The 57671-nt window shown below is 47.5% G+C and carries 58 protein-coding genes (1 of these 58 running past the window's edge); 21 read left to right on the top strand and 37 right to left on the bottom strand.

Translation table 11 applies throughout. The features are described 5' to 3' along the window. Window positions 1-211: 211 nt before the first annotated feature. Window positions 212-1081 (top strand): phosphate-starvation-inducible PsiE family protein, encoded by an 870-nt coding sequence (locus tag RW114_RS09685; RefSeq protein ID WP_340122546.1) that lies wholly within the window; start codon window positions 212-214, stop codon window positions 1079-1081. Window positions 1082-1118: 37 nt separating this feature from the next. Beyond that, a complete protein-coding gene (locus tag RW114_RS09690; protein WP_340122547.1) occupies window positions 1119-1643 on the top strand; it encodes a DNA-deoxyinosine glycosylase in 525 nt (174 codons plus the stop codon). A gap of 41 nt (window positions 1644-1684) precedes the next feature. Here the strand turns inward: RW114_RS09690 and RW114_RS09695 are convergent, their stop codons facing one another. The 9 genes from RW114_RS09695 to RW114_RS09735 form a co-directional block, all read right to left on the bottom strand. Further along, window positions 1685-2563 carry a fructosamine kinase family protein gene (locus RW114_RS09695; protein ID WP_340122548.1) on the bottom strand — a complete coding sequence of 293 codons (879 nt, stop codon included), beginning with the start codon at window positions 2561-2563 and terminating at the stop codon, window positions 1685-1687. Window positions 2564-2781: 218 nt separating this feature from the next. Next, window positions 2782-3285 carry a M48 metallopeptidase family protein gene (locus tag RW114_RS09700; protein ID WP_340122549.1) on the bottom strand — a complete coding sequence of 168 codons (504 nt, stop codon included), beginning with the start codon at window positions 3283-3285 and terminating at the stop codon, window positions 2782-2784. A 6-nt stretch (window positions 3286-3291) separates the two neighbouring features. Then, window positions 3292-4224, bottom strand: coding sequence for a hypothetical protein (locus tag RW114_RS09705; protein WP_340122550.1), 933 nt, complete (start codon window positions 4222-4224; stop codon window positions 3292-3294). 81 nt (window positions 4225-4305) lie between these two features. Further along, complete coding sequence (locus RW114_RS09710; protein ID WP_340122551.1) at window positions 4306-5190, bottom strand: carbon-nitrogen hydrolase; 885 nt, start codon at window positions 5188-5190, stop codon at window positions 4306-4308. Between the two features lie 94 nt (window positions 5191-5284). Next, entirely contained in the window at window positions 5285-5899 is a 615-nt protein-coding gene (locus tag RW114_RS09715) for a DUF2238 domain-containing protein (protein WP_340122552.1), read from the bottom strand. Between the two features lie 8 nt (window positions 5900-5907). Next, window positions 5908-6348 (bottom strand): glutaredoxin domain-containing protein, encoded by a 441-nt coding sequence (locus RW114_RS09720; RefSeq protein WP_340122553.1) that lies wholly within the window; start codon window positions 6346-6348, stop codon window positions 5908-5910. A 94-nt stretch (window positions 6349-6442) separates the two neighbouring features. Continuing rightward, entirely contained in the window at window positions 6443-7468 is a 1026-nt protein-coding gene (locus tag RW114_RS09725) for an agmatine deiminase family protein (protein ID WP_340122554.1), read from the bottom strand. Window positions 7469-7500: 32 nt separating this feature from the next. Continuing rightward, complete coding sequence (recN, locus tag RW114_RS09730) at window positions 7501-9180, bottom strand: DNA repair protein RecN (protein WP_340122555.1); 1680 nt, start codon at window positions 9178-9180, stop codon at window positions 7501-7503. Next, the gene (locus RW114_RS09735) at window positions 9164-10069 is read right to left on the bottom strand and encodes an NAD(+) kinase (RefSeq protein ID WP_340122556.1); all 906 of its coding nucleotides are present in this window, start codon (window positions 10067-10069) and stop codon (window positions 9164-9166) included. The genes recN and RW114_RS09735 overlap by 17 nt, the downstream gene beginning before the upstream one ends. Before the next feature lie 234 nt (window positions 10070-10303). On the opposite strand from RW114_RS09735, the gene RW114_RS09740 reads away from it, so the two are divergent. The 6 genes from RW114_RS09740 (at window position 10304) to RW114_RS09765 (ending at window position 14886) form a co-directional block, all read left to right on the top strand. Beyond that, window positions 10304-10909, top strand: coding sequence for an MBL fold metallo-hydrolase (locus RW114_RS09740; protein ID WP_340122557.1), 606 nt, complete (start codon window positions 10304-10306; stop codon window positions 10907-10909). Window positions 10910-10983: 74 nt separating this feature from the next. Further along, window positions 10984-11415 (top strand): secondary thiamine-phosphate synthase enzyme YjbQ, encoded by a 432-nt coding sequence (locus RW114_RS09745; RefSeq protein ID WP_340122558.1) that lies wholly within the window; start codon window positions 10984-10986, stop codon window positions 11413-11415. Between the two features lie 44 nt (window positions 11416-11459). Next, window positions 11460-12470 (top strand): NAD-dependent epimerase, encoded by a 1011-nt coding sequence (locus RW114_RS09750; RefSeq protein WP_340122559.1) that lies wholly within the window; start codon window positions 11460-11462, stop codon window positions 12468-12470. Window positions 12471-12756: 286 nt separating this feature from the next. Next, a complete protein-coding gene (locus RW114_RS09755) occupies window positions 12757-13767 on the top strand; it encodes a GGDEF domain-containing protein (RefSeq protein WP_340122560.1) in 1011 nt (336 codons plus the stop codon). Between the two features lie 111 nt (window positions 13768-13878). Beyond that, window positions 13879-14568, top strand: a complete 690-nt coding sequence (locus RW114_RS09760) for an O-methyltransferase (protein WP_340122561.1) — start codon at window positions 13879-13881, stop codon at window positions 14566-14568. A 69-nt stretch (window positions 14569-14637) separates the two neighbouring features. Then, window positions 14638-14886 (top strand): TIGR02647 family protein, encoded by a 249-nt coding sequence (locus tag RW114_RS09765; protein WP_340122562.1) that lies wholly within the window; start codon window positions 14638-14640, stop codon window positions 14884-14886. 167 nt (window positions 14887-15053) lie between these two features. Here RW114_RS09765 and rpoH read toward each other — a convergent pair whose 3' ends face one another. The 6 genes from rpoH to RW114_RS09795 form a co-directional block, all read right to left on the bottom strand. Then, on the bottom strand, window positions 15054-15911 hold the full coding sequence (gene rpoH, locus RW114_RS09770) for an RNA polymerase sigma factor RpoH (protein WP_340122563.1): 858 nt from the start codon (window positions 15909-15911) through the stop codon (window positions 15054-15056). Between the two features lie 66 nt (window positions 15912-15977). Beyond that, window positions 15978-16970 carry a permease-like cell division protein FtsX gene (ftsX, locus tag RW114_RS09775; protein WP_340122564.1) on the bottom strand — a complete coding sequence of 331 codons (993 nt, stop codon included), beginning with the start codon at window positions 16968-16970 and terminating at the stop codon, window positions 15978-15980. A gap of 3 nt (window positions 16971-16973) precedes the next feature. Next, the gene (gene ftsE / locus RW114_RS09780; protein WP_340122565.1) at window positions 16974-17630 is read right to left on the bottom strand and encodes a cell division ATP-binding protein FtsE; all 657 of its coding nucleotides are present in this window, start codon (window positions 17628-17630) and stop codon (window positions 16974-16976) included. An 8-nt stretch (window positions 17631-17638) separates the two neighbouring features. After that, window positions 17639-19606 carry a signal recognition particle-docking protein FtsY gene (gene ftsY, locus RW114_RS09785; protein WP_340122566.1) on the bottom strand — a complete coding sequence of 656 codons (1968 nt, stop codon included), beginning with the start codon at window positions 19604-19606 and terminating at the stop codon, window positions 17639-17641. Window positions 19607-19617: 11 nt separating this feature from the next. After that, window positions 19618-20214 (bottom strand): hypothetical protein, encoded by a 597-nt coding sequence (locus RW114_RS09790; RefSeq protein WP_340122567.1) that lies wholly within the window; start codon window positions 20212-20214, stop codon window positions 19618-19620. Then, window positions 20195-20917 (bottom strand): SURF1 family protein, encoded by a 723-nt coding sequence (locus tag RW114_RS09795; RefSeq protein WP_340122568.1) that lies wholly within the window; start codon window positions 20915-20917, stop codon window positions 20195-20197. The genes RW114_RS09790 and RW114_RS09795 overlap by 20 nt, the downstream gene beginning before the upstream one ends. Before the next feature lie 101 nt (window positions 20918-21018). Here RW114_RS09795 and RW114_RS09800 point away from each other — a divergent pair, with 101 nt between their 5' ends. Next, on the top strand, window positions 21019-21267 hold the full coding sequence (locus RW114_RS09800; RefSeq protein ID WP_340122569.1) for a twin transmembrane helix small protein: 249 nt from the start codon (window positions 21019-21021) through the stop codon (window positions 21265-21267). A gap of 73 nt (window positions 21268-21340) precedes the next feature. Here the strand turns inward: RW114_RS09800 and RW114_RS09805 are convergent, their stop codons facing one another. From RW114_RS09805 to bioB, 11 genes are all read right to left on the bottom strand, one after another. Continuing rightward, complete coding sequence (locus RW114_RS09805; RefSeq protein WP_340122570.1) at window positions 21341-22204, bottom strand: cytochrome c oxidase subunit 3; 864 nt, start codon at window positions 22202-22204, stop codon at window positions 21341-21343. A gap of 12 nt (window positions 22205-22216) precedes the next feature. Beyond that, window positions 22217-22762 (bottom strand): cytochrome c oxidase assembly protein, encoded by a 546-nt coding sequence (locus tag RW114_RS09810; RefSeq protein ID WP_340122571.1) that lies wholly within the window; start codon window positions 22760-22762, stop codon window positions 22217-22219. A 156-nt stretch (window positions 22763-22918) separates the two neighbouring features. Next, complete coding sequence (ctaD, locus tag RW114_RS09815; RefSeq protein ID WP_340122572.1) at window positions 22919-24526, bottom strand: cytochrome c oxidase subunit I; 1608 nt, start codon at window positions 24524-24526, stop codon at window positions 22919-22921. A 54-nt stretch (window positions 24527-24580) separates the two neighbouring features. Next, window positions 24581-25735, bottom strand: a complete 1155-nt coding sequence (gene coxB, locus RW114_RS09820; protein ID WP_340122573.1) for a cytochrome c oxidase subunit II — start codon at window positions 25733-25735, stop codon at window positions 24581-24583. A 241-nt stretch (window positions 25736-25976) separates the two neighbouring features. Further along, window positions 25977-26375: a bacteriohemerythrin gene (locus RW114_RS09825; protein WP_340122574.1), complete on the bottom strand. Its 399-nt coding sequence runs from the start codon at window positions 26373-26375 to the stop codon at window positions 25977-25979. A gap of 178 nt (window positions 26376-26553) precedes the next feature. After that, window positions 26554-28413 (bottom strand): hypothetical protein, encoded by a 1860-nt coding sequence (locus RW114_RS09830; RefSeq protein ID WP_340122575.1) that lies wholly within the window; start codon window positions 28411-28413, stop codon window positions 26554-26556. 131 nt (window positions 28414-28544) lie between these two features. Then, window positions 28545-29204, bottom strand: a complete 660-nt coding sequence (bioD, locus tag RW114_RS09835) for a dethiobiotin synthase (RefSeq protein ID WP_340122576.1) — start codon at window positions 29202-29204, stop codon at window positions 28545-28547. Then, the gene (bioC, locus tag RW114_RS09840) at window positions 29204-29977 is read right to left on the bottom strand and encodes a malonyl-ACP O-methyltransferase BioC (RefSeq protein WP_340122577.1); all 774 of its coding nucleotides are present in this window, start codon (window positions 29975-29977) and stop codon (window positions 29204-29206) included. The genes bioD and bioC overlap by 1 nt, the downstream gene beginning before the upstream one ends. Then, on the bottom strand, window positions 29968-30753 hold the full coding sequence (gene bioH / locus RW114_RS09845; protein WP_340122578.1) for a pimeloyl-ACP methyl ester esterase BioH: 786 nt from the start codon (window positions 30751-30753) through the stop codon (window positions 29968-29970). The genes bioC and bioH overlap by 10 nt, the downstream gene beginning before the upstream one ends. Next, a complete protein-coding gene (gene bioF, locus RW114_RS09850) occupies window positions 30750-31919 on the bottom strand; it encodes an 8-amino-7-oxononanoate synthase (protein ID WP_340122579.1) in 1170 nt (389 codons plus the stop codon). The genes bioH and bioF overlap by 4 nt, the downstream gene beginning before the upstream one ends. A gap of 98 nt (window positions 31920-32017) precedes the next feature. Beyond that, the gene (bioB, locus tag RW114_RS09855) at window positions 32018-32986 is read right to left on the bottom strand and encodes a biotin synthase BioB (protein WP_340122580.1); all 969 of its coding nucleotides are present in this window, start codon (window positions 32984-32986) and stop codon (window positions 32018-32020) included. Between the two features lie 87 nt (window positions 32987-33073). Between bioB and RW114_RS09860 the strand changes: the two genes are divergently transcribed. Then, window positions 33074-33907 carry a ComF family protein gene (locus RW114_RS09860; protein WP_422614802.1) on the top strand — a complete coding sequence of 278 codons (834 nt, stop codon included), beginning with the start codon at window positions 33074-33076 and terminating at the stop codon, window positions 33905-33907. A 186-nt stretch (window positions 33908-34093) separates the two neighbouring features. Here RW114_RS09860 and rpsI read toward each other — a convergent pair whose 3' ends face one another. From rpsI to def, 8 genes are all read right to left on the bottom strand, one after another. Continuing rightward, window positions 34094-34489: a 30S ribosomal protein S9 gene (gene rpsI, locus RW114_RS09865; protein ID WP_340122581.1), complete on the bottom strand. Its 396-nt coding sequence runs from the start codon at window positions 34487-34489 to the stop codon at window positions 34094-34096. Window positions 34490-34500: 11 nt separating this feature from the next. Next, window positions 34501-34929: a 50S ribosomal protein L13 gene (rplM, locus tag RW114_RS09870; protein ID WP_340122582.1), complete on the bottom strand. Its 429-nt coding sequence runs from the start codon at window positions 34927-34929 to the stop codon at window positions 34501-34503. 147 nt (window positions 34930-35076) lie between these two features. Continuing rightward, the gene (locus RW114_RS09875) at window positions 35077-36438 is read right to left on the bottom strand and encodes a sigma-54-dependent transcriptional regulator (RefSeq protein WP_340122583.1); all 1362 of its coding nucleotides are present in this window, start codon (window positions 36436-36438) and stop codon (window positions 35077-35079) included. Window positions 36439-36454: 16 nt separating this feature from the next. Then, the gene (locus tag RW114_RS09880; RefSeq protein WP_340122584.1) at window positions 36455-38602 is read right to left on the bottom strand and encodes a sensor histidine kinase; all 2148 of its coding nucleotides are present in this window, start codon (window positions 38600-38602) and stop codon (window positions 36455-36457) included. Next, window positions 38584-39192, bottom strand: a complete 609-nt coding sequence (locus RW114_RS09885) for a DUF4390 domain-containing protein (protein WP_340122585.1) — start codon at window positions 39190-39192, stop codon at window positions 38584-38586. Before RW114_RS09885 ends, RW114_RS09880 begins: the two co-directional genes overlap by 19 nt. After that, window positions 39170-40477 (bottom strand): 16S rRNA (cytosine(967)-C(5))-methyltransferase RsmB, encoded by a 1308-nt coding sequence (gene rsmB, locus RW114_RS09890; RefSeq protein WP_340122586.1) that lies wholly within the window; start codon window positions 40475-40477, stop codon window positions 39170-39172. The genes RW114_RS09885 and rsmB overlap by 23 nt, the downstream gene beginning before the upstream one ends. Window positions 40478-40484: 7 nt before the next feature. Then, window positions 40485-41414: a methionyl-tRNA formyltransferase gene (fmt, locus tag RW114_RS09895; protein WP_340122587.1), complete on the bottom strand. Its 930-nt coding sequence runs from the start codon at window positions 41412-41414 to the stop codon at window positions 40485-40487. After that, on the bottom strand, window positions 41414-41920 hold the full coding sequence (def, locus tag RW114_RS09900; protein WP_340122588.1) for a peptide deformylase: 507 nt from the start codon (window positions 41918-41920) through the stop codon (window positions 41414-41416). Before def ends, fmt begins: the two co-directional genes overlap by 1 nt. A gap of 98 nt (window positions 41921-42018) precedes the next feature. Here def and RW114_RS09905 point away from each other — a divergent pair, with 98 nt between their 5' ends. The 8 genes from RW114_RS09905 (at window position 42019) to RW114_RS09940 (ending at window position 48711) form a co-directional block, all read left to right on the top strand. Beyond that, the gene (locus RW114_RS09905) at window positions 42019-43134 is read left to right on the top strand and encodes a LysM peptidoglycan-binding domain-containing protein (RefSeq protein WP_340122589.1); all 1116 of its coding nucleotides are present in this window, start codon (window positions 42019-42021) and stop codon (window positions 43132-43134) included. A 38-nt stretch (window positions 43135-43172) separates the two neighbouring features. Beyond that, window positions 43173-44225 (top strand): DNA-processing protein DprA, encoded by a 1053-nt coding sequence (gene dprA, locus RW114_RS09910; protein ID WP_340122590.1) that lies wholly within the window; start codon window positions 43173-43175, stop codon window positions 44223-44225. A 20-nt stretch (window positions 44226-44245) separates the two neighbouring features. Beyond that, a complete protein-coding gene (locus tag RW114_RS09915; RefSeq protein ID WP_340122591.1) occupies window positions 44246-44713 on the top strand; it encodes a Smg family protein in 468 nt (155 codons plus the stop codon). 81 nt (window positions 44714-44794) lie between these two features. Next, window positions 44795-47122 (top strand): type I DNA topoisomerase, encoded by a 2328-nt coding sequence (gene topA / locus RW114_RS09920; protein ID WP_340122592.1) that lies wholly within the window; start codon window positions 44795-44797, stop codon window positions 47120-47122. A 226-nt stretch (window positions 47123-47348) separates the two neighbouring features. Continuing rightward, entirely contained in the window at window positions 47349-47906 is a 558-nt protein-coding gene (gene tsaC, locus RW114_RS09925) for an L-threonylcarbamoyladenylate synthase type 1 TsaC (protein ID WP_340122593.1), read from the top strand. Between the two features lie 64 nt (window positions 47907-47970). Then, window positions 47971-48252, top strand: coding sequence for a type II toxin-antitoxin system ParD family antitoxin (locus tag RW114_RS09930; protein ID WP_340122594.1), 282 nt, complete (start codon window positions 47971-47973; stop codon window positions 48250-48252). A 21-nt stretch (window positions 48253-48273) separates the two neighbouring features. Then, the gene (locus tag RW114_RS09935) at window positions 48274-48555 is read left to right on the top strand and encodes a type II toxin-antitoxin system RelE/ParE family toxin (protein ID WP_340122595.1); all 282 of its coding nucleotides are present in this window, start codon (window positions 48274-48276) and stop codon (window positions 48553-48555) included. 6 nt (window positions 48556-48561) lie between these two features. Beyond that, entirely contained in the window at window positions 48562-48711 is a 150-nt protein-coding gene (locus RW114_RS09940) for a hypothetical protein (RefSeq protein ID WP_340122596.1), read from the top strand. A 102-nt stretch (window positions 48712-48813) separates the two neighbouring features. On the opposite strand, the gene serS is transcribed toward RW114_RS09940, so the two are convergent. The 3 genes from serS to orn form a co-directional block, all read right to left on the bottom strand. Next, entirely contained in the window at window positions 48814-50088 is a 1275-nt protein-coding gene (gene serS / locus RW114_RS09945; RefSeq protein WP_340122597.1) for a serine--tRNA ligase, read from the bottom strand. 198 nt (window positions 50089-50286) lie between these two features. Then, the gene (crcB, locus tag RW114_RS09950) at window positions 50287-50994 is read right to left on the bottom strand and encodes a fluoride efflux transporter CrcB (RefSeq protein ID WP_340122598.1); all 708 of its coding nucleotides are present in this window, start codon (window positions 50992-50994) and stop codon (window positions 50287-50289) included. Window positions 50995-50997: 3 nt separating this feature from the next. Continuing rightward, window positions 50998-51543 (bottom strand): oligoribonuclease, encoded by a 546-nt coding sequence (gene orn, locus RW114_RS09955; protein WP_340122599.1) that lies wholly within the window; start codon window positions 51541-51543, stop codon window positions 50998-51000. Between the two features lie 89 nt (window positions 51544-51632). On the opposite strand from orn, the gene RW114_RS09960 reads away from it, so the two are divergent. The 3 genes from RW114_RS09960 to RW114_RS09970 all read left to right on the top strand — a co-directional run. Further along, complete coding sequence (locus RW114_RS09960; protein ID WP_340122600.1) at window positions 51633-52880, top strand: M48 family metallopeptidase; 1248 nt, start codon at window positions 51633-51635, stop codon at window positions 52878-52880. After that, window positions 52873-53760, top strand: a complete 888-nt coding sequence (rsgA, locus tag RW114_RS09965; RefSeq protein WP_340122601.1) for a ribosome small subunit-dependent GTPase A — start codon at window positions 52873-52875, stop codon at window positions 53758-53760. The genes RW114_RS09960 and rsgA overlap by 8 nt, the downstream gene beginning before the upstream one ends. Before the next feature lie 275 nt (window positions 53761-54035). Beyond that, window positions 54036-57671 carry the 5' portion of a pyridine nucleotide-disulfide oxidoreductase gene (locus RW114_RS09970; RefSeq protein WP_340122602.1) on the top strand. It continues 66 nt past the right edge of the window, so only the first 3636 of its 3702 coding nucleotides appear in the window; its start codon is at window positions 54036-54038; its stop codon lies off the right edge, out of view.

Genomic DNA, 57671 nt, shown 5'->3' on the forward strand with positions numbered 1-57671 from the left:
GAGTTCAAATACTCACTCACCAACTGTTGGTGACGCTTTGCCAAGCGAGGATCGAGGTCTAATAACTTTTTTTATATTCATGGCGTATGTTACTACTTTTGTGCTTTAAGTTGTGTAGATAGCTATGCTGATAGGTAACAGCGCTTATTGATTGACCAAGTTAAACGCCCTACCCTACAGACACACGCACAACACCAGCCGGTTTTTTAAAATGATCAGACTGACTTACGCCAGCACCGCAATCAAAGACTTTAGTCCTGAAAATCTGTTGGCGTTGTTAAAAACCTGCCGAACAAATAATGGCGCCAACAATATAACCGGGATACTGCTTTATTCGCACGGCACTTTTTTTCAGGTATTAGAAGGCGACGAAGCAGCCATTGAAAATACATTTGAAAGCATAAAAAAAGATGAACGTCACAAAGACGTGACCTTGATTGAAAAACTGCCGATAACGGAACGGGCATTTCCTTACTGGAGCATGGGCTTTGAGAAGCTGAAAGGCAAAGAACTGAGCGAAATGGAAGGCTTGAATAATTTTTTTGAAAAGGATTTCACACCTGCCGGTTTTGCCTCCCACAAGCACATTATCGGCCCGTTATTGGCTCATCTGCGCAGCAAGCTGGTAAAACAGGTCACCGTGGAAAGTCACGAAGAGTTGCCTATGCAGCACGAAGATCCGTTCATACAAGTCCTGCACCGCACCATACGCTTGGGCGTCAAGTTTCTCGCGTTGCTGATGGTGATCGTTATTTTGTTCGGCATTATTGATGTCGTTTATGTAATTTTTGAAAAAATCACCCAACCGCCGTTTATGCTGCTGTCCATCAATGACATGTTGGAAACGTTTGGGGCTTTTTTGGCGGTGTTAATTGCCATTGAAATTTTCCTGAACATTACCTTGTATATCAGAAGCGATGTAATTCCGGTGAAACTGGTGGTGGCGACCGCGCTAATGGCTATTTCCCGGAAAGTCATCGTGTTTGATTACAAACATCTGCCGGCGGAATATGTCAGTGCATCGGCATTGGTTTTGGTAGCGCTGGGCATTACCTATTGGCTCATTCAAAAGAAAGAATAAAGCCCTCGCCAATGAGTTAATTCAGCCGTTAAACCTCATGACCAAACCTCTAATATTCTGTTTCGATCCTGTCGCAGATTTTAACGCCGAGCTATTGATTCTGGGCAGCATGCCTGGACAGGAATCTTTAACGGCAAACCAGTACTATGCGAATCGCCGTAACGCCTTCTGGAAAATCATGGCTGAAATACTCGGGTTTGATCCCGGCGTTTCCTACGAGACTCGGCTACAGGCATTAAAGACAGGCCGCATCGCACTCTGGGATGTGCTGCAGTCTTGTACCCGAGTCGGCAGCTTGGACGCAAGGATAGACGCCAACTCCATCAGCGCAAATGACTTTCAGAGTTTCTTTGATAGTCATCAAAATATCCGTGCGGTGTTCTTCAACGGTGCAAAGGCGGAGTCGGCATACCGGCAACATGTCTTGCCTAGCGTCAGTAGCATTGCTGTCAGCTATAGGCGTCTGCCCTCGACCAGTCCGGCTCATGCCTCGCTTTCCTACGAACAAAAACTTCAGCTATGGCAGGCAGCACTGAAACCAAAAATCAGCTTTGTACGTTAAAGATGCGACATGGCATTAAATTTAAATTGCATAGCCTTTGCTTATAAATCGGCCAATAACTGACTGATCCTGTTTTCTGCCTGATGTAGATAGCCTTGACCGAACAGATTCAGGTGATTGAGTATATGGTATAAGTTATACAGGTTTTTTCGGCTGGCATAGCCTGGATCTAGCGGATAAACATCATGATAAGCCTGATAAAATGCCGGACTGAAGCCGCCGAACAACTCGGTCATCGCCAGATCCGTTTCCCGGTCGCCAAAGTAACAGGCCGGATCATAAACAACCGGATTGCCCTGTTCGTCTGCCGCGACATTGCCGCCCCATAAATCGCCATGCACTAAAGCCGGTTGCGGCTGGTAGCCGGAGAAAAATGGCTTTAAATTCATACAAAGTTTTTCGCCCAGTGTTTGCAAGCGGCCGCCATAACCTTGGTCGGCGGCCAGCGCCAATTGATGCCCCAAGCGTTGCTCCTGCCAGAAGCTAAGCCAGTCGTCATAACGGCCGTTGACTTGCAGAGTAGTGCCGATGGTGTTGTCACGGTGCCAACCGAAATAGGCCTGTTTTTGCCGATGCAGCTGCGCCAGTTGTTGTCCCAGCAACTGTTCGGAACGGCTGTTGCGTTTATTTAGCACGATATATTCCAGCACTAAAAAGGCATGGACAGGCGTTTGTCCGCAAACAATAAATTTCGGTACGCGGATAGTCCGGGTTTGTGCCAGCGCTTGCAAACCTGCGGTTTCTGCCTCAAACATCGGAAGTCGATCTGGCGTATTCAGCTTGACAAAAAAACGGTGGTTTGCCGCCTGTAACCGGTAAGCCGCATTCATATCGCCGCCGGCCAGCGGTTTGGCATTTTGCAACTCAAAAGGCTGTCCGGTTGCCGACTCAATCTGTTGAACAATAGCCTGCCAATTCATAATTATGCTTGAGTAAATAAACCTAGAAAAATCATTTTTCCACGAAAAGCACAAAAAGCACGAAAATTCTCAAAAGAGGTAGCAAACTGCCGGGGGCAGAAGGTAGAGCAATGCATGGAGCAATTCTACCCAAGGGTAAATAGCTGAATCAACATAAGGTGCGATTTATTTCGTGTCTTTCGTGCTTTTCGTGGACAAGCTGCGATTTTGTTTTTAGCTTAATACAGCTTGCCGAACAAATCCAGATGGGTCAGATACAACCGCATATCCAGCTCGAACCGGTGATAACACGGCTCCATGTGCTGACACAGTTGATAAAATGCCTTGTTATGCTCCTTTTCCTTTAAATGCGCCAGCTCATGCACGACGATCATCCTTAAAAATTCCAGCGGCACCTGTTTAAACAATGAGGCCACCCGGATTTCATTTTTTGCCTTGTGTTTTCCGCCCTGTACCCGGGAAATAAAGGTATGCAAGCCTAAGGCATGATGAAGATCTTTAATCTTATCGTCATAAATCACCTTGCTCAGCGGCTGGGATTGTTTCAGCGACGCATTTTTTATATCGACCGCATAGCTATAAAGCGCCTTGTCGGTTCTGACCGTATGGGCGAGCGGATATTTTTTCAACAGTGTCTCGCCCAGCTTGTCGTTACTGATCAGCTGGCGTACCTGGCTGGTTACGTTTTCGGGATAGCCGATTAAATATTTTAATTCCTGCATGACAGCTTACTTCAGCGTGTTCAATATTTGCTCTAACGGAGCCAGAGAAATCAGCGCCCGGAAAAGAATGGTTTTATCTTCCAGCAGACCGTAACATTCATAATGATAAGGCGAGTCTATGGCATGGCCTATGCCCTCTTTCTTGTGTTCCTGGGGTATTTGCCTGATCAGTATATACAGAGCATCACCGGATTTTAGCAGCGCCAAGTAACTGCGATCGATGCTGATTTTATGCGACATATACACCAGCGGATTGCGTTCAAAATCATGTTTTTCTATCACCGCCTTTTCCAGCAAGGCACTGGATATCAGGCTGCACGGGAATATCTCAGGGAACACCGCTTTATTAGTAAAGTGGTCGAAAAAAGCATCCTGATCGACCAGAGAACCGCACAAAAAGTTTTTTGCATTGCTGGTGGTGATAAATTTTCGCTTCAGAAAAAAATGGCTACCGGTGATAAAAGACCGGTCGGGGTGCTGATTGAGGACGCCACACTGCGGAATATCCGGATTGGGCAGAAACAAGGCAAATTTGGATTCGGTTTTGTAGCCCAGCAAGGCCAATGCGCCGCCCGATTTAACCGTAATCCGGTTGCTGAGCATGGTCTCGGGATCGTCCTTGAATTGCGATTTTTTTATATCGACCGAGACCTCTTGTCCGGGCTTGACGGCATTAACAAACGAAAACTGGTAGTTACTAAAACGCAGATTGTTATTGCTAATCAGCGAATTTTCATTATGTAACCGGCGATGAAGAAAAACTTTATGCTCAACCAACGATTCCAATTGAAAGCCCAGTGCAATCGGGCCTTTGAACGGATTGTGATTGATGCGCCGCCATCTGTTTCTATCGTGAAACAGGTTGAAATCGTCCGTTGCATTACGTGCAACATCAATATGTATTTGATGAAAAACATCCGAACTGTCTGAATTATTCATAGTGCCTCAACGATAGAATTCCTGATTTGGTCAATTTAAGACAGGAAACTCCAGTTTCCATAACGTTTACGGCAGCGGGCTTTAATCAATAAAACGTCTGGTCAAATCGCCATATTCATCAATGCGACGGTCACGCAAAAACGGCCATATTTGCCTGACCCGTTCTACCCTGGCACTATCGATCGTGCAGCAGAGCAGCTTGGTTTCCGAATCATTGGCGCTGGTGATAATTTCGCCTTGCGGTCCGGCGATAAAACTATTGCCCCAGAAGTTAATACCGGTAGCCAAGTCCGGCGCTTGCTCAAAGCCGATACGGTTGCAGGAAATGACCGGAATACCGTTGGCGACAGCATGAGAGCGTTGAATGGTCACCCAGGCATCCAGCTGGCGCTGTTGCTCCACAGGCGTATCTTCCGGGTCCCAGCCTATCGCAGTCGGGTAAATCAACATCTCCGCGCCGGCTAAAGCCATCAGTCGAGCGGCTTCCGGGTACCACTGATCCCAGCAAACCAATACCCCTAATTTGCCGATAGACGTTTCGATAGGCTTGAAACCCAAATCGCCGGGGGTGAAATAATATTTCTCATAAAAACCCGGATCGTCGGGGATATGCATTTTCTGATATTTGCCGGCAATACTGCCATCCTTGTCAAAAACCACGGCAGTATTGTGATAAAGCCCCGGCGCTCTTTTTTCGAAAATGGTCGAGACGATGACAATGTTAAGTTCTTTAGCCACGTCCGACAGGATTTCAGTGGTGGGGCCCGGAATCGGCTGGGCAAGATCAAAGTTATCGTAATCCTCGCTCTGGCAAAAATACGGCCCCAGATGCAGCTCGGGCAATACCACCAGATCCGCATTTTTAGCGGCGGCTTCATGAATTTTCTCAATAGAAAAATCAAGATTGGTTTGTCTGTCTTCATCGCAGGGCTGTTGCACAGCACTAACGGTTAATGTCGATTTCATGATGATCGTCTGGGGTGGTTTTTGATAGGCGTTATTTTATAACGATTTAAGCGATAGGAAGAACAAAACTGCGTTGTCGCTGTGAAAACGAGTACTACCACGCTTGAACCGATCCAGCCGCTAACTTGCCAAGTTGCCGATCATGAATGCGACTTAACATCGCCAATGCCAACATTGCGCCAAGCAGCGCATAAGCCATATCCGACTGCGTATCCCAAATATAGCCTTGAGTGCCTAAAAATGCTTCAGCAGCTTCCTGGCTTAATAGCGCAACCCACCATTCAATCAGCTCATAAAAAGCGCTGATCGCAAGACAGATGCAGATGACGAAAAAATGAAGCCAGCTGATATTGACCACAACCTGCTTTCTGATTAGGATTTCCCTGGCGATGATGGCGGGGATAAAGCCTTGGGCAAAATGGCCGACCTTATCGTAATTATTGCGGTCAAAATGGAATTGGTCTTTTAACCAGTCGAACAGCGGAACTTCTGCGTAAGTGTAATGTCCGCCGACCATTAAAATAAGGCTGTGGATCAGGATCAAGCTATAAGCGAGCTCGGTTAACCTGAACTTCTGACGCGTCGTAATCAACACGATAAAAGCTATTATTGCCGGCGCTGTTTCAAGTATCCAGATCAGGTAATCTTTAGGATAGGTACCCGACCAAATCAGTGCCGAAAAAAATATCCCCAACCATGTTTTACTCATAGATTCATTTATTTCGCTAACGCTTGTTGATAGGCAGCATCGCTAAAGCCACGGATGGTGACGCCATTAACGACTGCCAGCGGGATACCCCTATAACCCGGATCAAGTGTTTTCTTGCGCGTTGCGGCATCAATATCTTGCTCAATATCGTAGGCATTAAAGTCAATATTGTTCTTATGCAGAAAGGCCATGGCTTTTTTACAATAAGGGCACCAGCTGGTGACGTAAATATCGACTTGCGGTGCTGCTTGATCCCCGTTATCGGCTGGATCAGATTCTGGTGCTTTATTTTCAAGATAAGCAGTATTTTCTATAGATGCCGGATTAGCGGGTTTTGAGCCGGAGAAATGCGACTTTCCATTGGCATCTGTCCATTTGTAGCCTTCGGCCTGGACTGAGAAAGTGAATGTCAGTGCAAACAACAGAATAAGCGATTGATTAATGACCATATAACGACTAAATTTTGAAATATATTGAGTATCCGGCTTTATGCAGGACGCGGTTTAAAACCACGCCCTGCACAACGCGCCATAACGCCGGATATTAACCGGCAGCCACTAATGCCTTTTCAGGAAGCTGCATGGTCATGCAATGCAGACTGCCGTACTGATGCACCAAAGGCTGACAAGGAACAGCGACAATCTTGCGATCAGGGAAACAACCGGCCAAGCGTTCCAGCGCAACCGCATCCATCGGGTCACCGTAAACCGGCACCATAACGGCATGATTGATGATTAAAAAGTTGGCATAATTCGCCGGTAGCTGTTGCCCGTCTTCATCATAAATCGGTTGCGGCAGCGGCAACGGCACCAGATGATAAACGTCGCCGTCCTGGGTTCTTAATGCCTGTAGTTGCATTTCCATGAATTTCAGGCTGTTGTAGTGCAGGTCTTCGGGGTCGTCGCAGCTGGTGTAAGCGATGGTGTTGGCGGAGCAAAAGCGGGCCAGGGTATCGATGTGGGCATCGGTATCGTCGCCGGTCAGGTTTTCCTGATCCAGCCAGAATACCCGTTTTGCGCCAAGATTCTGGCGCAATTGCTGCTCTATGTCTTGTTGGCTCAGGCCTTTATTCCTGTTCGGATTTAACAGGCACTGTTTGGTGGTCAGGATGGTGTCGATGCCGTCGCTTTCAACGCTGCCGCCTTCCAGTATGAAATCTACATCGGTGTGACTCGCGCCTTTAAAGGGTTTGGCGTTTAACAGTTTGTGATTGAGGTCGTTATCGTTTTGGTGCGTGTATTTCTCGCCCCAGCCATTGAAAAGAAAATTCATGTGCATATTTACGCCGTCTTTTTCGACAGTAAGAAAAACGGTATCCCTGACCCAGATGTCATTCACGACGGCGTGAATGAAGTCGATGTTGTCGTTCTTGCTTATCAAGCTTTGGATATGCAGCTGATGGCTGTCATCCCGGCACACGATAAGCAGTTTTTGATATTGACTGATGGTATCGCTAATTACGCTGTAGGATTGTTCGACAGCATCAAGATTGCGAAAATCGCCGGTTTTATGCGGCCAAGCGATTAATACGGCGGATTGTTTTTCCCATTCTGCTGGAAATCTGTTCATAGGTTTTAGTTCCCTTGAGTTGTATATCCCGGCTATAGGCCGGAAATAGATTGAAACAACATTTCTTTAGCGTGCGCCAGGGTGTTGGCTGTGATATTTACGCCGCCAAGCATTCTGGCAATTTCTTCAACGCGCTCTTCCGTTTCCAGTAAGCGGACAGTGGAAGAGGTCATATTGGTTTGGTTGTTTTTTTCAACGTAGAGATGGTGATGCGCTTGTGCAGCGACTTGTGGTAGGTGAGTGACGCACATGACTTGCCGGTTATGGCTTAAGCTGCGCAGTTTTTGTCCGACGATTTCGGCAATGCCTCCGCCTATGCCTGAGTCTACTTCATCAAAAATCATGGTCGGGGTGGTTTTATCACTGGACGTGGTGACTTGAATCGCCAGGCTGATGCGCGATAATTCGCCGCCAGAAGCCACTTTAGCCAGTGGTTTTGCTGGCAGGCCGGGATTGGCACTGACCAGGAATTCGATTTTATCTTTGCCGTTCAATTTTGGGGTCTCGCTATCTTGCGCTGCAATATCGACCAGAAATTCGCCTTGCGGCATACCCAGTTCCTTGATCATCGCTGAAATTTTGTGTTGCAGTTTCTTGCCGCTGAGGCTGCGTTGTGCTGATAGTTGCGTGGCCAGCTGATGATATTGAGCGAGCAACTGTGTGGCGCTTGCCGTTAAGTCTTCGATGTGCTCACTGCTGTGCGCCAAGCCGTCGAGTTCATGCTCAAGTTTGCCGACCAGCTCCGGCAGTTCATCCGGGGTGACGTGATGCTTGCGGCTGAGGCTTTGGACAATGCCGATCCGGTTTTCGACTTCTTCCAGACGCTGCGGATCGGCCTCCTGCGCCTCAAGAAAACGGCGCAATTGCAGCGATGCCTCTTCGACCTGAATCTGCGCTTCGGAAAGCATGGTGCAGATTTCGTTTAACTCGGGCGCAAATTGGGCAATGTGGCTTAACTCGACTAGGGAGTGATTCAGCATTTGATTGACCGATTGCCGGTCGTTCTCATAAAGCAGATCGACCTGCGTTTGGCCGGTGCTTAAAATCTGCCCCAGGTTGGCCATCTTGCCGTGTTCTTCCGAAAGCTCGGCATAGCTGAAATTGGCCTGATCCAGCTGTTGCAATTCTTCAAGCTGGTAGCGCAGCAATTCTTCACGTTCGGTCTGGTCTGCGCTGGATTTAATCAGGCTGGCCAGCTCTTTGCTGGTTTGCTGCCATTGCCGGTAACAGGCGTTGACGCTGTCCAACAGGGGCTGATTTTTTGCATAGACATCCAGCAGGCGGCGTTGCTCGTCGGCATTGAGCAAGGTCAAATGCGCATGTTGGCCGTGAATTTCGACCAACTTTTCACTGAGTTCCTGCAGGGCCTGCAAGGTAACCGGGCAGTTGTTGATATAGGCTTTGGAGCGGCCGTCGTGATTAACAATACGCCGGATCAGGCATTGCTGCTCGGTATCCAGTTCATTGTCCTTTAGCCATTGTTGCGCTAAAGGCGCATCAGCCAAATCGAATTCCAGATTAACCTCGGCGCGTTTGCATTCCGGACGCACGTAACCGGAATCGGCGCGATCGCCCAAGGCGAGTCCCAAGGCCGTTAATAAAATAGACTTGCCGGCCCCGGTTTCGCCGGTGAGCACCGACATGCCTTTTTTCAGGTCGAGATCTAATGATTTTACGACGGCGAGGTCGATTATATTAAGGTTTACTAGCATCTGCGTCTGTGTGGTAACCACTGCTCCAGTTTAATTTTTTCCTGAGTATCTGGAAGAAATCATGGCCTTCCGGATGCAAAATTCTAATCGGTTTTGGCTCTTTTTTAATCAAAATCTTGTCACTGATCAGCACTTTCGGAATTTCAATATGATCGCAAGTCACCAAGGCGTTGATTTGTTTGGTTTGGCAAAAACTGATTTCAATTTCTGCCGAATCATCTACCACTATAGGCCTATTTGACAAGGTATGGGGATTAAGCGGTACCAATACCAGGGCGTTTAACGAAGGATGCAGAATCGGCCCGCCCGCAGACAAGGAATAAGCGGTTGATCCGGTGGGCGTGGAAACAATCAGGCCGTCTGAACGTTGCGAATTTAAAAATACATTATCGATTTTGGTGATAATTTCTATCATGCTGGGCGTTACCCAACGGTGGACGACCACTTCATTGACGGCGGTTTCTTCGTGAATAATTTGCCCGTCACGGATGATCTTGGTGCGCAATAAATAGCGTTTTTCTTGCGAGTAATAGCCTTGAAGAATATAAAGCAGCTTATCGGACAGCTCGTTGGGCGATATATCTACCAGAAAACCCAGTCGGCCCAGATTGATGCCAATCAACGGAATATCATATTCGACGATGGCGCGGGCGGCAGCAAGAAAAGTACCATCCCCGCCAACGGCGATAACCAGATCGCAATGCTGACCCATCGTGTTGATGGAGCAAGATTCAACCGACTGATTTTCAATAAAATGAGCGCTGTCTTTAGCGACAATGACCGTGTAGCCATGTTGTTTCAAAAAAGCATGCAGCGCAGTTAACGTTTCGGCAATGCTGGGATCGCTGGGTTTGCCTATGATGCCGATGGTCTTAAAAGGTGTCTGCATTGCTGGATAAAAATCGGGAAATGAATTTGATTATACAAAAAAACCTGGACTAGACTACGAGTATTACTGATTCGTCGGATATTTTGGCTGTCTCGCGGCTTGGTTTTGCCTTTTAGCTTGATATTTTTGCATAATAGCAACAATCTATAATAGTGGAATTGATTAATAAAGCGGTAATAAACACAGAAGTTTATAAGTCCGGGTGTAAAATTATGAATTCAGAGGAGATTAGCAATGAAACAATTACACAGAAAAGACCTGTTTGGCTGGTCTGAATTTAATCAGGAGCGCAACCTTGATTTTCACAGTGTGCTGTGGGTGCGTGACGACGGCAATGTCTTGATCGACCCTTTGCCGATGTCTGAACATGATCACAGCCACTTGCAAAGCCTGGGCGGGGTAAGTTTTATCGTGATCACCAATAGCGACCACTGCCGTGATGCCGAGCATATAGCCGAGGTTACCGGCGCGGCGATTTACGGCCCGGCAGCCGAGGAAGAAACCTTTCCGCTGGTTTGCACTCGTTGGCTTCACGATCACGAAGAAATCGTTCCCGGACTGATTGCCTATCAGCTTAACGGTTCTAAAACGCCGGGAGAATTGGCGCTGCTTTTGGAGCACAGTACGCTGATAACCGGCGATTTAATCCGCTGTCATGTCGGCGGTGAATTATGCCTGTTGCCGGATGCAAAGCTGACGGATAAAAACAAGGCGGTGCAATCGGTTAAACGCATCGCCGATTTACCCGATATTAAAGCCGTTTTGACCGGCGACGGCTGGCCGCTGTTCGATCACGGCAGTGAAGCTTTGCATCGCCTGGTAAAATCATTAAACCATTAATGAGCAACCCGAAGTCCTTTCTTCTCCACTGTGCCGTTTGACGCGGCATTTCAAGCATACAGCAGGTTTTGTTAATGTGGGTACAAAAAGAGTTTTCATTGTCAGAAAAAAACCGGGGATTTCACCTGATCACCGGTGAAATCCTGAATGTTATTCCTGAATTGGCAGCCGTAAAGTTCGGATTACTCCATCTCTTTATCAAGCATACCTCGGCATCGTTGACCGTTAATGAAAATGCCGATCCAACGGTGCTTATGGATATGGAAAGCCACTTTAATCGATTTGTGCCGGAAGGAGCGCCTTATTACAAGCATGCCTATGAAGGCGACGACGACATGCCCGCCCACATAAAAAACGCCTTGTTGGGTTCCAGTTGCAGCATTCCCATTACCAATGGCAAACTTAATTTAGGCATCTGGCAAGGCATTTACCTGTGCGAGCATCGCAATCGGGGCGGAAGCCGGCGTATCGTAGCCACTATTCAAGGTCAGTCTCAAGCTGGATAATGTGCCGGGTTGGTTGATTTTTTAGCATCATGAGGGAGAGGACATTGAAGATATTAGTAACAGGAGCCGCCGGATTTATAGGTTCAGCCCTTAGCCTGAAATTGCTGGAGAGGGGCGACGAGGTTGTCGGCATAGACAATCTTAACGACTATTACGATGTTAATTTGAAGCTGGCACGGTTAGAGCGACTGCAAGGTCATGATCGTTTTAAATTTATCAAACTTGACATTGCGGATAGATCCGCAGTAGAAGAACTTTTCGCCCGTGAGCAGTTTCAAAGAGTCATGCATCTGGCGGCTCAAGCCGGTGTACGTTATTCGATAAGCCACCCTCATGCCTATATCGATTCGAATATCGTGGGCTTCATCAACATACTGGAAGGATGCAGGCATCATGCCGTCGAGCATTTAGCCTATGCTTCATCCAGCTCGGTTTATGGGGCGAATACCAAAATGCCGTTTTCTGTCCATCACAATGTCGATCATCCGGTTTCCCTTTATGCGGCCAGTAAAAAGGCCAACGAATTAATGGCCCATAGCTATAGCCATCTTTATAAGCTGCCGACTACCGGCCTGCGGTTTTTTACCGTTTACGGCCCGTGGGGAAGACCGGATATGTCGCCGATCAAGTTTGCCCGTAATATCACTGAAGGAAAACCGATCGATGTGTTTAATTACGGCAATCACCGCCGCGATTTCACTTATATAGACGACATCGTTGAAGGTGTCATTCGGGTTATTGATCAACCGGCGCAAACCAATGCTGCCTGGGCAAGTGAACATCCCGATCCGGCGACCAGTTTTGCCCCTTACCGCATCTATAACATCGGCAACAATAATCCCGTGCATTTGTTAACGTTCATCGAAACGCTGGAAAAATGTTTGGGTAAAGAGGCGATAAAGAATTTGTTACCGATGCAGCCGGGAGATGTACCTGATACCTATGCCGATGTTTCGGATTTAGTGCATGATTTGGGCTATAAACCCGCTACATTACTGGAAGATGGCATTAAGCTCTTTGTTGAATGGTATAAGGATTTTTACAAGACAGCCTGATAAATCGGTTTGTCTGTAAAGGTAGAACTCTGGAAAATCGGCAAGCGACTAGATATTCATTCGACACGAATCGACCAAGTTTTCTTTCGATTTGAGAAACTTTCCTCAAATTATTCGGTGACTCTGGATTTTGCCTTAGCGTTGATTTGGCGGCGTTGAAATATCAACAGAACCACGCGCTTTTTATCTCTTTAACCTTTTTTAATCGGCACAAATTCTCGAAAAAGGTCACATTTTTCGTACAAACATTGCATAATCGAATCTTTTATATTGCGACTGAGTACAGATGAGCGTCAATCTAACAGTACGGCAAATTTTTTCCTGGACTATACGGTTATCTGCCCAACCGGATTACCAGGCATTAACGCATAAGTTTTTAGCTATTCTTGCTGAGATTCCTTGGATTGATAGCGCGACTGCTTATGAAATTTATAACCACGAAAGAAAAAAACCGGGAGAAACCGGAACTGTTCACGAACTATTAATCAGACGATTTCCTTTGGATTTCACCAGAAATGATGAACAAGACCCTAATAATCTACTTGATGGACTTAATCATTCGGCTGACTTGAATCTCAGTATTCCGGATGAATCCGGCTCATATGCCTGGGCTATTTTTTCCATAAAAGGAGGGAGCGGTCCTGAGCGTGTAATTCATCTGGAAGGTGCATTTAAACAGGAGATGCTTGAGTTACTAGGCAATCTGCGAGAAATTTATCGAAATCTGATCATATTGCATGATACTAAAGAGCGGGACGTGTTAACCAAATTACCTAATCGACAATCTTTAGATGCCCGTTTATTAGAGGTTTGCGAACATTATAGCGACTATCAAACTATTGATAAGCAAGCAGAGAAAAGTTCGTGGATTGCCATATTGGATATTGACCATTTCAAACGGGTTAATGACAATTTTGGTCATTTGTATGGAGACGAAGTACTGCTGATATTTAGTCAACTGCTGGGAAAATGCTTTCGTTATAATGACTTTTTATTCCGCTTTGGTGGTGAAGAATTTGTTGTTATCCTGAACTTAGCCAGTCAAGCGACGGCTATAGCTGCTTTTAATCGTTTCAGGAAAGAGATTGCCAATTACCATTTTCCTACAGTCGGCCAAGTCACTGTCAGCATCGGCTTAACGCATGTCAACGGTATATCCATGCCCAGCACACAACTGGATAATGCCGATAAAGCGCTATATCGCGCCAAAGACAGCGGCAGAAACAGGGTGATTTTATATGAAGACATGGACGTTCTTACCGGGGATGATAACTCCGGTGAAGTTGAGCTATTTTAGATAACCTCCACCTTACTTAGTCTTTGCCTATGTTAAAATTTTGTAAACTCCTCGTACCTGATACACAAGTAAGGCTGGTCATACCCACCCATCATCCATGAGAACCTGCTAATGGCCGATATAAAATCCCCAACTGTTTCAAATCCCGGCGTGTTAATTCCTGTCAATCCGGCCATTGAAAATTACATGAACGGTTTGCTGCGACATACTGATCATCCGGTGTTAACCGAGATGGAGGCACTGGCACAAAAAAACAACTTTCCTATCATCGGCCGTTTGGTAGGCGTTTTTATTGAATCACAGGCCAAAATGATCAATGCTGAACGGGTGTTCGAATTTGGCAGCGGTTATGGTTATTCAGCCTATTGGTTTGCCAAAGCAGTAGGCCCTACAGGTCAAGTGATTTGCACCGATGCCGATTTTCTCAATCAGCAGAAAGCCGAGCACTATCTTAGTGCAGCCGGTTTGTGGGATCGAATCGATTTTCAGGCAGGCATGGCGCAAGATATTTTTTGCAAAACCGAAGGATCATTTGACATCTGCTATAACGATGTCGACAAGGGCGATTATCCGGCGATATGGCGCATGGCTAAAGACAGGATTCGACCCGGCGGGCTATATATTGCCGATAATGTGCTTTGGCGCGGCCGGGTCGCAGTAGAAAACCCTAGCGATATTTTCCCCGGCTGGACTGAGGCCATCATTGAACACAATGAATTAATCTTTAATGATCCCGAGTTTGACAGTTTTATCAATCCAAGCCGTGACGGCGTTATCGTCGCGAGAAAGAAGACCGCGTAAAAAAAGATACTCCTTCTTTATGAATAGCATTATGCTACTGCCTTAATTAATGAGTCACGAGGATTTACTATGCCCTATACCCAAGATCTTGTAGATGAACTGAACATTCTGGTTCGCTATAACCTGACGACTACTCTGGAAGGAATCAAGGTTCATAAAACGGCTTCACCGGAAATAATTGCAGCCACCCGTCGCTTGTTCGAAAAAGGCCTGTTATCACAAGAAGACGGCGGTTATCTGACTAATCTCGGAAGGGAAACTGCGGAACAGGCTCAAGCAATCATGGATATACTCAGGCCCGCTCAAAATCTGTTTTAATAAAATATTGTTACGGTTACATCACCAATCTGTCTGAAACAGATTTGCATTTACCCGAAGGGCGTCAGGCGGGACAGTCTGACATGAAACCGTAAGGCAATAAAAAAGGCTTAACGATAACATCGCCAAGCCTTTTTGCCCTTCAATGGCGCTCAGGAGTCGATGAATCAAACCGCTAGTTCAACTGCTGCTCTTAATTTTTTCATCGCATTTTGTTCCAACTGTCTGATTCTCTCGGCTGAGACATTATAGCGATCGGCAAGTTCATGCAATGTCGCTTTTTTGTCCATCAACCAACGACTCGACAGAATATCCAGACTGCGTTCGTCCAACTTGGACAATGCTCCCGACAATAAATCCTGCTCATGGCCTTCCCAATCTGAATTTTCTAGCAGAACCGCAGGATCAGTGCCGTGCTGATGAAGATAACTGGCTGGAGCAACATAGCTTTCTTCGGCTGATTCATCGACAGGCATGTCAAATGACATATCCCTGCTGCCTAGACGTTTTTCCATTTCGTAAACGATACTTACATCGACATCAAGATCTTTGGCAATTGCCAGCGCTTCGTCATTGGATAACCAGCCTATATCCTGCTTGGATTTACGCAAGTTAAAAAACAGTTTACGCTGCGCCTTGGTGGTGGCAACTTTTACGATGCCCCAGTTCTTGATCACATATTCATGAATCTCGGCTTTAATCCAGTGTACGGCGAATGAAACCAAACGCACACCGACATCAGGATCAAAGCGTTTAACGGCTTTCATCAAGCCGATATTACCTTCTTGAATAATATCCGGCATGGACAAGCCATAACCACTATAGCCTCGGGCAACGTGAATCACAAAGCGCAAATTGGTCATAACCAATTGACGTGCGGCCTCCAAATCACCGTCATCTCTGAATTTTAAGGCTAATTCGCGTTCCTGTTCTACTGTCAATTTAGGCATTTGCCTGACGACATTTAAATAGGCATCAAACGTTCCTACCGATAAATTAACAGGTAAAGCTAATGCGTTACTCATTGAAACCTCCAGATAAAAAACTTTTTCGAATTCTAGCACTCTTGTTCGTTGAGTGCTAATGATTTTCTACTCGGGTTTTAATTGCCGAAGTTGAAAATGAAGCACTATCCATGAACCCACCACACCCAGCACCGATGAAATAAGTAGCAATGCCAATGTTTCGGTAAAGCCCAAAAACAATACATGAAACGCGTCGTCATAAAGCCTGGAAAGCGTTTCGACAGGCTGTTTTAAAATCAGCATGATCGTTGTAATAATAAACCATGCAGTCACACCGGAAAAAAAGCCTATCCAAAATCCACTGTACAGAAATGGCCTACAAATGAAACTATTGGTCGCTCCCACCAACTTGGCGATCACGACTTCATCACGACGTTTATACAATTCCAGGCGTATGGTGTTAGCGGTAATAAACAGCACTCCAGCGCCCAATAACAGGCTTAATAAGATAACGCCGCGCCGCGCCACTTCCATTATGGATTGCAGGCGCTTTACCCATTGCATATCCATCTGGGCAAAATCGACTTCTGCCGACCGCTCAAAATCATCAAGCAAATCGGTAAGTGCCTGTTCGTTTTCCAGTGAATTTCTGGGCAACACCTGAATGACTACCGGCAGCGGATTTTTTTCCAGGGCTTTTACTGCGTCGCCAAACCCGCTGTATGCCTGGAACTCGGCTAATGCCTGCTCCTTGGTAATTAATTTCACTTCCTGAATATCGGGATTTCTCCTGATACTCTCGGCAAACTTATTTAACCTGGCATCTGAAATTTCATCTTTAATAAATAATGAGATTTGATTGCTGGCTTCCAAATTGCCTGCCAACTGTTGAAGGTTCGCCACCAGGATATAAAATCCACTGGCAAGTGAGATCGCAATCGCCAATACAACAATGGTCATTGCCGAAGAGAACCGTGACGCGACTAAGCGCCCAAGACTTGAAAACAACGCATGCGCATGAAGATTTCGGTAAGCATGAAATTTATCGGCAAAATTGCCGCCGGAAATTTTAGTCTGCCAGCGTTCCTGTTTAATTGGCTTTTTAGTAACGTGTTTCATAGTTTAACTTTCAACCAGTTGTCCGTGATCCAGTTTTAACACACGATAATTCATTTGGGCAATCAATGAAATATCATGCGAGGCAATCAGCACCGTACTTCCAACCTGTTGAAACTGCTCAAACAAATGCATTATTTCAGCGGACAGCTCCGGATCAAGATTTCCGGTCGGCTCATCGGCTAAAATCATCGGCGGCTTGTTAACCACCGCCCGGGCAATTCCGACCCGCTGCTGCTCTCCACCGGATAAGACCGCAGGATATTTTTTCTCTTTGCCTAATAGGCCGACTTTGTCCAACGCTGCTCGCACCCGCCGGGAAAGTTCATGGTGCCCGTAACCCGCTATGATTAATGGCAATGCCACATTATCAAAAACGGTTCTGTCCTGTAACAACTTGTAATCCTGAAAGATCAAACCCACTTTCCTGCGTATGAAAGGAATATGTCTATCCTTGGCTTGGTTGAGGTTTTGATCATCCAATAAAACCTGCCCCCGACTGCTGCGCTCGATCAGCGCAATCAATTTCAATAATGTACTTTTTCCGGCCCCTGAATGCCCTGTCAGAAAAGCCATTTCACCACGCTCCAGATGAAAACTGACATTACGCAATACATCGCCTGCTCCAGGGTATCTCATACTGACATTATCGAACTGTAACATAGGCTTTTTTAGTCTTTAACAAACAATGCATTTACAAAAGCATCTGCATCAAAATCCTGCAGATCATCAATACCTTCGCCTATTCCTATAAAACGGATAGGGATAGTAAACTGCTTGGCCAACGCAAAAATAATACCGCCTTTTGCGGTGCCATCGAGCTTGGTAAGAACCAGGCCGGTCAAGGCAACCGTCTCATTAAACAGTTTGGTTTGCGATAAGGCATTTTGCCCGGTACCGGCATCCAATACCAGCAGCACTTCATGAGGCGCGGTTTCATCCAGCTTACTGATAATCCGTTTGACTTTTTTCAATTCGTCCATCAGGTTGGATTTGGTATGCAAGCGTCCGGCGGTATCGGCAATCAACACATCAATGCCTTTTGCTTGTGCAGATTGTACGCCATCATAAATGACGGATGCCGAATCAGCCCCGGTATGCTGGGCCACCACATGAATGTTATTACGCTCGCCCCAGGTTTGCAATTGCTCGACAGCCGCAGCTCTAAAGGTATCTCCGGCGGCTAACATCACGCTATGGCCTTGTGCCTGTAGGCGCTTTGCCAATTTACCGATCGTTGTGGTTTTACCCGCACCATTGACGCCGACAACCAGAATAACGAAAGGTTTGTCCTGTTTGGGAATATGCAAATTTTGGCTGCACGGTTGCAGCATGCTCAGCAACTCCTGCTTTAAGGCCGCTGATAAAGCCGCGCCGTCATTGAGCTGGTGCCGTTCAACACGCTCAGTCAAGCGTTTGATGATTTCAGTGGTCGCATCCACGCCTATATCGGCCATTAACAAACTGGCTTCAATCTCTTCCAGCAAATCCTCATCAATTTCTTGTCGGCCCAAAGGAATATGAGCCAATACCCCGCTAAGTCCGGAACGGGTTCGCGTTAACTGTGTTTTAAGGCGTAAGTATAGCGACTCGGGTTCCGGCTCTAAATAAGCTTCTGCTGCTGGAGCAACTTCTAGGGCAGGCTTTAGCTCTTCAACATAAGCATATCGACTATAAAAACTGATAGCGATCAACGGCAACATCAACAACGCGGCAAACGCATTATGAGCTATCCCCACCCATAAAGGCGCGCCGAGTTTAATACCGATAATGCCTGAACCGATCTGTAACAACAGTAACACACTCAGCCATAAACCCGCTCTTCTGATCGGTGTTGAATGATGAGCAGATGTTGCGTTCAACATCATCAGAGTCAGCACCATAAAACTAACCAACGCACCGACTCGATGCAACCAATTTGCGGCAACCTGCGCATCGAATGCCATGACGCCGGTATAACCCGTGCTTAAGCTTCTGAATAAATTCAGCGCCGTTTGATAATCGGCTTTAGGCCACCAGGAACCATTGCACTCCGGGAAACCCGAACAGGCTAAAGCGGCATAATTAGTACTGACCCAACCGCCCAAAACAATCTCTACAAATAACAACCCCATTGCAAATCGAGTAAATGCAAGCAAACCCTTGCTACGCACAGTTAATGGTAAAATCTTTGGATTAACCCGCAAATACAGCCAGAACAATAGCCAGAAAGTCATCATGCCCAGCAATAAATGACCGGTGACAACAATTGGCATAGCGTACAATTTTACGGCCCACATGCCTAATGCCGCCTGTAATCCTACCAAAAGTATCAGACCTAATGCAGCTGAGATAGCCGCCTTGCGAGCTTGTGGTACGCGCCACGAAAGCATCGCCAGCAACAACACAGCCATGCCTAAGATAGCGACCAGATAACGATGACTCATTTCCTTCCAGGCTTTTGCTATATCAGGAGTCTGGCCAGGGAAAGCCTTAGCCGCCTGTGCTATAAAATCGGTATGATCGCTGACAACGGCTTGTCCATAACATCCCGGCCAATCTGGGCAGCCTAACCCTGCCCCGGATAAGCGAACGTATGAACCCGCTACGATAACTATTAAAGCTAAAACACTGCTAAAGAGAGTTATTTTTCTAAACATGTTATTTCCCACTATCCGATTTGTGAAATGCGCAAAAGATGCATAAGATCACTTTTTACGTTGTAAGGATCGAAACCCGGCTCATACTGCATCATCAAATTACCCAATGGATCCATTAACAGCAACATCCCATCATGAATATTACCTTGTCTGATTGCAGTAATTTTCTGGATAACTGCGTCATTAGCTTTGACTCGTAATAAGGTCTGGTCATTTTTCCACCATTGGCTCGCAACTTCCGGCGCAACCTCTTTTAGGACGATGACAACTCGACGCGTACGGGTCAGCTCCTTATTTAACATCAGCCGTAACTGCTTGGTTTTATGAATAGCTTCAAGACAGACTTCATTACAATCGCCGTTGGGAATCACGTTGACTAGCAGCCAGTGCCCGTTAAGCTCAGCCATATTGTCGATTGAGAACTGATCAAAACCGGTTAAATCTCCGCGTTCGGTTGTTTGTGGCGGCGTGATTAACTGCCCGTAATTGGTTTGCCCATTTAATAGCTGCGGATGTTCTTTTAATCCCCAGGCGATCAAAAAAGGAATTACCGTCATTCCAAATAGAATCATTATTAATAAATGATTTTTATTCTTTTGATTTTGCATCGTTGTGTTTAAAACCGTGCCAGATAAATAGTATCGTTAGTGTCAATGCCAATGCAAACCACTGAATTGCATAGGCCGTATGTTGTTCGGGCGGCATAATGGTTGTTGTATGCCATTCCCGTTTAAACCCATCGGGTAATTCTTTAGCAAGTTCAACCTGGAATGGGAATAATGAATAGCCTAGTTTTTTAGCCAACACCTGACTATCTACCACCTGCACTACTGATGGCCAACTTGCTGTAGGAATTTCCGCTCCTGCTAATTTTATACCCACACTAGGGAAATCATTAATCCGTCCAGTAATAGTTGTTTGCGCCTGGTTAATCTGCAAGTCAGGAAGAATAGATCGATCCGAATTTAAAGGAATCCAGCCCCTGTTTACCAAAACGGCCTTGATTTCACCGGTCAATATCAATGGTGTCAATACAAAATAACCCGCCTTGCCGTTACTGATTTGATTATCTATCAAAAACTGGTGCGCCACATCGTATCGTCCTGTAACCTCGACCTGTCTGTATCTCAGTGTCTCTGTACTATTTTCCATAACCGCAGACAAATGCAGTGTTTCAGTTGCAACCGCTTGTTGTTGTAAGCTAAGCCACGCCTGTTTCTGTTCTGAACGATCTAATTGCCACAGTCCCAAGGCGAGCAACACCGGCAACAGGCACAAATAAACCATCGTTGGAATAATTTTAAACTTCATTGAATATGTCCGAGGAATCATGCATTTTTTCTTTACCTATTGGCACAAGCACCTAAATAACCGAGAATACAAAAACTTTAACCACCCACTTAACTGCACTCATGATTATAAAAAGTATCGTTATTATCGCCTTTATCCTAATAATTATCAGCCTAGGCTCAGCGCTATTTCATCTGGTTAAACACAGGACTCCGGAACAATCCGAAAAAACAGTTAAAGCCCTGACTTTTCGCATTACCCTTTCAATTATCTTATTCATTTTTATTTTTATAGCCCTGGCAACCGGCATGATCACTCCTCATGGACTGGGCGCCCGAATGCAGCAAGCGCCGAATACCGCTATTAAGTAAAAATCACCAACCATTCCGACAAAAAAAAAGCGCTGTCTGTGAGACAGCGCTTTTATGGGTATGGCTGTTTAGCTTAAATTACATAAACAAATACAAACAAGCCTAACCATACCACGTCAACAAAATGCCAATACCAAGCCGCGGCTTCAAAAGCAAAATGATTTTCCGGTTGGAAATGACCTTTCCAACTACGAAATAAAACAACGCCCAGAATAATAGCCCCTACACAAACATGAAAACCGTGAAAGCCGGTCAACATGAAAAAAGTAGAGCCATAAATACCTGATCCCAAAGTTAATCCCATTTCGGTATAAGCTTCATGATACTCGTATGCCTGGAAAGACACGAACAAGAACCCCAAAACTACGGTAGCGATCAAACCTTTAATTAACTGATCACGGTTTTTTGCCAGCAAGCCGTGATGAGCCCAGGTACAGGATACGCCGCTGGTTAGCAGAATTAAGGTATTCAGAAAAGGCAAACCCCACGCCCCCATAGATTCAAATTCGCCACCGACTTTACCGGGACCATTAGTAGGCCAGGCGGCTTCAAAAGTAGGCCACAATAATTCCTTAGTCGCTGCCCCAGTACCTTCCCCACCCAACCATGGCACCGACAAATTACGTGTATACCAAAGTGTGCCGAAGAAAACAGCAAAAAACATAATTTCTGAAAAGATAAACCACATCATGCCCATGCGATAGGAAATACCTACCTGTGTGCTATACATGCCTGATTCGCTTTCCGCTGACTGCAAAGTGAACCACCCGGCCAGCATAACAACAAAGACAGTCAGTCCTAGCACCATCATGGTTGGGCCGATTGATGAACCATTTAAATAATTTGCAAATCCAGCCAGCATCGTCACTAACCCGGCAGTGCCAATGACCGGCCAGGTAGCTTTATGCGGAATGTAATAAGCGTCACTTGTAGACATAAACTTCCCCTATTATTTTTTTACTGATGTTTCAGTATTGTCAAAAAATGTATATGCAAGTGTAATCGTTTTATATTTTTCAGGTAGCTCAGGATCGACAACAAACCGCACCGGCATAGTTCTGCCTTCTCGCGCTTTGAACGTCTGTTCTGAAAAACAAAAACACTCTGTTTTTTTAAAAAATTCAGCAGTTAGTCCGGGCGAAATACTTGGAATTGCCCGAGCAACCATGACTTTATCGGTCTTATTTTCCGCATAAAAATTCACCGTATAATATTCGCCTGGATGAACTTTTAATTTTTTTATTTCCGAACGAAACACCATCGGTGTTGCCTCATTCAGCGCGGTGATAAATTCTACGGTAATCTCTCTGTTTTTATCAACTACGTAGCTGACTTCCTTGACAGCAGCCGCTTCAACTTTGCCATTAATGCCTGTTATTTCACACAATACATCATAAAGCGGAACCAGAGCATAACCGAAACCAAACATTCCCAGCACAACCAACACCAACACCCGAACCAGCTTAGCGTTTTTTTTGGCAATGCCTTCACTCATTGAGAAACCGCTCTTATCACTGCAAAAACATAAATAATGACTGCAATCGTTACCAAAATCACTGCTGTCAAAATATTTTTCTGTTTGGTATTCATTATTTCATCCGATACGTTATCTAAGCAGGTTGCTTTTGCAAGCAACCTGAAATGCAACCCCCTAGACATGTTCAGTAGGTATAACTGCTGGTGGTGTAGTAAATGAATGATACGGCGGTGGTGACGGCAAAGTCCACTCCAGGCTATGCTTGGCTGCATCTTCCCACACTTCAGCCGTTACTTTTTCGCCGGTTCCGCCTCTGATGGTATGAATAACGACATACAAGAATAGCAGTTGACTGGCGCCGAATATAAAACCACCAATACTGGAAATCATATTCCAATCCGCAAATTGAACGGCATAATCGGGGATTCTGCGCGGCATACCTGCTAACCCTAAGAAATGCTGAGGGAAAAACAAGATATTAACTGACACCACGGACAACCAGAAATGCAAGCGGCCAATTCTTTCGTCATACATATGGCCGGTCCATTTAGGCAGCCAAAAATAACCGGCAGCCATCAATATAAAGACCGAAGCTGGAACCAGCGTGTAATGGAAATGAGCGACAATAAAGTAAGTATCGTGATACTGGAAATCAACGGGGGCAATAGCCATCATTAAGCCAGTGAATCCACCCATCGTAAACAAAACGACAAAAGCAATACTAAACAGCATAGGCGTTTCAAAAGTCATCGAACCTTTCCACATGGTTGCAGTCCAGTTAAAAACTTTAACCCCGGTAGGAATTGCAATTAACATGGTTGCATACATGAAATACAGTTCGCCCGCTATCGGCATGCCCACGGTAAACATGTGGTGAGCCCAGACGATGAATGACAAAAATGCAATTGCTGCCGTTGCATAAACCATTGAGCTGTAACCAAACAAAGGCTTACGTGCAAACACCGGAATAATGGTAGAAGCCACGCCGAAAGTAGGCAGAATCATTACATAAACTTCAGGATGCCCAAAGAACCAGAAAATATGTTGATAAAGAACCGGATCGCCCCCACCCGCCGCATCAAAAAAGCTGGTGTGAAAAAATTTGTCTGTTAACAGCATGGTCACTGCGCCCGCAAAAACCGGCATAATTGCGATTAACAAGAAAGCGGTAATCAACCAGGTCCAAACAAACATCGGCATTTTCATTAAGGTCATGCCGGGGGCGCGCATATTGAAAATGGTTGCAATGATATTAATCCCCCCCATGATTGACGAGATACCCAGCAAATGCACCGAGAAAATCGCGAAAGGCAATGCCTTACCGGTTTGCAATACTAACGGCGGATACAAGGTCCAACCGGCAGCAGGTGCGCCACCTTCCATGAATAAGGTGCTGGCCAGCAATAAAACACCGGCAACCAACAACCAGAAACTCATGTTATTCATACGCGGTAATGCCATATCCGGAGAGCCAATCATCATTGGAATCATCCAGTTGGCTAAGCCGACGAATGCCGGCATCACTGCGCCAAACACCATAACCAAGGCGTGCATAGTGGTCATTGAATTAAAAAACTGGGGATTAACAAACTGCATACCCGGTTCAAATAATTCGGCGCGAATAACCATTGCCATTGCGCCGCCAACAAAAAACATCGTCAGGGCAAACAGCAAATATAACGTGCCGATGTCTTTATGATTGGTGGTAATAACCCATCTTAAGAGTCCCTTAGCAGGACCATGATCATGATGATCATCATGTTCAGCGACTACAGCAGACATATTTTATACCTCTTGAATACATAAAAAAGATTAGATCGATAACAACGCAATGACTTATTCATTTTTATCTGCAGCGGATGTTGCCGATTGCAGAGCCTGAATAGCGGAAGGTTGAATAGAATCCCCCACTGCGTTACCCAGACCATTACGGGTATAGGTTACGACTGCAGCAAAATCGACTGCGCTTAACATTTTTCCGAAAGCCGGCATCATGCCTTTTCCGTCCGACATAAGCTTAACTTGAGCATTAATGTCACCGGTTACCACGGGACTTGCCGTTATCGCAGGGAAAGTGCCCGGCAGCCCGGCACCGTCTGCCATATGACAAGAAGAACAGCTGGTATCATAAATGGATTTACCTTTAGCAACGAGCTCTTCAGTCGTCCACTGCTTGCTTGCCGAGCCTGCTTCAGCCGCTACAGCCGCTTTTTGTTTTTCTACCCAGGCATCGTAATCAGGCTCATCCATTGCAATAACAACGATTGGCATAAAGCCATGATCCTTACCGCAAAGCTCAGTACATTGCCCTCGATAAGTACCCGGCTCATTTACAGAAGTCCATGATTCGTTGATAAATCCAGGATTAGTATCCTTTTTCCAGCCTAAATCCGGTACCCACCATGAATGGATTACGTCTGCCGAGGTAAATACAAAACGAATTTTCTTTTTAGTTGGGATAACTAACGGCTTGTCAACATTCAACAGGTAATGAGGAACCGACCGTGGGTCTATACCTGAACCTACCTGACGTGCTTTATTACTGGCCTCATCCAGGCTACTGAAAAAATGAATTCCATTATCAAGATACTCATATTCCCACTTCCACTGATGCCCGGTTACCTTAATAGACATTTCGGCTTCTTGCACATCGTCCAACTCTATCATGGCTTTTGTAGCTGGAATAGCCATGCCAATCAAAATTATGGTCGGGACAATCGTCCACATAATTTCAACTGTCGTATTCTCATGAAACTGCGCCGCTTTATGACCTTTTGATTTACGATGATGATAAATCGAATAGAACATAGTTCCGAACACACCGATACCTATGAATACACAAATCCATAAAATCAGCATGTGCAGGTCATAAATGTCATTACTGACCTTTGTAACCCCTTTCATTAGATTGAGCGTGTAATCCGCCTGCGCTGTCCCTAGGCCTAAAGCCATTAAGATCAGACCGGCGAACAGTTGCTTTGTTTTCTTCACGGAGCAGCCTCCTCGTTAGTAGTTATAAACTCTTGTATGCGTTATATCGTTTCGTAATGTTGGGACATACCAGACTAGCCCGATTCCCTTTACGTAATAATTATCACAAATAAACTTTTCAATTTTAACCTATGAGGGCAATCTATACCAGCTGTCCTTTTTCTGATTTTATTTGGCGCAAAAAAAAGGCCTGTGAATCAATGCAATTCACAAGCCTTTTATTTTTAACGTTGGAACCCGATCAGCTGTTTAACGTATCGGCATAAGGCATATCGAAGTTAGGAATGTGGCTATCCAGCCAACCCTTAAGCAATTGACCGACGCCTTCGTCAACTTCTGCCTCACCTGCATGAAACTTTGTTTGCAGACCGGCACAAATGCCTATCAGAGCTTCATGTTCTGCTTTGTGGCGTTCGTAACTTGCATAACCTTTTGCCAACATTTCTCTTTCTTCATGAGCAAAATGATCAACGACATAAGCAATCAAATAATCTAATTGCGCACCTACTGCAGAGCGCTGTGCTCCACTTGTCGCTAGATCATACAGTTTATTAAGCTTATCGAACAAAATCTTATGTTCATCATCTGCAAAGCCGACATTGGTGCCGAACTGACTAGCTGTCCAAGTAATTAAAGCCATAATGTTTCTCCTGATAGTGTTATTTATTATTAATTATTTACCACACAAATATTATGGATTATATTCAACTCCAAATCCATATTTAATTTATGTTATTAACCAATTTGCTTTCCAGTCCCGTCCCAAAAAAATTTGTTAATTTTCATAACGGGACAGCCCTATCAAAATAACCTTATCGTTAGCGCAACTTTGCCAGAAAAGCGGGATCAATTCGACAGCCGCCAACTTCGGGACGATCCAACAGATCCTGTTCGAAATCCCGGTAAGTGGATAACTGAAATGCAATACGCGTAATCTTACCGCCGGAAAATTCAAATTCCATCGCACCTCCTTTAATACGCGCACTACCTTCTTTAGTGGTAAACAATAAAATGCCCGCAGATTTACCCAAGCTATCAGGAACCGGCCGCGCACAACTCAATTCGTTTAATGACAACCCTGAAAAGACTTGCGCCAATTGACGAGCACTGACAATAATGCCCTCGCCAGGAATAGGCGCAACAGCAGATGCAACCGGATCGACCGATACTTCCTCAGGGACGGGGACTGCTGACACTACCGGAGGATTCAGCAACAATCCCAAGCCGAAATCACCTAAATGATTTTGCAGCAACACACTACCGTCGCCATTTTTTGCGGTACTGAGCAAAGGAAACAACTGCTGCTCCATTTCCGTTTTGTTTGAATTTTTCAACACCGCAACCAACTGCCGTTCTATCGACTTAAGCGGCGCAAATGTGTGCTCTTTTTTATGACTCGCCTCACCCATCTGATGCCAGTCAGACGGCGTATTGACCGGCAAACCCATCGCTTTCATAACCGCATAATCGTCAGTTGCCAGACAGTTAGCAAAGTTTTTACTGCGATAAGCTTCTATGACCTTGGGCCGCATTTCTTCACCCTGCGTCTTTTGTCGACTGATGTTGTAGTTATTCCAATCGTCATTTTTAGCCAGGAAATAGTAAATTACCGCATTGCGATCAAACTTATTAAAGCCTAAATCCTTCATCACCAGTTTCAATTTTCGGCAATTACCCTCCACTTCCTGGTAATTATTCCAATTAGGTTTTAAATTCGGTTTTGCCGGATGCTTCGACTGCTCAATCAATTGCTGAAGATTGATGTCCCCGGCCGCAGATTTTATCGGCGAATAGCCTATTTCTTCAAAGGATAAATCACGTGCATCGGGAATGCCGTCAGCGGTCGTCTTTAGCAATAAAGAAGGCAGGATTTCCGGATAAATCTTTAGTTCACCCAACTGTTTAGTATCCGAACCCAGCAGATTAAACCCGCCTTCCGCCACATCATAAACCTTAAATATTGTCTGATTCAGCGTTCCGATTTTACCCAAAAAAGCCGTGGCTGCCGGTAGTGAATGCGACTCCGAACTATGTTTGGCCGACTGATGAGGCACCGGTGTTGCTACTTCCGTAGCCGCCTGCTGATTGCTCTTTACCCATTGCCCGGCAACCTGCCCCATAATCGCAACCCCCATGCCGACACCGGTTAGCGCCAGCAAATTGCTGGCCGCATTCACATTGCCGACCAGACCCGACACATCCACGTCGCTGTTCGCATTGGTGTAAAAATTATAATCGACCAGGGTTTCCTTGCCCGAATCCAGCCGTATCCACGGGGTCAGGTAAAGCTTTTTAGCATCGAATGTAAAGTTGCACTTGCCTGTGGTTGCCTGATACGAAAAACCGGTGGCTTCACGACTGAATTTAAGCGCCTCATTACGCACACTGTAAATAAGCGCCGCCGATAAATCCCCCTTTTCATAAGACGGCGCCATATTGGTACAGCCGCCTTTTAAAACATTTTCGCCTTTAAAATCGAACTCCGAAACTAACCGCACATAATAGTCGTCGCCATCAATGACCTGGAAACCTTGCAAAGGCTGGAACTGGCTGACCTGAGTCGACGGATGATCAAGCACAATTTGCCGGGTCGAGGCACATCCGGACAACAACGTACCGACAACTAAAATAAATTTTACTGATGAGAACTTTATAGATAAGTTATGGCGAATCGTCATGCATTAACCTTGTGCCGTCAGTTAAACGGATAATCAAGCTGAGAAAAAAATGAAAATAATAGGGCTTTCAAAGAGACTTTGTCATGTTTTATTTTTGCCACTCTGCCGGTAAAGGCATTATCAAGGGTGAATTATAGCTTCAGTTGCCCCGAGAGAAAATCGAAATCCGCGACTTCCGTATAAGGCAACACACCCAGCAAAGTTGGGGCTACAGCGGCTTTTATGCTGAGTATATTCTCGTCCCTGTTTAGCAATTCCGGGTCTGTACAGACTGCAATCCAACCGGCACAGTTTACGCCCGACTGCGCGATCGCCTGATAAGTCAATCGCGCATGATTGATGCAACCCAGTCTGATGGCGACAACCAAAATCACCGGCAGAGACAGTGCTATTGCCAAGTCGCTATTCGCTTCCCGTTCATTTAAAGGACTGTACCAACCTCCGGCGCCTTCAACAACAACAATATCAGCTAGATTTTTTAACAGCTCAAATTTAGCAACCAACTGATCCAGTTTGACTGGGTTGTTTATGCCCGCAATATGCGGTGAAACCGGCAGTTCGTAGGCATAGGGATTGATTAAATCATAGTCAATCGGCAATGACGCATTTTCTTGCATCAGCAACGCATCTTCATTTTTCAGCTGCCCATCCTGCATCAAGCAACCTGAAGCGACAGGCTTCATGCCTGCAACTGATTTCCCCTGATTTTTCAAGTAACGCATCAGCGCAATCGTTGCCCAGGTCTTGCCGGCATTGGTGTCGGTTCCGGTTATAAAGTAACCTTTTTCCATTAGCTTGCCGCGACCATAATAACCTCGTAAGTCGCGGGAACCCGATCGTCGGTTCGATGCCGCTCATAAGTCGCAATCATGCGCTGCATCTGCGTTTTGGTAGTGATGTTTTTATTACGCCCGACAATCATGTTATGCGCACCGATGTGCTTTAGCTCCTTCATCAGCGCCAAAACCGAACCGTAGTTCGATATATAAAGCTTGGTTTCAATCTTTATCTCGGTATAGCCCGCCAACTGAAGAAAGCGGGTCAGCTGTTGCTCACTGTAAAAGTCGTTAACGTGCTGGTAGTCGTCGACATCCGCCCACGCGGCTTTTAATTCCTGTAACGTTTGCGGACCGAATGTCGAGAAAACCAGCCTGCCGCCCGGTTTCATTACCCGTTTAATATCGATAAAAACGGCCTCAAGGTTGATACACCATTGCAAAGCGAGATTGGAGAAAACGCCATCGACCACTTGTCCGGCTAGCGGCAGCTGTTCAGCATCGGCACATAAATAGCTGACATTAGGTGTATCTGCCAGCTTCGTTCGCGTTAGCTGCAACATCGGCAAGGCAATATCCAAAGCGACAATGGGCTGAGCAAACCCCAACAGTTCGGAGGTTAAAAAACCGGTGCCGCAACCCAGGTCCAGCAGAGTACCTGCCAGCTTTTCAGTATCTATGGTACCCAGCAGCGCTCTACCGACAATGCGCTGCAATGCGGCAACGCCATCATAAGTCACCGCGGCCGCCGCAAATGATTGTTTGATTTTGGCTTTATCTAAAGGCATTGCTCATCCATAAATCGGGAAATAATCGCCAATGTTTCCCTGCTATGTGACAAAAACGGCACATGTCCTGCACTGTCGATGATATTTAATTCCAGACTCGGCAATAACTGCTGCATTTTTTGAGCTACGGCGACAGGAACCAGGGTATCCAGACTGCCTAAGATGACCGACACAGGCGTTTTTAATTCGGATAAAACTGGCCTCATGTCTGCCTGTTTCAGTATCGCCAAACCGCCTTGCAAGGTATGCCCATCAGGCGGATCGCATTCGTATATGGCTGCTCTAAGTACCTTCAATAGAGCCTTTTGCTCGGGCAAGCCGTTTACCTGCAAGGATAAAAAGCGCAGTAAAGTCGCCTGACAGCTTTCATTCAACTGATCGGCAAAATCATCGAGCAACCGGATATCCATGCCGGGCCAGTCATGTGTTCCCAGGCCGGAACGGGTAAAACAGGGATTGCCCGCCAGTAAAACCAGTGAAGATACCCGATCAGGATAACGACTGGCTATATCAAGCACCACCGTAGCGCCAAAAGACCAACCCAGCCAACAGCTCTGCTCGGGGATCGCATTAACCAACTCGGCGCTAATCCGTTCCAGCGTAAACGGATCGATTTTTTCGCTATGCCCGTGTCCCGGCAAATCGATACAGGTGACCTGATAGTTGAGCGCCAATTGCCGGGCAAACTCCCGCCAAATGCCGGTATGCATCGCCCAACCATGCACCAGCACTATGGGTTTGCCTTTGCCGAAGGTTTCCAGGTGAATTGTTGTCACTTGCGGCCTACGATAATTTTGGCTAGCGCGTCCAGCAACTGATCGACATGCTGCTGCTCGTGCAACGCTGAAAAAGTCACCCGCAATCTTGCGCTACCTTGAGGCACGGTCGGCGGACGAATAGCGTTGACTAAAAAACCGGCATTCAACAAAGCATTGCTGATGTCTACGGCTTTTTGACTGTCGCCGATCAGGATGGGCTGTATAGCCGACGCTGATGCCATCACCTGCAGTCCGAGCTGCTCCGCGCCCAACCTGAACCGCTCCGACAGCGCCCTCAGCTTGTCCCGGCGCCAGCTTTCTTCGATGACAATTTTTAAACTTGCCCGTGTCGCCTCGGCAACCGCTGCCGGTAAAGCGGTGGTATAAACATAAGTGCGAGCTTTCTGGATCAGGGTTTCAATCAACACCTCGGAACCCGCGACAAACGCGCCGAAAGTACCAAAACCTTTACCCAAGGTCCCCATCAGCACCGGCACATCATCCTGGCCAAGACCGTAATGCTCCAAAATCCCGCCGCCATGTTCGCCGATTACACCCAGGCCGTGCGCATCGTCAACCATCAGCCAGGCATCATGATTTTTTGCGGCAGCAGCCAATTCATCCAGCGGTGCAAAATCGCCATCCATGCTGAATACGCCATCGGTAACGATCAGCTTGTTGCCTGCGGCTTTGCTCAGATTTGCTTCGAGATCAGCCAGATCGGCATGAGCATAACGCTTAAATCGGGCGCCGGACAACAGGCCGCCATCCAGTAAGGACGCATGATTTAATCGGTCTTCAAATACCGCATCGCCGCGCCCCAATAAAGCCGAAATTACGCCGATATTTGCCATGTATCCGGTAGAAAACAATAATACCCGGTCGCGTCCAGTGAAAGCGGCGAGCTCTTCTTCCAGAGCATGATGAGCCGTGCTATGTCCGCAAATCAAATGCGCAGAACCACTGCCAACTCCGTATTGATCTACCCCGGATTTAAACGCATTGACTACATCGGGATGATTAGCCAGCCCCAGGTAATCATTGCTGCTAAAATTGATCAGTTTTCTGCCGTCAATTTCCAGGTTAATGCCTTGAGGGGATGCTATGATCCGCCGCGAACGATACAAGCCTTGTTGGGCAATATCGTCCAGGTTGGCGGTTAATTTTGAGAATGGGGACGTCATTGGATTTAAGGTTTGTATCCACGAAAAGCACGAAATAAATTACTTTGACTATTTTCGTACTTTTCGTGTCTTTCGTGGATTACTTTATTTCTCCAGGATCAAGCGTAACTTGAGCCGCCTGAATACACACCTAGCCGCTCAAACAAAGCCAAATCATGGTTAGTCATCGGATTATCGGTAGTCAACAACTTATCGCCATAAAAAATCGAATTGGCACCGGCCAGAAAACACAGCGCCTGCATTTCATCGCTCATGTTATTGCGCCCTGCGGACAACCGCACCCGTGATTTTGGCATCATCATTCTGGCAACCGCAATGGTTCTGATAAAGATAATGGGATCTAAAGCTTCAGTTCCCATTAACGGTGTGCCTTCGACCTGCACCAGCATATTGACCGGCACGCTTTCAGGATGCTTGGGCAAATTTGCCAGCTCGATTAAAAGCTTGGCGCGATCAACAGCGCTCTCGCCCATACCGATAATGCCGCCGCAACATACATTAATCCCGGCATCCCTGACCCGCGCCAGCGTATCCAGACGATCCCGATAAGTCCGCGTGGTGATGACTTCGGAATAATAGTCTTCGGATGTATCCAGATTGTGGTTGTAATAATCCAGACCGCCCTCTTTTAAGCGGGCCGTTTGCGCATCGGTCAACATGCCTAAGGTTACGCAGGTTTCCAGACCTAAGGCCTTAACACCCTGAACCATTTCCACCACCCGCTCCACATCCCTGTCTTTAGGCTGACGCCAGGCCGCGCCCATACAAAAACGCGATGCGCCTTGATCTTTAGCCAGTTGCGCCGCCTTCAAAACCGCATCCACCGGCATTAATGCCTCGGGCGTCAAATCGGAATCATAGCGGGCGCTTTGCGGGCAATAGCCGCAGTCTTCCGAACAGGAGCCGGTTTTAATACTCAGCAGACTGCTAATCTGAACTTCATTGGGATCGAAATTCTCTCGGTGTACGGTTTGCGCCTTAAAAATCAGGTCATTAAAAGGCAACGCATAAAGCGCTTGCACTTCATCCAACTGCCAGTCATGGCGAATTGCAGGGTTTGCAGACATTCTGTTAAGCTCCAATATAGGATGGACTAAGATGTGAAGTCCATCGATCGCGAACGACGATAAACTTGTCAACCTGTTCATATAAAAATGGTATACAACTGGATCAATATTATACAGGATTACCTGCTTCCGCCTACTTGCATCTTATGCGGAAACCCAGGACACGATTCCCGCGACATTTGCCATTCGTGCTATACGCAACTGCCTCGAAATAATCACTGCTGTTATCAATGCGCAGAAATACTGGAAATATCCACAGCAGACCCGGCACAATCATGCTGGACAATCCCTGCCCAGCACCCTTCGGGCGCTTCGCGCACAAAACCGCTTCCGGCGGTTTTGTGCGGTCGCTGCCTGAGCCGCCAGCCCGCCTTTGATGAGACTGTCGCGCCGTTCATCCATCAAGGTGCCATCCGGCATTTAATCAGCACCTTAAAATTCGGCGCCAACCACAAGAATGCGCGCTTACTCGGCATGTTATTAGCCGACCACCTGACAAATCTGTCTGGAACAAATTTGCATTTACCCGAAGGGTGTCGGGCAGGAAAGCACGGCATGAAACAGACCGCCGACCGGCCCGACTTGATTTTACCGGTTCCGCTGCATAAAGCCCGCTATCGCCAGCGAGGCTTCAACCAGGCCATAGAAATTGCCAGAATCGTAAGCCGAGAATTACAGATTCCGCTAGATCTTAACAGCTGCAGGCGCAATCGCGACACGCCCCATCAAACCCAATTACCCGCCAAAAAACGCCGTAAAAACCTGAAAAATGCGTTTTCAATCGTCAAGCCCATCCATGTCCAGCACATCGCAATACTCGACGATGTAATGACCACCGGCTCCACCGCCCATGAACTGGCTTATGCATTGAAAAAAGCCGGCGCTAGCCGGGTAGATGTCTGGGTGTGTGCCAGGGCTTGATTCGCATCAATCTGTGGCTATTTGTTAACAGCCAAACTTAAGCCATCAAGAATAAACAATCGCAACAACCGAAATTTTCACCGCCCATCCTCTTTTAAATAACCATAAAAAAGGCCGCATTCTTACGAATGCAGCCTTTTTTGTTTCCACATGCGTAACCGGGGGTTACTGCATGGAAGTAATCGATTAACGTTTCGAGTACTGTGGACGTTTTCTGGCTTTGTGCAAACCCACTTTTTTACGTTCAACAATACGTGAATCGCGGGTAACAAAACCGGCTTTTCTAAGCGCTGGACGCAAGGTTTCATCATATACCATCAACGCACGAGTCAAACCGTGACGAATAGCGCCAGCCTGTCCAGATGGACCGCCGCCTTTAACGATGACATTAATATCGAATTTGCCTTCCATATCAACACAACCCAATGGTTGACGAGAAACCATCTGGTCGGTTTTACGACCGAAATATTCTTCGAGGGTTTTTTTGTTAATAGTGATTTTTCCGGTACCTGACGTTGCATAAACACGTGCTATTGCACATTTACGACGACCTGTTCCGTAATACTGAGCTGCTGCTGCCATGATCTACCCGCTTATAATTCTAATACTTGTGGCTGTTGAGCCTGATGATCGTGTTCAGGACCTGCATAGACTTTCAATTTCTTGAACATTGCACGACCCAGTGGATTGTTAGGTAACATTCCTTTAACTGCTGTAGTAAGAATACGATCAGGGAAAGTTTTTCTCAATTTACCCAAGGTAACAGTCTTAAGATTACCGATATAACCGGTATGATGCTGATACAACTTATTTTTTTCTTTATTGCCGGTAACGCCTATCTTCTCTGCATTTACTACAATAATGTAATCACCGGTATCAACATGCGGTGTGTATTCTGGTTTATGTTTACCGCGAAGGCGAAGCGCAATTTCAGAAGCAAGACGACCAAGTGTCTTTCCTTCTGCATCGACCACGAACCAATCACGCTTAACTTCTGCTGGCTTTGCACTAAATGTTTTCATCGTTGCTTAGGCTTACTGTTAAAGGCTTGAATATAAAGAACGAGATTCTACTAAGAATTACCAAAACTTTCAAGTTTATTTGTAATTTAAGTACAAGGTGAAGGGCGAAAAAAGCATGTGCCTTGAACCTTTCGTCTTGTGCCTGCCTTACAATTTTATATTCAATGAATGCAGCTTACGATAAAGATGCGTTCTCTCCATACCCACTGCGGCTGACAATTTTGCAACACTACCGCCGGTACGCTCAAAATGGTATTCCAGATAGGCCTTTTCAAAATGATCTCGGGCCTCTTTTAACGGTAAATTAAAGAACTCAGGCACCGAATGCGCCGTAACGGTATCACCAATCACAGAACCCAACGCCGCCTTCACCTCATCCAACTCTATTTCTTCCCCCACACCCAGTATCATTAAGCGCTGCACCAGGTTTTTCAATTCCCGTACATTGCCGCGCCAACTGTAATTACGCAAATAGTTTTGCGCTGCCATCGAAAACTTCCGAAAAGGCAATCTATCCTGACTGACAAAATAATCCACATAAAAACTCAGTAATGCAGGCACATCCTCACTGTGTTCCCGTAGCGGTTGAACGTCGAGCGAGACCTCATTAAGGAGATAATATAAATCTTGCCGAAAACGACCCGCCTTAACCTCCTCATCCAAGGCAATGCGGGTTGACGCGACCACCCGAACTTCAACACGAACCGCCTCGCCACCCCCTACTCGCAGGAATGAACTTGACTCCAGCGCGCCGAGCAACCTTAGTTGCGTTTCCTTATCCATGCCGCCGATTTCGCCTAAAAACAGCGTCCCCTTATGCGCTCGCTCCAACAAACCCGGATAAATCTTACCCGCATCCTCTTTGCCGAAAAACTCCACCGCCGAATTTTCCGGCGATATACTGCCTACCGCCACATCCACAAAAGGACCGTCTCGATGGAGGCTGTTATTATGCAGGTAACGCGCATACATCTCCTTACCAACACCCGCCTCACCGACAAACAACACCCTGGCATCATGCTGGGCCAAGCGCTTTAATTGATCCTTCATTCTCGCAACGGCAGCACTCTTGCCAACCGGTTCAATATCGGCGACTAACAGCTGTTTAAGCCCCGCATTTTCTATTTGCAGACTACTGGCCTCCAAAGCCCTTTCTACAATCAATAATAATTTTGCTAGAGACAACGGCTTCTCAAGAAAATCATAAGCTCCCAGCCGAGTCGCCTCAACAGCGGCTTCAACAGAGCCGTGTCCTGACATCATAACCACAGGACAAAGCATGGCTTCTTCAACAACCCATTCTTTCAACAAGGTTATGCCATCGGTATCCGGCATCCAAATATCAAGCAGGATCAGATCAGGAATTTCAGACTTTTTTAACTCCCTGGCGGTGCCGGCATTTTCAGCCGTAGCGACCTGATAACCTTCATCCTCAAGAATTTCACAGACCAGTCGGCGAATGTCCGGCTCATCATCTACAACCAATATTCGCGGTATGTTTGCATTCATATTGTTTTACAACATCTCAAAAATTACACGCCGGAAGCTGAATAATAAATCCAGCCCCCACTTTACGGCTGGTGTCGACCCATATCGCACCGCCGTGTTCCTCAATTATTTTTTTGACTATCGCCAACCCCAAACCAGTACCTTTGGACTTAGTGGTAACGTAGGGTTCAAAAATCCGTTCAATTTGCTCATCTTTAATGCCCGACCCATCGTCATAAAGTGCTATTTCGATAAAATCGGTGTTATTTTTTTGCACCCGGTGCAGGCTTATTTCGATCAAACCTTTGACATCCGAGGCTTCCAGTGCATTTTTTATCAGATTATGCAACACCTGCCTGATACTGACGGGGTCACCTTTAATCATCAACAAACCCGTATCGTAATCGGCTTTAAACTTGACCCCCGACTTTAACACATAAAGCGCTAACACCTCCTGAACCAAACGGGGCAGATCAATATCCACCGTCTGCTTTTTGGAGGGTTTGGCATATTCCGAGAAATCATCTACCATTTCCTTCATTGCCTCAACCTGCTGCACGATGGTTGTAGTTGAACGCTGCAACATATCTGCATCACTGGCAGTCAACTTGTCGGCCAGCTTATGCTGCAAGCGTTCTGCCGATAACTGTATGGGTGTTAACGGATTCTTGATTTCATGGGCCAACCTTCTCGCCACCTCCCCCCAGGCCGCATTTTTCTGCGCCTGAATCAAATCGGTCACATCATCAAAAACCACCACCGCCCCGACTCGCAGGCCTTCCTGAGAAAATAGCGGCGTGCCTCTGCACAGTAACTCCTGCCGACCGTTGGGACCTAAAAAAGCAATCCGCTGCTGCCATATATCATCGGCTTGCTCCAATAAGCGCTGAATGGATTTTAAAGGTTCAGCCAGTTCGGCATAACTCTGCACCAACTCCAACAAAGTCCGCCCGACAAACTGATTCACATGAACGTGAAAAATCCGGTAAGCCGCCTGATTCGCCGTACGTATCTTATACACCGTATCAAAACTAATCACCCCGGCGGTTAAATTCGCCAGTATCGTTTCCAGATAAGCCCGTTGATTTTCCACCTCAATACCGGCCATCCGGGTTTCATCGCTGGCCCTGGCAATACGATGAGTCATCTCGTTAAAAGACTCCACCAGAAAACCCAGATCATCCTGAGCAGTAACCGGCAGATCTTGATCATAATTCCCGGAAGCCACCGCCTGCGTGCCCTTAACCAGCGCCTTTACCGGGGCGATAATATTACGGATACTGATAAAAGCCACCCAAATAGCCGCCAGCAAACTCATCAACAAAACCAGTGACAACGTCAAAGAGAAACTCAACTTTAAGGAGTCCCTTAAAAAATTCATCTCCTGATAACGCACAAAGGCAAATTCCACCGAATCGGCCAAATCGGCAATCCTTATCGGCACCGGATATAAAGCCTGTAAATATTGCGGCTCCCTGGTTTTAACGGTAACGATAACCCGGATCATCAACTCATCTTCGCGTACCGGCGCCAAAGCGACAAACTCCGTATTCCGCCGCAACTGCAACCAAACATGCTCATCCGGCAAACTCGGCAAAATATCACTGGGATTGATGCTGCTTGAAGCCATAATCCTGCCCTGCCGGGAAAATAGCGTCATTTCGGACGCCCCGGAAAGTTCACGCAAATTTTCCATTTCCAGAGTCACCAGCGTTTCCGGCGAATCCACCAGCCTCCCGGTCAATTGCTGTGTTTGTCGCAAATGCCAGCGCATCCGCTGGTCTAACGATGCCTGACTCAGTTCCAAAGCATCCTCCATCGCCCGGTCTATTTCCACATTAAACCAGCTATCGATACCCTGATGCAAAAACTGCATGGAAAAATAAAACACAATAACAGCAGGAGCCAGAGCCAGTACCACAAACAGAGACACCATCCGCGTGGTTAATCTCGAACCTGCCTCACGTTTTTTTAACTGCCGCGCCAGAGAATAAATATTAGCGCCGACCAAGCCCAGCAACACCACAGAGCCCAGCGCATTGACCAAAAGCAGCCATGAATACATCGCACTCAATTCTGAAGATTCCTGTGTTGCCGAACTCATCAGCTGTAGCAACAGCAAAATCAAGCCCAGCAGAACCAATATGGACAAACTGACGGGGGGTTTTATTTTGTTAAAGGCCATAATGTCCAGTCACTGGATAAATACCATTGAGGATTAATATAGGCGACCGGGCGTAACGGCAAAGGCAGGGCATCTCGATCAAGCGTTACTTTTATGCCGACGGCATAGCGCTCTCCAGGAGCATAAATCGCCGTATCCATTACCCGGAAATCACGGATAATTGACATCGAATCGAGCGCCGCCGATAGCGTAGAAAAGTTAGTCACGTCACCTGCACCTTCATTTCTGACCCGATACATATTCAGTAAGGCATGATACTGGATGCGGTAACGGATGCCGGTATTAACCAGTGTTTTATTCCAAAAATAATTCCGCTGTTGCAGGACCTTGATATGTATATCCCAATACAAAGGTACGCCGTTTTGCAGCGCCTCCGTTGCCCGCGTACTGAGCCGATAATCTATATCCGCAGACAACGCATAGCTATCGTCTTGCAAGGTCAACTCGGCATTTTTGACTTCCACTCCAAATCCTTCGACTGCGTTCAGGACAGGCGTATCGGCATGACTTATCGCAGGCAACAATCCTATCAAAAAACAACACAGCAATGCATAGCAAAGCGATGTTTTATTGCTTGCTGATGCGCGCATAATAGAATCCATCCATTGCCGATTCACCGGTAAGAATCTGGCGTCCGCAAGCTCCGGCGGTTCCCCAGTCTGTCGTTCCCAAACTGGAACTTGGGAACAAGGGCAACTCGACCGCATCGCTATGTTCAGTTAAGAAAGCTTGAACCTGCTGCTCATTTTCCTGCTTTAAAATGGAACAGGTTGCATAAACTAATAGTCCGCCGGGCGCTAGCAGCGGCCAGACGGCTTGCAGGATGGCTTTTTGCATAGCCTGTAACTGGCCAATATCCTCGGCTCTGCGCAATAATTTAATATCGGGGTGACGGCGAATAACGCCTAAGGCTGAACATGGCGCGTCCAGTAAAATCCGGTCAAACGGTTTGCCGTCCCACCAGCCTGAAGGGTTTGCCGCATCGCCTACCACCAGAGTGGCTTGCAAGCCCAGACGCCGACAATTCTCGCTGACCCGCTGCATTCTGAACTCGTCTATATCGACGGCGACCAGTTCTTTTAGCTGCGGTTGGCTTTCAAGAATATGCGCGGTTTTACCGCCCGGTGCGGCACAGACATCCAGCACCCGTTGTCCCGGCTGAACATCCAGCAATCCGGCTGCCAATTGCGCGGCAGTATCCTGAACGGATACCAGCCCTTCGGCAAAGCCGGGCAACAAATCGACCGGCACCGGTTTATCCAGCCTGATCGCCGATGGGCAAAAGCTGACGGCTTGCCCCGCTATATCTTGGCCGGCTAACCCTTGCAAATAATCCTTGCGGCTGGTTTTCGCCAGATTGACCCGCAACACCATAGGCGGCTGCTGGTTGTTTTCCAAGAAAATATTTAACGCCTGCTCGGGCCAGTCCTGTTCAATCTGCTTAATCAGCCAGTCGGGATGACTCAGGGCTGCGACCTGAAATTTATCGGCTTTGTGCTCAAGCCCTTCCTGCTCTCGCAGATAGGTTCTAAGCACCGCATTGATCAGCGACTTGGCCCACGGTTTTTTACGTGCCGCCAAAACCGTTTCGGACACTGCGGCGTGAGGTTTTACCCGCATGAATTTAAGCTGGTACAAGCCCACCAAAGCCAGAGCCTTAACGTCGGTATCCTTTAGCGGTTTATCCAGCAATTGACTTAAAATAAAATCCAGCCGATGAAATTGCCTGCAAACGCCGTAACATAGCGCCTGAATGAAAGCCCGGTCTTTACCCGACTCTATGCTCAAAAAGGCATTATCCAGAGCGGCGGTTAAAGACTGCCCGTCCTGCAAAACCCGCGACAATACCCGGGCTGCGACTAATCTTGTATTCACTGATTGTTCAACCTAATTTAACTCCGTTAACGTCGTGAGCGCTGAGAAATGCCTGGACAGGCATGCGTTTCCCGCCCGGCAACTGTATTTCCAGCAGCCTTAAAAAACCTAAGCCGGTCGCCACATCGATATTTTTATCGACACAGCGAACCACGCCGGGTTCCATTTGCAAAGACGAATCATCCTGCACGGCTACCGCCTGCCAAATGCGCAACACCTTGCCTTGATAAAGCGTTTGCGCGACCGGCCATGCATTTAAGCCTCTTACCTTTCGAGCCAGATCCGCAGCCGGTTGCGTCCAGTCGATAACGGCTTCGCTTTTATCCAGTTTTTCGGCATAGGTCACCAGCGCCTCATCCTGCGGTTCGGGATGAATGGTTCCCGCTTCCAGTTGCGCCAGCACTTTGCTCAGGCCTATTGCACCCAACACGGATAATTTGTCATGTAAATCGACGGCCGTATCGGTCGGGCCAATCACGCATTCTTCCTTGTGCAGCATATCGCCGGCATCCAGTTTGCGCACTATCTGCATAATGGTCACGCCGGTTTTTTGATCGCCCGCCATCAATGCCCGCTGAATAGGTGCCGCACCGCGCCAACGCGGCAACAATGAAGCATGGACATTGATACAGCCCAGTTTGGGCACGTCCAGAACGGCTTGCGTTAAGATCATGCCGTAAGCGACCACCACCATCAGATCGGCATTCAATGCACTGACCCGCTGCAAGTCCTCATCGGTCTTCATCGTCAGTGGTTGAAAAACCGGAATCCCGGCAGTCAAGGCCAATGCTTTGACCGGACTAGGTTGCAACTTGCGCCCTCTGCCTGCCGGACGGTCTGGCTGAGTATAGACGGCACAAACCTCACGCCCTGAATCCAACAACATCTGCAAGCAAGGGACGGCAAACTCAGGGGTTCCGGCAAAAATTATCTTCATCAACTCGCTTCCATTTTATGGGTTTTTTCCAATTTCTTCTTAATCCGCTGCCGTTTTAACGGTGAAATATAATCGACAAACAGTTTTCCGCTCAAATGATCCAGCTCGTGCTGAACGCAAACAGCCAGCAAATCTCTGGCGCTAAATTCAAAAGACACACCTTCCCTGTCCAGCGCCCTGACGATAACATGCTCGGCTCTGGTCACTTTTTCAAAAAAACCGGGTACCGAAAGACAACCTTCTTCGGACTCTTTAACCCCGTCTTTTTCAATGATTTCAGGATTGATTAAACATAACGGGGCATCCTTTTCCTCGCTGACATCGATGACGACGACCCGCTGATGCACATTAATCTGAGTTGCAGCCAAGCCTACACCATGTGATTCATACATGGTCTCAAGCATATCATCGACCAATTTTTTAATTTTATCATCGACCGTTTTTACGATTGCAGCCTTCTTACGCAACCTTTCATCCGGAAACTCGAGAATAGATAGAATACTCAACAAACTCTCCACTATAATAATTGAATACTGGAATTCTATATGAATTCATCTAAACTTTGAATTCAGATCGCACAAAAAGACTCGACAGGAACCCAAACATGGCTTTTCGAACATTCACCGGATTGATAGTTTCTCTGCTCATCATCAGCAACAGCGCATGGGCAGATGAAATACAAATAAATCCGTCTCATCCCGATCAATATACCGTCGTCAAAGGCGATACTCTATGGGAATTATCCGGTAAATTTTTAACCCACCCTTGGCAATGGCCTGAATTATGGAACCGTAATGCTCAAATCAAGAACCCCCACCTGATTTATCCCGGCGATACGCTTTATTTTTCAATCGTCGATGGCAATCCCCAACTTAGTCTTTCCCGTAGCGAACTCCCCCTGGCCAACGCCAATTCTCCCTGTATACTTCGGGAACAAGACTATAAGCAAGGCCGCAAAGACTTTGCCGTCTCCGACGATGGCAAAGTACTGCCTTGTATTCGGGTAAGCGAGCTGAAACAGGCTATTAAATTAATCCCCACCGAAACGATAAGCAGTTTTCTGTCATCACCCCAAGTGGTGAATGAAAATGAACTCAACAATGCGCCGTATGTTATTGATTTTGCCGGCGAACACCTGATTACAGGTACCGGCGACCGCGTTTATGTGCGCTCAATTACCGAACCGAAAAGCCAGTCCTACACGATTTACCGGCCGGGCAGCGCCTATATCAGTCCGGAAAGCGGAGAAATTTTGGGCTATGAGGCGCAATACATTGCCGACACCTCATTACAACAACCCGGAGACCCTGCGACATTAACCATAACCAAATCCACCCAAGAAATTCGTATCGGCGATCGGATTATGCCCAATGCTGAACAGGATATTGCGTTAAATTATTTTCCCCGTCCACCCGAACAAAGCATCAGCGGCAGTATTATCAGCGTGCTTGGCGGCGTTTCTCAAATCGGCCGGTATAACGTGGTCGTCATAGACAAGGGCACGACTGACGGTCTTTTAGCCGGGCACGAACTGGACATCTATCAACGCGGCAATATTGTCAAAGATTCGTACAGCCCGGTTAAAAACGATCTCGTTAACCTTCCGGATGAAATGGCGGGCACCCTGATGGTTTTCCGTCCGTTTGAGCGTGTCAGTTATGCCTTGGTCATGAAAGCGACTCAGGCCCTTCATGTTTTAGACAAAGTTAAAACCCCCTGAACATTCCCGAGCAAGACATCAAATACTGGCTTGCGTTATTGCGCACGCCAGGCGTCGGTTGCAGGACATTTCTCCGCTTACTGATTAGCCATACCCCGGCACAGTTATTTGCAGAATCATCCTCCGCACTGAGCGCCTTGGGCTTAAAAAGTGACATCGTTAATGCGATCAAAAATCCTGATTGGGCGCTGATCGACTATGATTTGTGCTGGCTCAGTCAGGAGAATAACGGCGTTATCACCCTCAATGACCCAAACTATCCGCCGCTGTTAAAAGAAATCGCCGATCCTCCGCCACTTTTGTTTGTACGCGGCACCCCCGAACTGTTATCCCTGCCGCAAATTGCGATCGTGGGCAGCCGAAATCCGTCATCTGTCGGCCTTGAAATCGCCTTTAACTTCGCCAAAACCCTGAGTCATTGCGGTTTTACCATTACCAGCGGACTGGCCTTGGGTATCGATGCCGCTAGCCATCAGGGCGCATTAAAGGCCAAAGGTTATACGATTGCAGTAGCCGGAACCGGACTGGATCGTGTTTATCCGGCCCGGCATAAAGACCTGGCCACTGAAATTGTCAATTCCGGTGCAATGGTCTCGGAATTTCCGCCGGGCACTACCGCCAAAGCCAACCACTTTCCCCGGCGCAACCGCATTATCAGTGGTCTGTGCCAAGGCCTGTTGGTGGTTGAAGCCGCCAAACAAAGCGGCTCACTGATTACTGCGCGCATGGCCTTGGAGCAAAACCGTGAAGTTTTTGCGATTCCCGGTTCCATTAATAACCCGCTGGCCCGAGGTTGCAACGCGCTAATCCGCGAAGGCGCAAAACTTGTCGAAACAACCCAAGATATTCTTGAGGAACTAAATCAATATAATCAACAAGATGCAATCTTCTCCCCGGTAACAATGCAATCAACACTTGACCTGGAGCAGCAAACATTATTGAATCTCGTCATGTTTAGCCCAACTTCTATCGATACTCTGGTTGAAAATGCCAACGAATCTGTCGAAGTTATTTCGTCAATGCTGCTGATTCTTGAACTGCAAGGTTACCTGGAAGCAGCCCCCGGCGGCGGCTATACGAGAATAAAATAATTATCAACAACCAAGAGCCTATGAAAGAAAATATTTTTGATGTCCTGATGTACTTATTCGAAAACTATATGGAAGATGAAATTGAAATACTTCCTGACAGCGATGTCGTCAGAACAGAATTACTGGAAGCAGGCTTTGAACAAATCGAAGTCAACAAAGCTTTCGACTGGCTGGAGTCGCTTAGCCTGCAACGCGCCATAAAAACATCCGCCACACCTGCATTCCGTATTTTTTGCAGTCAAGAGAAAGCCAAATTGGATCTTGAAAGCCGTAATTTGCTTATGTTCCTTGAGAATAGCGGCATCCTGAGCGCAGCTAACCGGGAAATCGTCATCGACCGGGCCATGGCGCTAGAAAATGAAGAAATATCGATGGAAAAACTGAAATGGATAGTGCTGATGGTATTGCTCAGCCAGCCGGATGAAGAAATCGCTTTCTCCAGAATGGAAGATATAGTCTATGACCTTATCCCCACTTATTTGCATTAACGAAGGTTCAAGAGTCAAGGTTCAAAACACATACCTTTACCTTTCACCTTCCTTTAAACCTTTCACCTCTTTTAAGAATAAATGAGCAAGAATCTCGTCATTGTAGAATCGCCCGCAAAAGCCAAAACCATCGAAAAATATTTGGGCAAGGACTTTCAGGTTTTAGCCTCTTATGGACACGTACGTGACCTGATCCCCAAAGAGGGCGCAGTTGACCCGAACAACGACTTCGCGATGAAATATGAAGTCATTGAGCGCAACCAAAAACATGTGCAAGCCATTGCCAAAGCCCTTAAGACCGCAGACACCTTATATCTGGCGACTGACCCTGATAGAGAAGGAGAAGCCATTTCCTGGCATTTACTGGAACTGCTGAAAGAAAAAAAACTACTGAAAGACAAGCCGGTGCATCGGGTCGTATTCCATGAAATTACCAAAAAAGCCGTCACCGACGCCATTGCCAATCCAGAACCATTAGCGATCAACTTGGTCAACGCCCAACAGGCTCGCCGCGCCTTGGATTATCTGGTCGGTTTTAACCTGTCGCCATTGTTATGGAAAAAAATCCGCCGCGGTCTGTCTGCAGGCCGTGTACAAAGCCCCGCCTTGCGCATGATCGTCGAGCGCGAACTTGAAATCGAGGCCTTTAAAACTCGCGAATACTGGACAATCAATGCCGCATTGACGGCGCATGAACAAGCGTTTAAAGCCAAGTTGACCCAGTTTGACGGCGAAAAAATCAGTCAATTTAGCATTACCAACGAACAGCTGGCCGAAAAAACCAGGCAAACCCTGCTGGATGCCGCTGATGGCCAATTAATGGTCGCCAAGCTGGAGAAAAAACAGCAAAAACGCAACCCTGCGCCACCCTTTATCACTTCGACTCTGCAACAGGAAGCCTCGCGCAAACTGGGTTTTACCACCAAACGCACCATGATAGTTGCCCAGCAACTCTATGAAGGTATCGATATAGGCGGAGAAACCGCCGGTTTAATCACCTACATGCGTACCGACTCGGTTAACCTGTCGGTAGATGCTGTCGAAGATATCCGTGCGCTGATTGCCGAAAACTACGGCGCTGACAATGTTCCTAAAGAACCCAGACTGTTTAAAACCAAATCAAAAAACGCTCAGGAAGCGCACGAAGCGATACGCCCAACCTACCCCCGATACTTGCCCAGCCAGATCAAAGACCAGCTGAGTATCGAACAGTTCAAACTCTATGAACTGATCTGGAAACGCACCATCGCCTGCCAGATGATTCATGCCACACTCAACATGGTCGCCGTCGATTTAAGCTGCGGCGACGGCAAGCATGTGTTCAGGGCAACTGGCTCAACAATTGCCACGCCAGGATTCATGACCGTCTATTTGGAAGGCAAAGATGACAGCGCCGAGAGCGATGACAAGGAAAGTTTTCTGCCGCCGATGGAAGAAGGCCGCCCCGTTCAGCTGGGCGACGTCATTGCCGGACAGCACTTCACCGAGCCGCCGCCACGCTACGGCGAGGCCAGCTTGGTAAAATCCCTCGAAGAACATGGTATCGGAAGGCCATCGACTTATGCATCGATTATTTCAACCTTGCAAAATCGCGAATACGTCACGCTGGACAGCAAACGTTTTTACCCGACCGATGTCGGCAGGATCGTCAACAAATTTCTGACCGAACATTTCACCAAATACGTTGATTACGATTTTACCGCTAACCTGGAAGATCAACTGGATGCGGTGTCGCGGGGAGAAAAAGACTGGGTTCCATTGATGCACGACTTCTGGAAACCCTTCACCACGCTGATTCACGAAAAGGAAGAAAGCGTCCATCGTAAAGATGTCACCCAGGAAGCTATCGATGAAAAATGTCCCGATTGCGGCAGTCCGCTGTCGATTCGTTTAGGCCGGAATGGCCGGTTCATAGGTTGCACCAACTATCCCGAATGCTCCTATACCCGCAACCTGAACGATGATCCCGGCGCTAGCGATGAACCCGAAATTGTAGAAGGTCGAACCTGCCCTAAATGCGAATCGCCTTTAGTGATCAAAGCCGGACGCTACGGCAAATTCATCGGTTGCAGCGGTTATCCCAAATGCAAGCATATCGAGCCTTTGGAAAAGCCGCTGGATACCGGCGTTGAGTGTCCGCAATGCAAAAAAGGCAACATCCTCAAACGCAAGTCTCGGAACAGCAAAATATTCTATTCCTGCTCAGAATACCCAACATGCGATTACGCATTATGGAATGCGCCGATAAAAGAAAGTTGCCCGGAATGTGCGTGGCCTATTTTGACCGTCAAAGAGACCAAACGGCGCGGTGTGGAAAAAGTTTGTCCGCAAAAAGACTGCAAATACGTAACGCCGTATGAAGGTGATCCTGCCGATGTGCAGGGACCTAAAGAACCTGGAGCTTTGTAGATTTTTTTTATTCACCATGAAGACACGAAGTTCACGAAGAAAAACCAAGTTAAAAACTTCGTGTTCTTCGTGGTGATATGCCTTAAGTCGGCAGGTTCCTAATCTCCAAATCACCTAAGTAGGTAGGCAAGAACTTTGTATTCAGCTAGGCCAGTATCAAAGTGCCATAAGCATAAAAATACTTATGCATTACTACTTGGTCCACACATAGCGAAAGAACGAGAAAATGACCTATCACTCCCTGTTCAAAATAAAAAACGCCGTCCGTCAGCTCAAAGCCGGAGCGGTGATTGCTTATCCCACAGAAGCCGTCTACGGCTTAGGCTGCGACCCGCTCAACGAAGCTGCGGTGATGACCCTGCTCGACATCAAACAGCGCCCGATAGCAAAAGGCCTGATTCTTATCGCCTCATCACTGGAGCAACTGCGTCCCTACCTCGATTTAGATCAAGCCATCATCGACCGGATAACACCCACCTGGCCGGGACCTGTCACCTGGGTTATTCCGGCCCGGCCCTGGGTGCCGAAATGGCTGACCGGCGAACATTCATCACTGGCCGTCAGAGTGACCCATCACCCGATAGCCCGCGACTTATGCGCCCAATTCGGCAGCCCGCTGGTATCCACCAGCGCCAACCCGACGACGCGGCCCGCCATCAAGGAATCAAGAAAATTACTCAAAACCTTTGCCAATGCCGATATTTTTATCGTTCATGGCAAAGTCGGGGAACTGGCACAGGAAACTGCTATTTATGATGCGGTAAGCGGAAAGCGGTTGCGTTGATCATACAAACTCAGATTGCTATTGAAAGGAATTATTAATACTATGAAACAAGGAGGTTCCTATCATGGCCCATGTTGAAAAATTAAGTATCGCTTTAACCCCTGAAATGGCAGCGATAGTCCGCCAATGCGTCGAAAGCGGCGAATATGCCAGCAGTAGCGAGGTTATCCGCGAGGCTTTGCGCGATTGGAAGCTGAAACGTTCTTTACAACAGAATGAAATCGAAGAGTTGCGTAACCTTTGGCAGACCGGACTAGACAGCGGCCCTGGTCGTTTGGACGATATGAACGCGATCAAAACAAAAGCGCGGCAACGGCTTTTGTCCCAAGACACAGAGCAGCACTAGAAATATTAGACTTTCATACCTGTGATTCAACGAACCGCGCAAGCCGAGGAAGACCTGATTGAGATATGGATTTATATCGCTCAGGATAATCCCGGAGCGGCGGATCGTGTGCTTGACGATATTGAGCGGCACTTCCATGCGCTTGCGGATAACCCGTTGATGGGACGATTGAGACCTGATATTGCCCAGGAACTTCGCTATTTTGCGGTGGGTAGCTATTTGATTTTGTATTGTACCGTGCCGGATGGAATTCAGATTGTCCGCGTCATACACGGCGCTCGTGATTTGCCCAATTTATTTTGAGTCAAAATGTCGGGCAACGAAAAAATTTTTGCCCGACCTACTCGGCTGTTAAAAACCCTTGCCGCTGCCGATATTTTTATCGTCCATGGCAAAGTCGGCGAACTGGCACAGGAAACCGCTATTTATGATGCAGTGAGCGGAAAACGGTTGCGTTGATTCGGAAACACGCTAATTCACCACGAAAAACACGAAATTTTTACCCTGGCATTTCGTCGGGAACTTCGTGTCTTCGTGGTGATATGTTTTAAGGCTGATGAGCTATCCAATAACTTCCAAGCCGCCCATATAGGGCCGCAATGCCTCAGGAATACGAATGCGCCCTTCTGCATCCTGATAATTTTCCATCACCGCAATCAGGGTCCTGCCTGCCGCCAAACCGGAACCGTTCAGGGTATGCACCAACTCGGGTTTGGAGGTGGCAGGGTTGCGCCAACGCGCTTGCAGACGACGCGCCTGAAAGTCTTTGAAGTTGCTGCACGACGATATTTCCCGATAAGTGCCCTGCCCCGGCAGCCAGACTTCCAGGTCGTAAGTTTTGGTCGATGAAAAGCCGGTATCCCCTGCGCATAACAACATCTTGCGATAAGGCAAATTGAGTTTTTTCAGGATAGCTTCCGCGTGATGGGTTAGCGTTTCATGTGCCGCAGCCGAATCCTCAGGCTTTACGATTTGTACGATCTCGACTTTTTCAAACTGATGCTGACGGATCATACCTCTGACATCGCGACCGTAAGCGCCGGCCTCGCTGCGGAAACAGGGACTGTGACAGACGAATTTAAGCGGCAGGTCTTTGGCGTCGATGATCACGTCTCTGACGATGTTGGTGACCGGCACTTCGGCGGTCGGAATCAGATATAAGGCAGGATCGTCGTTGGCCTTGAACAGATCGGCTTCAAACTTGGGCAACTGCCCGGTGCCGCGTAAGCTGTCGGCATTGACTAAAAACGGCACGTAAGTTTCGCTGTAACCGTGTTCGGCGGTATGGGTGTCGAGCATCAGCTGAATAATGGCCCGTTGCAAGCGTGCCAGCGGCCCGTTTAATACCACAAACCGGGCGCTGGCGATTTTTGCACCCAGCTCGAAATCCATGCCTTTGTTGATTGCGCCTAAATCGACATGGTCTTTGGGCTCAAAATCAAAAGTCGGAATGTCGCCCCAGCGGCTGATTTCGAGATTGTCGTCTTCATTCCTGCCGTTCGGCACGCTCTCATCAAGCAGGTTGGGGATGCCTTCCATCAAGGCAGTCATTTTTGCCTGGATGTCGGACAATTCGGTTTCCGCCGCTTTCAGCTCGTCGCCCAGATGCTGAACCTGATCCAACAGCGGTTGCACGTCTTCGCCTTTGGCTTTGGCGATGCCGATAGCTTTTGAGCTGCTGTTACGTGCATTCTGCAATTCCTGGGTTTTAACCTGGATGTCTTTGCGCCGGACTTCCAGCTCGGAGTAATACTCCGGATTAAAATCAAATGAGCGCCTGTTGAGCTGTTCCTTAACAAAAGCTAGCTCGGTTCTGAATAAGCGGGGATCTAACATGATTAAATGATTACCTTAAAATTAAAAATATATATGAGACGAAAGGCAAAAGGCTAAGGGCAAAAAAAGCATGATTCCTTCGCTCTTCGCCTTTAGCCTTTAGCCTTTAGCCTTTAGCCTTTAGCCTTTAGCCTTTAGCCTTTAGCCTTTAGCCTTTAGCCTTTAGCCTTTCGCCTTTTGTCTTTTGTCTTTTGCCTATCAAACCTGCCTGCCAACCAGCAAGCCCATCCAAATCACCAAGATACAGATCAGGCCATTGCCGACAAATGTACCGAGCATTAAATTCAAATGGGTATCGAATGAATAACCATGCTCTACCAAATACAACAGTAAATATAAACCGGACAGAGTCAGAAAAACACCGACCATGATCACCGTCAGTACGACTCGGTATTCCTCGGACAGCGCCACTTTCTGCAACAAAATAGTCGCGATGATGCTGATCAGAAAAGCGCCTATCGCGTTAATGGTCATCAACGCATAAGGGATTACGCCACCCGACCACTGAATAATGCCGCCTGAATAATAAAACAGGCCTCTGCCGCACAGCAAGCCAATCCAGACGGCAAAGACACAGGTCGTAATGCTGGCGAATATATTCACCGCCGCTTTGGTTAAATTGCCCTGCTCGATTAAATAAAAAGTATCCAGGGAAAAAGTGGAGAAGGTTGTCAGTGAACCTAAAAAGCCGACCAAAATGGCCGCTCTATATTCAAAGGTGATAGTGACGCGCTGCAGAATCAACGTTTCAGCCAGCAAGCCGATCATAAACGAACCGATGACATTGACGACCAAAGTCCCATAAGGAAAGCCGCGCCCCAGCCATTGAGCAACACCCGATGACACCAGAAAGCGCACCACCGCACCGAATGACCCGCCCAGCGCAATTGCAAGAATTTGATTCATAAGCTAGAACTTGATGAAGTGCTCGCGGTAATAACGCAATTCTTCGATAGATTCGACAATATCGGCCAAAGCCTGATGCGTGGACTGTTTTTTAAAGCCGTCTTTGACTTCAGGCGCCCATCTGGCCGCCAACTCTTTAACCGTTGATACATCGATATTACGATAATGAAAATACGCTTCCAGTTTGGGCATATAGCGATACAAAAATCGTCTATCCTGGCCGATGCTGTTACCGCAAATCGGCGAGGTATTTTCCGGCACCCACTGCTTTAAAAATGCTAGCGTTTGCCGTTCGGCTTCCGCCGTATCGATAGCGGAAGCCTTGACGCGCTCGATCAAGCCGGATTGCCCGTGATGGTGCTGATTCCAGTCATCCATGGCTGCCAATGCCGCATCGGATTGATGTACAGCAAGCACAGGGCCTTGGGCCAGAATATTCAAATTGTTGTCGGTGACAATCGTAGCAATCTCAATAATCGAATCACTGTCAGGATTAAGTCCGGTCATTTCAAGATCTATCCAGATAAGATGCGTGGAGTCCTGCGCCATTTATTGATTCCGTTGTATAGAAGGGGGCGGTTAGTGTAGCATTGGCTAATCTGTACGTCTAACTCTTAAACTTTGAAGAAATTCCGCTTATGAATAGCTTTACCATCGTCTTTTTAATCGCGCTAACTCTTTCTTTTTCAGTGCAGTTTTGGCTGGCTCAACGGCACGCCGCTTACGTTGCTAAGCACCGCTTTGCCGTGCCTGAAGCCTTTAAAAATACCGTCTCGCTGGAAGCTCACCAAAAAGCGGCCGACTACACACTGGAAAAAAGCAAGCTGGGCAATATAGACAGCATCGTCGGCATTATTTTTCTATTGCTGCTGACCCTCGGCGGCGGCATTAATTTAGCTTTCGAATTTTGGGCATCCTCCATTGCCAACCCATTGCTAGCGGGATTGGCCGCAGTAGCCAGCGTTTTTCTGTTTATGACCCTGGTTGAAATCCCTACCAGTGTCTACCAAACCTTTGTGATTGAAGAAAAGTTTGGCTTTAACAAAAGCACCCCGCAACGCTTCATCAAGGATCAACTGTTGCAACTGGCTCTAGTTGCCGCTATCGGCATGCCGTTACTGGCTTTAATCCTATGGGTTATGGACAGCATAGGTTCGCTGTGGTGGTTATGGGCCTGGGGCATACTGATCAGTTTCTCGCTGCTGATGAGCTGGCTATTTCCTACCGTGATCGCGCCGTTATTCAATAAATTCACCCCGATGGAAGACGGCTCGTTAAAAGACCGGATTCAGGGCTTGCTTAGCCGTTGCGGCTTTAACAGCAACGGCATCTTCATTATGGACGGCTCCAAGCGCTCGGGTCACGGCAACGCCTATTTCACCGGCCTTGGCAACAACAAGCGCATCGTCTTTTACGACACCCTGGTCAACTCGTTGGATGATGAAGAACTGGAAGCGATATTGGCCCACGAACTGGGGCATTTCAAGTGCAAACACACGATCAAAATGATGGTTGCCACTGCGATTATGAGCCTGATCAGTTTTGCTATTTTAGGTTGGCTGATCGATCAGCCATGGTTCTACAACGGACTGGGCGTAACACAGCCGTCGCATGCCGCCGCCCTGTTGTTATTCATGCTGGTGTCATCGTCGTTTACCTTTTTTATGCAGCCGATCAGCGCCTATTTTCAACGCAAATTTGAATTCGAAGCCGATGATTTTGCCTCCAGCCATGCCAAGGCCGAAAAACTGATCAGCTCGCTGGTTAAGTTGTATGAAGAAAACGCCAGCACCTTGACGCCTGATCCTTTGTATTCAGCGTTCCATTACAGCCACCCGCCGGCGGCTATTCGTATTGCCAATTTGGAATCTAAAATACGTGTCTGAGTTACTTGAAGGCCTGGTTATTTCCCATTTAGGTCAGGGTATTGCAGTTGAACATGACGGCAAGATTATGCTGTGCCAAACCCTGAGGAAGCTTGAAACCGTCGCCGTGGGCGACCGGGTTTTATGGACGCAATCCTCGCCCGATCAAGGCCGCATAGAAGAAATCCTGCCCCGGCGTTCGTTATTGATGCGTCCGTCCAGAAACGGCAAAACCCGTCCGGTTGCGGCCAATATCGACACCGTGTTTGTGGTCTTTGCGATCGAGCCTTTCTGCGATTTTTTGCTGATAGACCAGTATCTGGCGATTTGCGAGAATCGCAATATCGATGCGGCACTGGTGTTGAATAAAACCGATCTGCCGCAATCTGCCGACATTGAAAAAGAACTGATGGCTTACAAAGATCTAGGCTATGCGCTGTACCGGGTCAGCGCCACAGCGGCGGCGGGTCTGGATGAACTCAAACTGGCGCTAAAAGATCAGGTCAGTATTTTCGCGGGACAATCCGGCGTCGGTAAATCATCGCTAACCAACGCAATCATTCCCGACAAGGAGCTAAAAACCAACACCGTCTCGGCAACCACCAAACACGGACGACATACCACCACGGCGGCGACGCTGTATCACATGGCCCAAGGCGGCGATTTAATCGATAGCCCCGGCGTCGCCATTTTCGGACTGGCCGGTCTATCCGAGCAACAATTGGCTTACGGTTACCGTGAATTTCAGCCGTTGATTGAACAATGCCAGTTTAAGAACTGCCGTCATCTGGTTGACAAGGGTTGCGCAGTGCGTCCAGCTGCCGAAAATGGCGATATTTCGATGACCCGGTATCAGCGGTTTTTAAAACTTAGAGAAAAAATGCCTACGGCGTATGTCTGATAGAAATTCAGCAAGAAGAATAACTTGCAGACTGGGAACTTGCTGCAATCTGCCATGTAACAAAGATTATCGGTGGCAAACAAAGTCATATCTACTTACAATACGCGGTTAAATTTTTTCTTTTATGAAATGCATCCCTGTATGTCACCCTTCGGGCCAGCCGTTGACTGTTTAAATTCGCTCCAGATGAATTTGTCGGTAACCCTTTGAGTACAGATAAAGCCTGTTTTTTATGCTGGCTATATGAACAATCGAACTAATCAAACACGAGAACTATGGAACAGAACAACCTTATACTTGGCATTCCCGGCTTTAACTACCCCGATTTATACGATTCTGCGCGTCTGCAAGAGCTGCTGGATGTATTTGATGCGTCGGTTGAACGCCATGATTCGCAGCTGCATAATGAATTCAAGGCTTACCGCCAGAGTCAGGGTGTAGGTTTGTCACCTGAAACGGTTTCCGATCTGCTGGTGCGTATGGGGCCTTATGTCGGTCAGTTTGTCGCGAAGATTTTTAATGTTTCCGAACAGCATCAGGCTCAGTCCGCAACCATCAAGGACGAGATCGACAGCATTTTTACCTATAAAAATGAAATAGTCGACAAGCTGGCTTTCACCTTTAAAGGACAGGATGCCAGCGATTGGGCAATTCCTGCGATCCTGAACCGCTTTGATCTGCTGATCGATGCGGGCTTTCCCGAGGCCAATCAGGATGATGATCCCGAACACCGCGTAGCACGAGTCGGCGCGGCTGTCGGATTGCTGTACAGCCATTACAAGCTGATTGCCAAAGGCAAAGACAGCGATTACGAAAATGCCGACTTGGTTGCAGAGACCCTGCGCGCCAAACTCGCCGCACATGAAGAAGCAGCAACCGAATTTAACGACATCCTCAGCCTGCAAGATCCCGCCGAATTTATCAACGGCCTGATAGACATCGTTCAGCGCTGGAGTGTTGTCGCCCAACAAGATAACGATGTGGTTGCGAACTGGCCGAGTTTCAAGCTCCCGCAAAAGCGCGATTTCGACCATTTGGTTGAGCATGAGCTTGTCGATCGCGGCGAATTCAAGGCGTGGATGGGCGAGCAGGAACACCGCCGCCGCCGGGACGGTTTTAAACTGACCGATTTGCGTTATAACCAGCGCCAGGTGCTGTCTGAAGTCAATCACTGCATTTACTGCCACGAGCGCGATACCGATTCCTGCTCCAAAGGCATGCGCAACAAAAAAACCAATACCTTCAAGGTTGATCCATTGGGCGTAACCACTATCGGCTGCCCGCTGGATGAAAAAATATCGGAAATGAACTTGGTCAAACGCCAAGGCGACAATATCGGCGCGCTGGCGATTGTCATTATCGACAATCCGATGTGCCCCGGTACCGGCCACCGTATTTGCAACGAGTGCATGAAAGGTTGTATCTACCAAAAAACCGATCCGGTCGATATTCCGCAAATTGAAACCAATGTACTGACCGACGTATTATTCATGCCTTACGGCTTTGAGATATACAGCTTACTGACCCGCTGGAATCCGCTAAACGTCAAGCGTCCGTATATGCTGCCTTACAACGGCAAAAACGCGCTGGTCGTAGGTTTAGGTCCCGCCGGTTATACGATGAGCCATTATTTATTGAATGAAGGTTTCGGTGTCGCCGGAATCGACGGCTTAAAACTGGAGCCGTTGCCGGTGGCATTGACCGGCGACAGCGACAACCTGCCCGCGCCGATTGAGCATTTCCAAGACCTGTACGAAGATCTGGACCAGCGTACCCTGGCCGGTTTCGGCGGCGTGGCCGAATACGGCATCACCGTGCGCTGGGACAAGAACTTCCTGAAAGTCATTTACCTGACCTTGCAACGACGCGAGGCGTTTCGCGCTTACGGCGGGGTGCGATTTGGCGGCACCATCACTATTGAAGACGCGTGGACTATGGGCTTTGACCATATCTGTATCGCCTCGGGTGCCGGTAAACCGACGGTTATCGACATGAAGAACAACCTGATGCGCGGCATACGCAAAGCCTCGGATTTCTTGATGGCCTTGCAATTGACCGGAGCCGCCAAGGCTTCTTCGCTGGCAAATTTGCAGGTGCGTTTACCGGCAGGCGTTATCGGCGGCGGCTTGACCGCGATGGACACCGCAACCGAATTGATGGCGTATTATCCTGTGCAGGTGGAAAAAACCCTGCACCGTTATGAAACGCTGGTTAACATGTATGGCGAGCAAAGCGTTCGCGGTCGTTACGATCAGGAAGAAACCATCATCCTCGATGAATTCCTGGCGCACGGCAAAGCCATCGTCGCCGAACGCCAACGCGCCGAAGCAGAGGAAGAACTGCCGAATTTTCAACCACTGGTCGAATCGTGGGGCGGCGTCACCCTGTTTTATCGCAAAGGCATTTTCGATGCGCCCGCGTACCGCCAAAATCACGAAGAAATCGTTAAAGCGCTGGAAGAAGGCATCGCCTTGGCCGAAGGCATGAGTCCGCAAAGCGCATTAGCCGATGAATATGGCCATCTGAATGCCGTAGCGTTCGAAAAATTAGTGCCCGAACACGGCCGCTGGATTAGCTCAGGACAGACTGTCAATGTCCCCTTGCGCAGCCTTTACATTGCAGCGGGCACATCGCCGAACACCATTTATCAAAGCGAATATCCAAACACCTTTGTGATGGATAAATGGTTCTTTCAACGCTATCAGCCTGAATGGAGCAACGACTCGGTCGAATTGGTACCGATGAGTGATGACACCATGCCCAAGCTCGGCAAACCCGCGCCGCTGACCTCTTACCAAAAAGACGGCAAATTTATCAGCTTTTACGGCGATAACCACCCCGTTTACGCCGGCAACGTGGTCAAGGCCATGGCCAGCGCCAAAAACGGCTACCCTTACGTGGTCAAACTGTTTGAACAGGAATTGGCACGCTTAAATCCCGCGCAACAGCCGGAACGCGATGCAGCGTTAAAAGCCTTGTTCGCCCAGTTGGACGCGGCCTTTACTGCCACTATCGTTTCGATTAACCGGCTGACGCCGACCATTATAGAAGTTGTCGTCAAGGCACCGCTGCAAGCCGAAAAATTTCAGCCCGGTCAGTTTTATCGCGTACAAAATTTTGAAGCCAATGCGCCGGTTGTAGAAGGTACGGTACTGGCATCAGAAGCGATAGCACTGACAGGCGCCGAAGTCGATAAAGAAAAAGGCACCATCTCCCTGATTGCACTGGAAATGGGCTCGTCCTCGCGTCTCTGCGCGACTTGGAAAGCGGGCGATGCACTGGTAGTCATGGGCGTGACAGGAACGCCGACAGACATTCCTAGCGGCCAAACCGTATTGTTGCTCGGTGGCGGATTGGGCAATGCGGTACTCTTTTCTATCGGTAAAGCCTTAAGAGCCGCCGGCAACAAAGTGATCTACTTTGCCGGCTATAAACACAAACTGGATGTCTTTAAAGTGGAAGATATTGAAGCCGCATCGGATATTATTATCTGGTCCGTGGACAAAGCGCCTGGTATTAAGCCCATTCCAACCACGCGACCTCAAGACAAAACCTTCGTCGGCAATATTCTTGAGGCCATGCTCGCTTATGCCAAATGCGAACTGGGCGACCAGCCTATCTCGCTGTCCCATGTCGATCACCTCATCGTTATCGGCTCAGACCGGATGATGGCCGCGGTGAAAGATGCCCGTTACGATGTTTTGAAACCGTATCTGAACAGGGTTCATCACGCGATCGGCTCCATCAACTCGCCGATGCAGTGCATGATGAAAGGCATTTGCGCCCAGTGTTTATGTAAACATATCGATGCCGATACCGGCAAAGAATACTTTGTGTATTCCTGCTACAACCAGGATCAGGATTTGGATAAGGTTGATTTTCCGAACCTGAGTGCAAGGTTGAGGCAAAAT

Origin of the sequence: Methylobacter svalbardensis (assembly GCF_037671525.1) — a bacterium.
GTDB lineage: Bacteria > Pseudomonadota > Gammaproteobacteria > Methylococcales > Methylomonadaceae > Methylobacter_A > Methylobacter_A svalbardensis.

Excerpts from the sequence above, each read along its gene's own strand:
- RW114_RS09685 (WP_340122546.1), top strand. The coding sequence starts at position 212 with ATGATCAGACTGACTTACGCCAGCACCGCAATCAAAGACTTTAGTCCT.
- RW114_RS09690 (WP_340122547.1), top strand. The coding sequence starts at position 1,119 with ATGACCAAACCTCTAATATTCTGTTTCGATCCTGTCGCAGATTTTAAC.
- RW114_RS09695 (WP_340122548.1), bottom strand. The coding sequence starts at position 2,563 with ATGAATTGGCAGGCTATTGTTCAACAGATTGAGTCGGCAACCGGACAG.
- RW114_RS09700 (WP_340122549.1), bottom strand. The coding sequence starts at position 3,285 with ATGCAGGAATTAAAATATTTAATCGGCTATCCCGAAAACGTAACCAGC.
- RW114_RS09705 (WP_340122550.1), bottom strand. The coding sequence starts at position 4,224 with ATGAATAATTCAGACAGTTCGGATGTTTTTCATCAAATACATATTGAT.
- RW114_RS09710 (WP_340122551.1), bottom strand. The coding sequence starts at position 5,190 with ATGAAATCGACATTAACCGTTAGTGCTGTGCAACAGCCCTGCGATGAA.
- RW114_RS09715 (WP_340122552.1), bottom strand. The coding sequence starts at position 5,899 with ATGAGTAAAACATGGTTGGGGATATTTTTTTCGGCACTGATTTGGTCG.
- RW114_RS09720 (WP_340122553.1), bottom strand. The coding sequence starts at position 6,348 with ATGGTCATTAATCAATCGCTTATTCTGTTGTTTGCACTGACATTCACT.
- RW114_RS09725 (WP_340122554.1), bottom strand. The coding sequence starts at position 7,468 with ATGAACAGATTTCCAGCAGAATGGGAAAAACAATCCGCCGTATTAATC.
- recN (WP_340122555.1), bottom strand. The coding sequence starts at position 9,180 with ATGCTAGTAAACCTTAATATAATCGACCTCGCCGTCGTAAAATCATTA.
- RW114_RS09735 (WP_340122556.1), bottom strand. The coding sequence starts at position 10,069 with ATGCAGACACCTTTTAAGACCATCGGCATCATAGGCAAACCCAGCGAT.
- RW114_RS09740 (WP_340122557.1), top strand. The coding sequence starts at position 10,304 with ATGAAACAATTACACAGAAAAGACCTGTTTGGCTGGTCTGAATTTAAT.
- RW114_RS09745 (WP_340122558.1), top strand. The coding sequence starts at position 10,984 with ATGTGGGTACAAAAAGAGTTTTCATTGTCAGAAAAAAACCGGGGATTT.
- RW114_RS09755 (WP_340122560.1), top strand. The coding sequence starts at position 12,757 with ATGAGCGTCAATCTAACAGTACGGCAAATTTTTTCCTGGACTATACGG.
- RW114_RS09760 (WP_340122561.1), top strand. The coding sequence starts at position 13,879 with ATGGCCGATATAAAATCCCCAACTGTTTCAAATCCCGGCGTGTTAATT.
- RW114_RS09765 (WP_340122562.1), top strand. The coding sequence starts at position 14,638 with ATGCCCTATACCCAAGATCTTGTAGATGAACTGAACATTCTGGTTCGC.
- rpoH (WP_340122563.1), bottom strand. The coding sequence starts at position 15,911 with ATGAGTAACGCATTAGCTTTACCTGTTAATTTATCGGTAGGAACGTTT.
- ftsX (WP_340122564.1), bottom strand. The coding sequence starts at position 16,970 with ATGAAACACGTTACTAAAAAGCCAATTAAACAGGAACGCTGGCAGACT.
- ftsE (WP_340122565.1), bottom strand. The coding sequence starts at position 17,630 with ATGTTACAGTTCGATAATGTCAGTATGAGATACCCTGGAGCAGGCGAT.
- ftsY (WP_340122566.1), bottom strand. The coding sequence starts at position 19,606 with ATGTTTAGAAAAATAACTCTCTTTAGCAGTGTTTTAGCTTTAATAGTT.
- RW114_RS09790 (WP_340122567.1), bottom strand. The coding sequence starts at position 20,214 with ATGCAAAATCAAAAGAATAAAAATCATTTATTAATAATGATTCTATTT.
- RW114_RS09795 (WP_340122568.1), bottom strand. The coding sequence starts at position 20,917 with ATGAAGTTTAAAATTATTCCAACGATGGTTTATTTGTGCCTGTTGCCG.
- RW114_RS09800 (WP_340122569.1), top strand. The coding sequence starts at position 21,019 with ATGATTATAAAAAGTATCGTTATTATCGCCTTTATCCTAATAATTATC.
- RW114_RS09805 (WP_340122570.1), bottom strand. The coding sequence starts at position 22,204 with ATGTCTACAAGTGACGCTTATTACATTCCGCATAAAGCTACCTGGCCG.
- RW114_RS09810 (WP_340122571.1), bottom strand. The coding sequence starts at position 22,762 with ATGAGTGAAGGCATTGCCAAAAAAAACGCTAAGCTGGTTCGGGTGTTG.
- ctaD (WP_340122572.1), bottom strand. The coding sequence starts at position 24,526 with ATGTCTGCTGTAGTCGCTGAACATGATGATCATCATGATCATGGTCCT.
- RW114_RS09825 (WP_340122574.1), bottom strand. The coding sequence starts at position 26,375 with ATGGCTTTAATTACTTGGACAGCTAGTCAGTTCGGCACCAATGTCGGC.
- RW114_RS09830 (WP_340122575.1), bottom strand. The coding sequence starts at position 28,413 with ATGACGATTCGCCATAACTTATCTATAAAGTTCTCATCAGTAAAATTT.
- bioD (WP_340122576.1), bottom strand. The coding sequence starts at position 29,204 with ATGGAAAAAGGTTACTTTATAACCGGAACCGACACCAATGCCGGCAAG.
- bioC (WP_340122577.1), bottom strand. The coding sequence starts at position 29,977 with ATGCCTTTAGATAAAGCCAAAATCAAACAATCATTTGCGGCGGCCGCG.
- bioF (WP_340122579.1), bottom strand. The coding sequence starts at position 31,919 with ATGACGTCCCCATTCTCAAAATTAACCGCCAACCTGGACGATATTGCC.
- bioB (WP_340122580.1), bottom strand. The coding sequence starts at position 32,986 with ATGTCTGCAAACCCTGCAATTCGCCATGACTGGCAGTTGGATGAAGTG.
- RW114_RS09860 (WP_422614802.1), top strand. The coding sequence starts at position 33,074 with ATGGTATACAACTGGATCAATATTATACAGGATTACCTGCTTCCGCCT.
- rpsI (WP_340122581.1), bottom strand. The coding sequence starts at position 34,489 with ATGGCAGCAGCAGCTCAGTATTACGGAACAGGTCGTCGTAAATGTGCA.
- rplM (WP_340122582.1), bottom strand. The coding sequence starts at position 34,929 with ATGAAAACATTTAGTGCAAAGCCAGCAGAAGTTAAGCGTGATTGGTTC.
- RW114_RS09875 (WP_340122583.1), bottom strand. The coding sequence starts at position 36,438 with ATGAATGCAAACATACCGCGAATATTGGTTGTAGATGATGAGCCGGAC.
- RW114_RS09880 (WP_340122584.1), bottom strand. The coding sequence starts at position 38,602 with ATGGCCTTTAACAAAATAAAACCCCCCGTCAGTTTGTCCATATTGGTT.
- RW114_RS09885 (WP_340122585.1), bottom strand. The coding sequence starts at position 39,192 with ATGCGCGCATCAGCAAGCAATAAAACATCGCTTTGCTATGCATTGCTG.
- fmt (WP_340122587.1), bottom strand. The coding sequence starts at position 41,414 with ATGAAGATAATTTTTGCCGGAACCCCTGAGTTTGCCGTCCCTTGCTTG.
- RW114_RS09905 (WP_340122589.1), top strand. The coding sequence starts at position 42,019 with ATGGCTTTTCGAACATTCACCGGATTGATAGTTTCTCTGCTCATCATC.
- RW114_RS09915 (WP_340122591.1), top strand. The coding sequence starts at position 44,246 with ATGAAAGAAAATATTTTTGATGTCCTGATGTACTTATTCGAAAACTAT.
- topA (WP_340122592.1), top strand. The coding sequence starts at position 44,795 with ATGAGCAAGAATCTCGTCATTGTAGAATCGCCCGCAAAAGCCAAAACC.
- tsaC (WP_340122593.1), top strand. The coding sequence starts at position 47,349 with ATGACCTATCACTCCCTGTTCAAAATAAAAAACGCCGTCCGTCAGCTC.
- RW114_RS09930 (WP_340122594.1), top strand. The coding sequence starts at position 47,971 with ATGGCCCATGTTGAAAAATTAAGTATCGCTTTAACCCCTGAAATGGCA.
- RW114_RS09940 (WP_340122596.1), top strand. The coding sequence starts at position 48,562 with ATGTCGGGCAACGAAAAAATTTTTGCCCGACCTACTCGGCTGTTAAAA.
- serS (WP_340122597.1), bottom strand. The coding sequence starts at position 50,088 with ATGTTAGATCCCCGCTTATTCAGAACCGAGCTAGCTTTTGTTAAGGAA.
- crcB (WP_340122598.1), bottom strand. The coding sequence starts at position 50,994 with ATGAATCAAATTCTTGCAATTGCGCTGGGCGGGTCATTCGGTGCGGTG.
- orn (WP_340122599.1), bottom strand. The coding sequence starts at position 51,543 with ATGGCGCAGGACTCCACGCATCTTATCTGGATAGATCTTGAAATGACC.
- RW114_RS09960 (WP_340122600.1), top strand. The coding sequence starts at position 51,633 with ATGAATAGCTTTACCATCGTCTTTTTAATCGCGCTAACTCTTTCTTTT.